This window comes from Tateyamaria pelophila (genome assembly GCF_019966495.1).
Classification (GTDB): Bacteria; Pseudomonadota; Alphaproteobacteria; order Rhodobacterales; family Rhodobacteraceae; genus Tateyamaria; species Tateyamaria pelophila.
In genome coordinates this window covers 1-52,773 of sequence record NZ_JAIMIA010000028.1, presented here as the reverse complement: position 1 = coordinate 52,773, position 52,773 = coordinate 1, and the positions used below count along the sequence as shown (strand labels likewise).

Genomic DNA, 52,773 nt, shown 5'->3' with positions numbered 1-52,773 from the left:
GAGGTAAAAGATACTTGATCCGCAGGCCTGATCAGGCGATCTTCGCGTCAGATGGCAGGCCACTTGGGGAATGTCGGATAGCAGTGGAAATTGCAACTTTGAGGCAGAAGGCCGTGCATTTCCGTGGCCATCAAAATTCTGGACCGGAGAAAAGGCTTTGAAGACCTCAACCGTGACAAGTTGCAAATCCAATTGCGCCGTCATGGTTCTGTTGGCGCCGGATACTCAGGCACGTCATTTGATCCAATCCATGGTGGCGGTGACCTCGGGGAGAAGACACCGCCAGTAGATCTCACGCTCGCCGCAAAACCGCGCGGTGAGCCCTTACAGTTGGCAAGGCTTGCACCGTTCCGCTGGACAAGCGCAGACCTGAGTGAGAATGCACTGCCAACTCCAACATCTCGACGCTCGGCCCATTGGTAAATCAGTTGGCCTTGCCCTTGCTGACCTGCACCGGAGCGTCCCGGCTGATCATCCGTATCACCAAAGGGACGTGATCCGAAACATCCCGGGTGAACCCAGCGACCGATTTGTCCAATCTCACAATCGCGGCATCATCGCCTTGAATTGGGGACATATGCATTCAAACCCTGCATTTCCAAAATTTGCCTCTCACAGGAACGAAATGTATGCGCGCGGCACGCGTTGCCACCGGGCGGCTGCCCCTGTAACCGATCAGAGGACTTCAAAACCCACACACCCGGCTTCGTCACTGCTCCGTGGGACAATTCAAAGGCAGAAAAAGTTGCAAGGGGTCAATTGGTCCAAAGGGAGTGCAGTTAAAACGATTTGGCGGTTGCTGCGATGCAGCGCCCCCGTCATGATGCAGGCAAGGAGAGACCGACATGTCAATCACCGCAAGTATCTACCATCTGACGCATTACAAATACGACAGGCCAGTCACATTGGGTCCGCAGTCGATCCGTCTTCGGCCCGCGCCGCACTCGCGCACGCGTGTGATTTCGCACAGCCTGACGGTGTCGCCCTCGGGCCATTTCGTGAACCATCAGCAAGATCCCTATGGCAACTGGCTCGCCCGTTTCGTGTTCCCCGAACCCGTGCGCGAATTCAAGATCGAAGTCGATCTGGTGGCGGACATGTCCGTCTACAATCCGTTTGATTTCTTTGTCGAAGAGTCCGTCAAGACCTTTCCCTTTGACTATGACGCCGATATCGCGCCGGACCTGAGCATCTATCTGCGCGCTGAACCTGTCGGGCCGTTGCTGCAAAACTTCATGGCCACGATTGCGCGCGATCCGATGGTGACGATTGACTTTCTGGTGATGCTGAACAGCCGTCTGGCCAACGAAATCAATTACGAAATCCGCATGGAGCCCGGTGTGCAAACCGCCGAGCAAACGCTGGGACGAGCGGCAGGATCGTGTCGCGATACCAGTTGGCTTCTGGTGCAGGTGCTGCGCAATCTCGGCCTCGCCGCGCGTTTTGTGTCGGGCTATCTGATCCAGCTGAAGCCTGACCTCATCGCGCTTGATGGGCCTGCCGGCACCGACACCGATTTTACCGATCTGCATGCCTGGGTCGAGGTCTACCTGCCCGGCGCGGGCTGGGTTGGCCTTGATCCGACATCGGGTCTGCTGGCCGGGGAAAGCCATATTCCGCTGGCCGCGACGCCCGATTACCGTCACGCGGCCCCGATCTCCGGTGTGGCAAGTGCGGCCGACGTCGAATTCTCCTTCGATATGCAGGTGACGCGCACCGCGGAACATCCCCGCATCACCAAGCCATTTTCGGACGAGTCATGGGAGGCGTTGAACACGCTCGGCCAAGCGGTCGACAAACGCCTTGAAGCGGGTGACGTGCGCCTGACCATGGGCGGCGAGCCGACTTTCGTGTCGATCGACGATTTCGAGAGCGCGGAGTGGAACTCGGACGCGGTTGGCCCGGCCAAACGCGGGCTGGCCGATCAGTTGATGCGCCGTTTGCAGGACAGATTTTCGACCGGCGGATTGCTCCATTACGGGCAGGGCAAATGGTATCCCGGAGAGACGCTGCCGCGTTGGACCTTCTCTCTCTATTGGCGCAAGGACGGTCAGCCGATCTGGCACGATCCCGATCTGCTGGCCCGCGAAGATACGCAGGAAGATGTCGGCCCCGACGACGCGCAAGCCCTGCTCAGCGCCATTGCAGCCAATCTCGCGGTACCCCCGGAAAACGTGTTGCCCGCCTTTGAGGATCCCGCCGAGTGGATCATCAAGGAAGGCAACCTGCCTGCGAATGTGACGCCCGAGAATTCCAAACTGGCTGACCCCGAAGAGCGCGCGCGTATCGCGCGGGTGTTCGAGCGCGGCCTGACGACGCCCGCAGGCTACGTCTTGCCGGTACAGCGCTGGCAGGCCCGTGCCGCAAGCCGGTGGATGTCCGAAGTGTGGGAACTGCGCCGGGGCAAGGTGTTTCTTGTGGCCGGTGACAGCCCCGTGGGCTATCGCCTGCCGCTTGGAACCCTGCCACATATTCCAGAAAGCAATTATCCCTTTATCGTGCCGCAAGATCCCACGGAACCGCGCGACCCGCTGCCCCCGGCGCCCGCGCCGGACCAACCCGTCGCGCAGCGCACCCAAGCCAGCGCCGGACAAGAGCAAGTCGCCCAAACGCTGGGTGATCTCAACGGGCGCGTCCGCACCGCCATCTCGGTCGAACCGCGCGATGGACGCCTGTGCGTGTTCATGCCCCCGGTCGAGACGCTGGAAGATTATCTGGAGCTGATCGCCGCCGTTGAGGGGGCCGCCAGATCCACCGGGCGAAAGGTACTGATCGAAGGCTATGCTCCGCCCCATGATCCGCGCGTCGAGGTCATGCGCATCGCCCCCGACCCCGGTGTGATCGAGGTGAACATCCACCCCGCCGCCAGTTGGGAGGCGTGCGTGGACACTACGCAAACCGTCTACGAAGAGGCGCGCCAATGCCGCCTTGGCACCGACAAATTCATGACCGACGGACGGCACACCGGCACCGGCGGTGGCAACCATGTGGTTGTGGGCGGTGCGACACCGGGTGACAGCCCATTCCTGCGCCGCCCCGATCTGCTCAAAAGCCTGATCCTGTTCTGGCAGCGCCATCCCAGCCTGTCCTATCTGTTCGCGGGCACCTTTGTCGGCCCCACCAGTCAGGCGCCACGCATCGACGAGGCGCGCCATGACGGGCTTTATGAGCTTGAAATCGCGCTGGACCAGATCTGGCCACCCGCCGAAGGCACTCCGCCGCCACCCTGGCTCACCGACCGTCTGTTGCGCAATGCGCTGATCGATGTCACCGGCAACACCCACCGGACCGAGATTTGCATCGACAAGCTGTTTTCGCCTGACGGGCCAACAGGACGGCTTGGGCTGGTCGAATTCCGCGGCTTCGAGATGCCGCCGAACCCACGGATGAGCCTTGCCCAGCAATTGCTGCTGCGCGCCATCATCGCGCGCTGCTGGGAGGCACCGATCAGTGGCAACCTGACCCGCTGGGGTACAACATTGCACGACCGCTTCATGCTGCCTGCCTTCATCTGGGAAGACTTCCTCGACGTTCTGGCCGACTTGCGCGGTCATGACATGGCCTTTGATCCCGACTGGTTCAAAGCACAGGCGGAATTTCGGTTTCCCTTCTGCGGTGAGGTCACATACGAAGGCATAACGCTCGAACTGCGCCAGGCGCTGGAGCCGTGGCATGTGATGGGCGAAACCGGCGCAATCGGCGGCACGGTCCGCTATACCGACAGCTCGTCCGAACGGCTTCAGGTCACACTGACCGGGGCCAACCCAGATCGCTATATCGTGACGGCCAACCGTCGCCCGGTCCCCTTGACGGCCACGGCGACCAATGGAACGCGGGTCGGCGGGGTGCGCTACAAAGCGTGGAAACCTGCCATGTCGCTTCATCCGGTGCTTGAAGTGGACGCGCCGTTGACGTTTGATATCTTTGATACGTGGACGGGCACGTCGCTGGGGGGGTGCCGCTATCATGTGGCCCACCCGGGCGGGCGCAATTTCGATACCTTCCCCGTCAACGGTAACGAAGCAGAGGCGCGGCGTTTGAGCAGGTTTGAGAAAATGGGCCACAGCGCCGGGACAGCACCACCGCTGCCGGAACGTCCGCATCCCGAATTCCCGATGACGCTGGATCTGCGCCGCAGGGCCGGCCTTTAAGCGATGCAAACACCGCACCCCTCCGCGCGCGCCCAGACCGACCAGAACTTGCTGGGGTCTTACGGCGTGCCGGGTGCGGCCCTCAACGATGAGATGCTGGCACCGGACGGGACGATAAAACCCGTCTGGGCCTCCTTCTTTGCCCATCTCAACAGGCTGTCGGCAGACCAACTGGCGGCGCGCTTTGCGCGCGGGGATCAATATCTGCGCGATGCCGGGGTGCTGTACCGTCAATATGACGAAACTCTGTCAACCGAACGGGAATGGCCACTGAGCCATATCCCGGTGATCATCGGCGAAGACGAATGGCAGGTTATTTCCGACGGCCTGGTCGAGCGCGCCGACTTGCTGGAATACATCTTGCGCGATTTCTACGGCGACAACGCTCTGGTGAGTTCGGGCCAGTTGCCCGCGCAACTGCTCAGCCAGAATCCGGCGTGGCTGCGTCCCATGGTCGGGGTTGGCAAGCAAGACGCGCATCTGATCAACACGTTGTCCTTCGAGATCGGGCGTGGGCCCGATGGCCAGTGGTGGGTGATCAGCGACCTTGTCGAAGCCCCTTCGACCGCCGGATTTGCCGTCGAAAACCGGATCGCGATGGGCCGCGTTTTCCCGAAGTTTTTCGCAAATGCGAATATTCATCGGCTGGCTGGATTCTTTCAGGAATTTCAGCAAAGGCTGATGGAGATCAAGGGGCGTACCTCGGGCGAAGTGGCCTTGCTGTCGCCCGGTCCGATGAACCAGAATTACGCCGAACACTCCTATATGGCCCGCTATTTGGGCCTCTTGTTGGTCGAAGGCGAAGATTTGATCGTTCAGGACGGCAAGGCCATGGTGCGCACGGTTGCAGGCCTGAAACCCGTCAGCCTGCTGTGGAACCGTTTGCCAAGCGCGATGTTCGACCCTCTGGAACTCGATTCCACCTCGATGCTGGGCGCGGCGGGCCTCGTGCAGGCGATCCGCGACGGGACGCTGAAGACGGTGAACATGGTTGGTGCCGGCGTGCTCGAAACACGTGCGCTGATGGCCTTTTTGCCAAGGATCGCACGGGCGCATCTGGGGCGCGGGCTGGCCCTGCCCAACATTGCGACGTGGTGGTGCGGGCAGGCGAGCCAGCGGGACCATGTCATCGCCCACAGCGAACGTATGATGATCGGCGATGCCTTTTCGACCGTGCCGCTCATGGCTGATCCCCGCACCACGGCCTTTGGCAATCTGTCAGACGGGGCGCATGCGCAGCAACTGGCGGATTTGTTGAAAACCGATGGCCATACCCTTGTCGGGCAAGAAGCCGTCACCTTGTCGACCACACCGGTTTGGGAAGATGGTCAATTGGCTGCGCGCCCCATGTGTATCCGTATCTCTCTTGGCCGCACCGAGGACGGCTGGGCGGTGATGCCCGGCGGGTACGCGCGGATCAGCGCGGGCAATGACGCCAAGGCCCTTGCCATGCAGCGCGGCGGAAAAGTGGCGGATGTCTGGGTCACCAGCCCCAAGCGGGTGGAGACACCGTCCCTATTGGCGGTGCAGAAAAACACGGTCACCCGCAGTCTGACCCATTCTCTCTTGCCCAGCCGGGCGGCGGACAACCTGTTCTGGCTGGGGCGCTATGTTGAACGATCCGAACAGAACATGCGGATGTTCCGGGCCTATTTTGCGCGGATTGCGGACGGGGCCGATCACGGCGACATCATGCCCCTGTATCTGCGCGATCAACTTATGAACGGCGTTGCGCCGAACGCCTCTGCCATTGCCGCACGTTTTGGAGAACCGCTCGGACTTGCGCTGCAATCGGCATCGCGCATCAGTGACCGCTTTTCACCGGACGGAATGATGGCGCTGCGCGGGCTGGTGAAGGATGCAAAGTTCCTTGATGGCATGTCTGTCCCACTTGAGGATGTCCCCGTCCAGATCAGCAGGCTGCTGCGCCAGATCACCGGCTTTGCCGGACTTGTCCATGAAAACATGTACCGGTCGGACGGCTGGCGTTTTCTGAGCATCGGCACGTCGCTGGAACGGGCCGCGAATATGTGTGACCTGCTAGCGGCCTGCATGTCAGCGGATGCCCCCAGCGGCGCGCTGGACCTTGCTCTGGAAATCGGAGACAGCGTCGTTTCGCATCGGACCCGGTTTCAGATTGCGGCCAATCGCGCTTCGGTGACTGATCTGCTGGCCCTTGATCCGCAAAATCCCCGGTCGGTCCGCTACCACATCACGCGCAGCAAGGACCACATCGCCAACCTGCCTGCGCAACATACCGGCCACAACATGAGCCACGTCGCGCGTCAGGTTCTGTTGCTGGAAACTCAACTGGCAACAAGTGACCCCGCGATGATTTCTCCTGAGGTTTTGACGCAGGTCAAACAGGACATCTGGGCCATATCCGACACCCTGAACGCCTATCATCTGGCCTGACCCATGATGTACAGTATTCGCCTGACGATCGCCCATTATTACGACCAGCCCGCGGCCAACAGCCGTCATTTGATCCGCGTGCTGCCCCGGGCCGTGGCGGGCCGTCAAAATCTGACAACCCATCTGCTCGAAATCTTTCCGGAACCGGAATCCCGCGCCGAATCCGTCGATTTTTTCGGTAATATGACAACCTCCTGTGCGCATCGCGATCAGCATGCTGAAATGTCGATCCGTCTGTCTTGCCATGTTGAAATGCAACCGCCCCTGCGCTGGCAGGACCTGTCGCCACAGGTTGCGCAAATACGCTCCTTATGTGACACGCTGACCGATCTGGGGCCGTCGTCGCCCTTGCATTTCATGGGGCCCAGCCCGCGCCTGCCGCCAAACCGCGCGATCCGTGATTTCGCGCATGACCTTTATGATGCAAATGCAAGTACGACCGCAAATGTGATCCGCATCGGCAAAGCGTTGCATGATGCAATGATCTTCGATGCGACGGCCACAACCGTCGATACCGATGCAGCAGATGCCTTTCGCCTGCGTCGCGGGGTCTGTCAGGACTTTAGCCACATCATGATCATTGGCCTGCAATCCCTGGGCATTCCGGCGGGATATGTCAGCGGCTATCTGCGCACCTTGCCGCCGCCCGGCGGCGTAAAGCTCGAGGGAGCCGATGCGATGCACGCATGGGTGCGGGCGTGGTGCGGCCCGGATCAAGGCTGGATTGAATACGATCCGACCAATGCCACGCTGGTCGGCACAGACCATATCGTCGCGGGCTATGGGCGCGATTATTCCGATGTCTCGCCGGTGCGCGGACACCTGCGGTCATCCGGCGGGCAAAGAAACACGCAGGCCGTGGATGTGGCAATCGTCGATTAAGGCGCTATCGACGCGGGATCAGCTGCGTTTGTAACTTGGCAGATGCATCAGCGCCGTGCGCAAGGCGTCCCCCCAACCGGCGCTGATCGACTGGAAATAGGGATCCTGCGCTGTCACGCGCGGCTGAGTTTCCAGCGCAAAACTGTCGACTTCATAGAGTTGAATATCCAGCGGCAGGCCGACGGACAGGTTCGCCTTGATCGTGGAATCAAAGGATACCATCATCAGCTTGATCGCATCCTCGAAGCTCATGTCAGGATCATAGGCGCGCACCAGGATCGGTTTGCCGTATTTCGTCTCTCCGATCTGGAAAAACGGAGCATCCTCGGTCACTTCGATAAAGTTCCCTTCCGGATAGACCAGAAACAGCGTCGGCAAGCCGCCTTTGATCTGGCCACCTACAATCACGGACGCCTTGAAGGCAGAGGTCGCGGATTGACCGTCCACGCCGCCGCCCTGAATCACTTCCTTGAGGGTCGCGCCGACAAAGCGCGCGACCTCGAACATGGTGGGCAGCTCCAGAATCGTGGGATTGCGCTCCGACAGAACCTTGGAGCGTTCTTCGAGAATACTGATCAACGCCTGCGTCGTGGCAAGGTTGCCCGCCGTCATGATGGTGATCGCGCGATCCCCGGGGATGTCCCACGAAAACATCTTTTTCGTGGTCGAAAAATTATCGACCCCGGCATTCGTCCGCGTGTCGGACATGAATACAAGACCACGGTTCAGGTAAAGGCCAACACAATAAGTCATTTCGAATCCACGACAGGGAGGGCCACGGGACGTAGCCGAGAAATCTCTAGTGTGGAAAGGTTAACTATACAATATTGCTCCGTCCTGTTTCGCACAGGCACAACGCAATTCGATGCGACCGAGGCAAAGATGCCCATCAAACCGCCAACCGCTCCACCTGCACGCTTTGCTCTTGCAGCGTCAAAAAGCCGTAGGAGGTCAGAAAGGACGCATCCGCCGCGTCGCGCCCCACACAGATTCGCACGATGTCCGCTGGCTGGGCCATGCCTGTCGGATCGACAAGGTGCCAGTCACCTTCAAGAAACACCTCGACCACGGCATGAAAATCCTGAGGTTTCACGTCCGGTGCATAGGCACTGACAAAGCGCGCGGGGATGCCCACGGCGCGCACCAATGCAATCAGGACATGCGCGTAATCCCGACAAACCCCCCGCAGGCTCGAGAAACTTTCCGTCGCGGTCGTGCCTGCGTTGCTTGCAAATATGTCGTAGTTGAAATTGGTCTTGATCCAGTCGCTCATCGCTTGCACCAATGCACCGCCCCGAAGGTCACTGAACTGACTGGCCGTAAAGTCCAGAAACAGGTCGGACTGGCAGTTGCGCGATGGCATGAGGTACGGGATCACAGCCCCCCGAAGCTGGTACCGGGGCGTCTCCTGAAGCTGGCTCAGATCAACATCCGGTCTGGTGATCTCCACCTGCGTTTCATACCGGCAGTCGAGTTGCGTCGTGACGGATACCCACCTGCGGGTGCCGATGGCATCCTCGCCCTCGACCTGCCCCAAATCCGACCCCGACAAAAGCAACAGACGGGAGGCTTCGCAACGCTGCCCAGCGTCGCTGGTTGCCTCGACTTGAAGCAAAGCGTCGCACGACTGCGTCGCCGAATAGATCAAACTGGCCGTCACGTTAAGCAGCACGATAACCTCCAAGCCGGAAAAATGGGAACAGACGCGCGCTATCGCAGTCTATCACCCGACTGTCGACACCATTTGTCCCAATCGGCGGAAGTATTTGAACGGTGAGCCGAAATGATGTGCACATAGCGGGTGCCCGAACACATCACCCTGGGCGAACAGGTTTTGATACATGTCAATGTAAGTTGACACTTTCCGGGTAAAATAATCTGCGAGTCCATGCGGAGGGTCGTCATGAAAATCGTACTTGTTCATCCAAATTATCATTCAGGCGGCGCCGAGATTGCAGGCAGTTGGCCTGCGGCATGGGTCGCCTATATCGGGGGCGCGCTGAAGTCAGCGGGCTTTGACGACATCACCTTCATCGACGCGATGACCCACAATATCGAAGACGACGCCTTGGCCGACAAACTGCGCGATTTGCAGCCCGACGTCGTCGGCGTGACCGCCATCACGCCGTCCATCTACAAGGCAGAGCGCGTGCTGGAGATCGCCAAGCAAGTTTGCCCGGACGCCCTGGGCGTGCTGGGTGGCGTGCATGCCACCTTCATGTATAAACAAGTGCTTTCCGAGGCCCCCTGGATCGACGTCATCGTACGCGGTGAGGGCGAAGAGATCATCGTCGATCTGCTGCGTGCCTATGACGAAGGGCGCTGGCCTGCGGACCGCAAGTCGATCAAGGGCATCGCCTATAAAGACGGCACCGAGATCATCGCCACGCAAGCCGCATCGACCGTCAAAGACCTTGATGCGATCGAAGCCGACTGGTCGCTGCTCGACTGGGGCAGCTACATCTATGTGCCTCTGGGTGTCCGGGTCGCGATCCCAAGCATGGCGCGTGGGTGCCCGTTTACCTGCTCGTTCTGCTCACAGTGGAAGTTCTGGCGGGACTACCGCGTCCGCGACCCCAAAAAGGTCGTGGATGAGATCGAAAAACTGGTCAACGACCATGACGTCGGCTTCTTTATCCTCGCGGACGAGGAACCCAGCATCAACCGCAAGAAATTCATTCAGTTTTGTCAGGAACTGATTGATCGCGGCCTGCCGGACAAGATCAAATGGGGCATCAATACCCGCGTCACAGACATCCTGCGCGACGAGGATCTGCTGCCGTTCTTCCGCAAGGCGGGACTGGTGCATGTGTCGCTCGGCACCGAAGCGGCCGCTCAGCTGAAGCTGGACCTGTTCAACAAGGAAACCAAGGTCGAAGACAACCGCCGCGCCATCCAGTTGCTGCGCGATGCCGATATCTTCACCGAGGCGCAGTTCATCGTCGGTCTCGACAACGAAACACCGGAGACGCTCGAAGAAACGTATCGATACGCTCGCGAATGGAACCCGGATCTGGCGAACTGGTCGATGTATACACCGTGGCCGTTTACCCCGCTCTATCAGGAGCTTGGCGACAAGGTGGAAGTTTTTGATTTCGACAAGTACAACTTTGTCACCCCCATCATGCGCCCCGAGGCCATGGACCGGGCCGAATTGCTGGACCGGGTGATGAACAATTACCGACGCTTTTACATGATCAAGGCACTGTTCCACTATCCGTGGCGGGGCACCGGGTTCCGGCGCCGGTACCTTCTGGGATGTCTCAAGGCCTTTGCCAAGGCCGGGTTTGCGCGCACGTTCTATGATCTGGGCAAGGTTGGTTATACCGGGCCGCAGTCCAAGAAGAAGGTGGATTTCCACTTTGACGACAGCCGCAAGATCGCGCCCGCGCAGATCGCCGATTGGGAGGCAGCCGCAGATCGCGCGGCCCGCGCCAAGGAGCGTCGAGAAGCCGTGCGTGCCCAGGGCAAGGCCCGCGCAGAAGAGCGGAACGCGGCCAAGGTGATGGCCTGCGGCGGCGGGACAGAGCAGATGGAGGACACGGCAGAGTTCCGGCTGCCCGAAGATGCGGGTCAAGCCAGAGAGAATGCGTGATGGCCACGCTCGCGGTTTCCCCCACCGAACAGGCTGCGAACCCGGAGGCAAAGGTTGGCCCCAACGCAGTCACGCAAGTGGCTGCCGCCTTGCGCGCCCTCGGCGGGGACGGCCTGGCCCGGCAGGTGTTCGTGGCAGCCGATCTGGGCCCGGTGCTGGATATGCCGCCCGAACGGATGGTGGATCAGGCCATCGCCGCACGGTTGCATGATACGCTGCGCCTGACGCTTCCGCCCGACGACGCAATCCGCATTGCCATGGATGCAGGGTACAGGACAGCGGATTACCTCTTGGCCAACCGTATTCCGCGACCGGCGCAATGGGTCATGAAACTGCTGCCGCCCCGACTGTCAGCCCGGCTTCTGCTCAAAGCGATGGCGTCCAATGCGTGGACTTTTGCAGGCACCGGGCGGGTGCGCACTCAGCCCGGCAATCCCAGCGTTCTGGAGATCATCGACAACCCGCTTGCCCAGCCATTTTGCCCCTGGCACGTCGCCGTCTTTGACCGTCTGTTCCGAACGCTTGTCGCGAAAGATGCCCAAGTGTCCCACACTGCGTGCTGTGCACATGGAGCTCCGGCTTGCCGTTTTGAAATCACTCTTGCCCGCAAGGCCGATTGATGAGGTTCGGGGCAGCCGCGCCGGACTTTATCGGCGATCGGGATGCCATCGCAAACCACGGACTGCCGCAGCCTGCGCCTTAAAAGGAAGACAGACAGGCGAGTGCGGATATTGTGGCACCCTTCCCTGCGGACAAAGCCGTTTCTTAAAAGTTCTTTGGGCAGCGCACAGCGTTCCATCGCTGCCCTCCCGGCAATTTCACCGCTCAGACCGGCGGGTGAACGTCATCCGGTATCGGACATGTATAAGGCGTTTCGGCCAGATGATCGCGATGCGTCTCTTTTGCCGCCTTGGTCAGAGAGGGATCTTCGATCAGTCGACAGGCTGTCGCGGCCATCGCTTTGGCGGCATAAATCATACCCTTGTGCGCGGCGGGGGCCTTGCCTTGTGCGACGGTTTGCCAAGTGTGAAACGGTGTTCCGATGGCACAGGTCGCGACACGCGCCTGAACCGTCGGGACGGCCCAACTGACATCGCCGACATCCGTGGAGCCTTCGCCGCCTTCGCGTTGCCGGTCCAGAGGTGCGACGAAATCACAGAGCACGAGACCCGCCTGCGGTTTTGTCCCGATCCGCTTGAAGGTCGCGGCGATGTCCGCAGGCGTCAGGCTCTTCTGTATCTCGATTGCAAAATCACGATCCGCCGCATCAAAAGGCACCGGCCCGAGCTTTTCAAGTTCGGACTGCATGGTCTCTTCGAGGGGGCGATTGCCCAACAGGTTCGAGACGCCCGAAAACACCTGGCTGGTGACCCGGGTTTCGGTCATGAGGGCCGCCCCATCCGCGATCTTGCGCACACGGGCGATCAGGTCGTGTAGCTCGGGCAAGGTGCTGGCGCGGACCAATTGCCGTACTGTCGCTTTGGCCTGCACAACGTTTGGCGCCACGCCACCGGCATCAAGGTACGCATAATGCACCCGCGCGCTGTCCGGAATATGCTCGCGCAGATAGTTGACCCCGATATTCATCAACTCGACTGCGTCCAGTGCCGAACGGCCAAGCTCCGGCGCGCCAGCCGCATGCGCGGCCTTGCCGTGAAAGGTAAAATCGATCCGTGTATTGGCCAAGGACGCCGCTTCATTGACGGCTGTAAACGTGGCGGGGTGCCACGAAATTGCAGCATCCACATCGTCGAACAGCCCTTCGCGCACCATATAGGTTTTCGCAGCCCCCCCTTCTTCCGCAGGGCAGCCATAATAGCGCACGCGGGCCTTGATCCCGTTCTCGGACAGCCAGTCCTTGACCGCAGTCGCGGCCAGAAGGGCTGCAGCCCCCAGCAGGTTGTGACCACATCCATGCCCGTTGCCACCTTCTTCCAAAGGCGTGTGATCAGCGACGCCCGGAGCCTGGCTGAGATAGGGCAGCGCGTCGAACTCACCGAGGATCGCGATAACGGGGCCTTCGTCTCCGGCCTCGCCGATCACAGCCGTCGGGATGCCCGCTGCGTGTTCGGTGATCCTGAAGCCTTGCGCCTCCAGCATGCGCTTGTGTTCGGCCACGGATTCATACTCCGCATAGAGCGTCTCGGGAGTGTCAAAGACACGATCGGAGAGGGCGATGAAATCATCGCGGTGGCGGTCGACATGATCCCAGATCGGGTCTGCGTTCTTCATCTTGATCTCCATGACATCTGCTGGGTATTTATACCGCATCTCCGTGTTCCAGAAGACAGGCGGTCTGACGGCCGTCCGGGCCGGCTTTCAACTCTGGCACGATGCGCCGACAGGCCTCCGTGGCGCGTACGCAACGCGGATGGAAGGTACACCCCGGGGGCGGATCGAGCGGTGACGGGATTTCCCCCTTGATCGGCGTAAAGTCCCGGCGGCGTTGGTCCAAACGGGGCGCTTCGGCCAAAAGCGCCTGAGTATAGGGGTGGCGCGGATCGGCGAAAATCTCTTCGGTGGAAGCGCTTTCGACGATCCGGCCCAGATACATGATCGCGACCCGGTCTGCGATATGCTCGACCACGCTGAGGTCATGGCTGATGAAGAGGTAGGTCAGGCCCAATTCTTCGCGCAAGTCCATGAAAAGGTTGATGACCTGCGCTTGAATCGAAACGTCCAGCGCCGCGATTGCCTCGTCGCAGACCAGGAATTTCGGCTTGACCGCAAGTGCGCGCGCAATGCCGATCCGCTGGCGTTGCCCGCCGGAGAACTGGTGAGCGTAGCGGCGCTTGAGCGATGGATCGAGGCCCACTTTCTGCATGACGTCATCGACATAGTCCGACAACTCGGCCGTGCTGACGATCCCGTGCATGCGCGGCGCTTCACCAATGATGTCCTCGACCCGCATGCGCGGGTTGAGACTGGCAAAAGGATCCTGAAAGATCATCTGAATCGCCAGCGTGGCAGCACGCCTGTCCGCGCCGCGCAAGGTGGCCACGTCCCTGCCCTCATAAAACATCTGACCATCGCTGGCAGCGTGGATGCCCGCGACGACCCGGCCCAGCGTGGATTTTCCGCAGCCGGATTCACCGACGAGGCCGACCACTTCGCCCGGTTGGATTGCAAGCAAGACTTTATCGACCGCGTGGACCGTTTCTTCACGGATATTTGCCCCGAGGCGACGGGCAATCTTGCCCGCGACATCCAGCCGTTTGGTAAATCGTTTCGAGACATTGCGGATTTCGACGAGCGGCTCTGTCATGGGCGTGCCTCGGCCAGACCTTGAGGGTTAAAGCACCGCAGGCGTCGCTCTGCCACGTCTTCGACATCCGGCTGCGCGGCACAGGCCGCCGTCCGCATGCCACAGCGCGGGCCAAACGCACAGCCATCAGGAAGGGCCAGCATATTCGGCGTCATCCCCTCGATCTGGTAGAGGCGCGCACCCCGCTTGTTGGCGCTCGGGACCGAGCCCAGAAGGCCCACGGTGTAGGGATGAAGGGGGTGATCAATGACGTCATCGGTGTCGCCTTGTTCGACAATCCGGCCCGCATACATGACCGATATCCTGTCGGCCAAACCGGCAACCACAGCCAGGTCATGCGTGATCCAGACCATCGCCGTGCCGGTGTGCTTGGTCAGTTTCTGTGCCTCGTAAATGATCTGCGCCTGAATCGTGACATCAAGCGCCGTGGTGGGCTCATCCGCGATGACCAGATCGGGTTTGTTCAGGAAGGCCGTCGCAATCGCCACCCGCTGGCGCATGCCCCCGGATAGTTGATGCGGATAGGCACGCAATCGCTCTTCCGGCGAGGGAATCCCAACGAGACCAAGTGCATCGCGGCTGCGCTCCCACGCGGTGCGGCGGTCGACTTTCTCATGGGCAAGGATGGCCTCGATCATCTGGGTGTCGATGCGCAGAACCGGGTTGAGCGTCATCATCGGATCCTGAAAGATCATCGAGATACGATTGCCGCGCAGACCCGCCAGACGCTGTTGCGAAGCCTGAGCGATATCTTCGCCATTGAACCGGATCGCGCCTTCGACGATCCGGCCCGGCGGGTCTATCAGGCCAAGGATCGAGAAGCCGGTGATCGACTTGCCCGATCCGGACTCGCCGACCAGCCCCATGATTTCGCCGCGCGCGACCGAGAAATCGACGCCATCAACGGCCTTCACGACCCCGCCGCGGGTGAAAAAATGGGTCTTCAGACCACTGACTTCGAGAACGGCGGTCATTTCTTCATCCTCGGATTCAGCACGTCGCGCAGCTGATCACCGACGAGATTGATCGACACGACCGTCAGCAAAAGGGCCAGCCCCGGAAAAATCGAAATCCAGTAGCGCCCGGACAACATGTATTCAAACCCGTTGGCGATGAGGACGCCAAGCGAGGGCTCCGTTTGCGGCAGTCCGACACCCAGAAACGAGAGCGTGGCCTCGAGCGAGATCGCACTGGCGGTTTGAACCGTGCCCACCACGATCAAAGGGGCCATGCAATTGGGCAGGATATGGCGGAACACGATGCGCGCGCGCGACAGCCCCAGACATTGCGCAGCTTCGACATATTCCTTGTTGCGTTCAACAAGTGCGGTGGCCCGCACCGTCCGCGCATAATAGGCCCATTGAGCAACGACCAGCGCCAGAATGATCTTGTCGACGCCCTTGCCAAGGGCCGCGACAAGCATCAACGCCACGAGCGAGGCCGGGAAAGACAATTGCAAGTCCACGATCCGCATGATGATCGCTTCGATCCGCCCACCGGCATAGGCGGCCACCAGGCCGATCGTCATGCCGATCAGCAGCGCGATCACCCCCGACGCCACGCCAACCGTCAGCGATATCCGCAACCCATAGAGAATGGCCGAATAAAGATCCCTGCCCGCGCCGTCCGACCCGAGCCACATCGTGTAGCCTGCAAATGCCTCCGATCCGGGAGCGAGCCGCCCATCCATCACGTCGACCTGTCCCAGATCATAGGGGTTCTGCGGTGTGATCCACGGCGCCAGCACTGCCAGAAGGATAATGACCCCGAGCAGGCCAAGCGCTACGGTCGCAATCTTGCTTTCGAAAAACTCGGACCGAAAGCTCTGAAAGGGCGTTTCGACCTTTGCAGTCATATCTGCCGGTGTGCTGGTGGATGTCATATCGGTCATGATCCCTGATCCTGCAGACGGACCCGCGGGTCGAGAATGGAATACAGGATGTCCACGATAAGATTGATGAGGACAAAGAACAGGACCATGATCATCAGGTAGGCAACGACCACGGGTCGGTCGAGTTGCAAGATCGCATCGATCAACAGTTTGCCCATCCCCGGCCACGCAAAAATGGTTTCCGTCACGACCGAGAACCCGATCAGGCTGCCGAATTCCAGCCCCATGACCGTGACGACCGGAATCATGATATTCTTCATCACGTGGACAAAGATGATCCGACGTGTCGACAGCCCCTTGGCGCGGGCATATTTGACATAGTCCTGCCCCATGGCCTCGCGCACGCCTGCACGTGTCAGGCGGATGGCCAGCGAGATTTTCAGCAACGCAAGGTTCAGGGCGGGCAGGAAGATATGGCTCAACCCGTCAAGGGTGAACAGACTGCTCCTGATCCCCAGAAACGAGCCGAGATCACCGCGTCCGGTGGCCGGGACCCATCCCAACTCGACCGCGAACAGCATGATCAGCATCAGGCCGACCCAGAATGTCGGCAACGAAAACCCCAGGATCGAGGTGGCCATGATCCCCTTGGAGATCGGATTGTCGGGATAGAGCCCGGCATAAAGGCCCAGGGGAATGCCGATGGCGATGGACAGAAACAGGGCGGTGAATGCCAGTTCCATCGTCGCCGGCATGTGTTGCAGAATGAGTTGCAGTGCGGGCTCGCCGAAGATGAAACTGTCGCCCAGATCTCCCTGCGCCGCGCCCTTGAGAAACAACAGGTACTGCTCCCAGATCGGGCGGTCGAGACCGAGGCGCTGGATGGCGGCGGCGATATCAGCCTGATCCGCATCGGGGCTGACGAGCATATAGACCGGATCACCGACGACGTTAACGCCAAAGAAGACGATCAGCGACATCAGGAAAACGACAAGCAGCGCCTGAAGCAGCCGACGGATGACAAAAACGGTCATGAGATCAGACCTTCAAAAGGGGAACGGGCCGCCCGTCAAAGACGGCCCGACGATTGTCAGGTCATCAGTCTTTCGTGACACCGATGGCGAGTGTGTACTCATCGGTGCGCGGCGTATAGCGCAGGCCCTTGCGCGCCGCCCAGGTGTTCACCTGGAAATGCGTCGGGATGATCGCGACATTCTCGATCGCACTTTCCGTCGCGGCCGCCAGAAGTTCCTGCCGCTTGGCATCGTCGACCGTGCGCAAGGCCTCTTCGATCAGCGCATCTGTCTCGGCGTTCGAATAACGACCCCGGTTCGCAGACCCGAAACCCTTGTCCGTATCGAAGGTGTGGATCAGCGATTTGAGGGGCGAAGACGCCTCACCGGACCCGGCACCCCATCCCACAAGGATAAAGCTGAACTCCGGCAGATCACCTTCGGCACCGCGCGACGCGCGCCCGAAATAAACCGAACGCGGCATCGTCTCCACGGCAGTCCTGATACCCACCCGCGTCAACATCTGTGCAACGGCTTCCGCAATTTTTGCATCGTTGATATAGCGGTCATTGGGGCCGTGGATCGTCATCTGGAAGCCGTCGGGATAGCCCGCCTCGGCCAGAAGCGCCTTGGCGCCGTCGGGATCATAGGCGACAACCTCAAGGTTGTCGGACACGCCAAAGAATCCCTCTGGCAGCAGCTGACCTGCGGGCAACGCGACACCTTCCATCACCCTGTCGACAATCGCATCGCGGCTGATCGCCATGCTGATGGCCTTGCGCACGCGGACGTCCATCAGCGGGTTCTTGATGTCGCTGCCATCATTTGCCGTTATGAAAGGCGAGTCTTCGCGGAACTGGTCCATGTGGAGGTAGATGACGCGGTTTGAAACACCCTGGCTGAGCTGGATTTCATCATTGGCCGCCAACGTCGTGATATCGGTGGTGGGTACCGAAGCGATCATGTCGATATCGCCCGCCAAAAGTGCTGCAACGCGGCTGGGACCGGACGAGATCGGGCGGAATTCGACCTCCGACCAGATCGGAGCCTCACCCCAATATGCGTCGTTCCGCTCCATCACGATGCTTGCGCCCGGCGTATAGCTGACGAATTTGAACGGACCGGTGCCGACAGCTGCCACACCGCTGTTGAAATCCTCCGTCGCAGCACCGCACCCGACCTCATCGGAGATGATCCGAATGGTCGAAATGTCGTTTGCCATCAGCGGATAAGGTTCCGCGGTCTTGAAATGGACAGTGTAATCGTCGACTTTCTCGACCGACTTGCCTTTCAGATAGGTTCCGAAACTGGACGGCGAGTTTGGTACATTCGGCGCCCGCTCGACGGTACAGACGACATCGTCGGCAGTGAAGTCGCTGCCATCATGGAATTTCACACCTTCGCGCAGTTTGAATTCCCATGTCAGATCGTCGATCGGTTTCCACGACACCGCCAGCCCGGGAACAAGTTGCTGCTTCTCATTCTGATCGACCAGACGGTCAAAGATGTGAAGCGTCATGGCGTTGTTCGGGCCAAGGTTATGAAAATGTGGATCCATGGCCGTGGGTTCCGAGGCGAGGCCGATTGTCAGTTTTTCTGCCGCAACCGCCCCAGCGCCGAGCGCGAGAATGCTCGCGGCGGCGACCGTCGCTTTGGTCATTTTCTTCATGTGAATACTCCGCTGTTCGTTCGGCGCTTTTTTTCTCCAGACCCTTGTCCGGGCTTGCGCCACCCGACCGATGCTATCTACCATGAAAAACATTGCCAATATGCAATGCTATGCTTTTTCGCATAAGGTTCATCGAGTCACGAAACCCGATCAAAAAGCGGGCTCTCACCAAGGAGGAAAATGACCACACATCGCCACAGGCTGCGTGAATTGGAATCTCTGCGCGCCATCGTCACCACAGGCACGACCATCGGTGCCGCACACAGACTTGGGGTGTCGCAGTCCGCCGTCAGCCGCGCTCTCTCGCAGCTTGAAGCCCGGGTTGGTCAATCCTTGTTTGTGCGAACATCGGGTCGGATAGAACCCACGGCGGAGGCGCTGCGCCTCAACGACACACTGGACCCGATTTTCGAGACACTGGCCAAGATCGAAGGCGCAGACTGGGCCGCACCCGAAGAAGCGCCGCTGCGATTGATCATCCCGCCCGCGCTCGCCCAGCATTTCGTGATCTCGCGAGTCGCAGGATTTCTCAAATCCAATCCGGGAACGCGGTTGCAGATGGACATACAAGCGACGGACGCCCTCGTCTCGGGCATCCTCGATCTGCGCTATGATCTCGGGCTGTCGAGTGCGATGATCCGACGCTCCGGGGTCACTCTTGTCCCTTGGCGTCGCAGTCAGGTCGTCTGCGCCATGCCGATCGGCCACCCGCTGACCGCCAGGAAGAGGGTGGAGCCAAAGGATCTGGACGGCGTCGACACCATAGAGTTTCTCAGACGGATCGGGACGCGTGCGATCACCGATCAAGTCTTGATGAAAGCGGGAGCGACCCCGCGGCGGGTCGCCGAAACCGCAACCGCGATGACAGCTCTCGAACTGGTCCGAGAGGGTTTGGGGGTCACTTTGATCAATCCCTTTCCGCTTTTGTCGGCGGGATTTGCGGGCATTGAGATCAGGCCCTTTGACGCGGCCATTCACTACAGCACTAGCTTTGTTCTGCCCGCCGGGCGTCCGCCAACGCAACTGGCGCGGCAATTCATGCAGTTCATCCGCGACACAACACCCAAGGACCCCTATTCGGACCCTGCGGACTGAGGGTCTCAGCCCTCTCGGACCGTGACCGAATTCCTCGGGAAATTCGCGCGGGGCAGATGTCGCAGCAGCCGGAACGCTAGGAACGGGCTGGTCTGAATGGCGATGGCCACATCTTGAACCTGCGACGTGTCAAAGCACCCGACGAAGCCCCTTGGAAATGTCCGCAAACTTGTGAGGACGATGGTTCGCTCTGCGCTCAGACCCAGCCCCACGATTTGGAAGTAGTCGGGATTGATCGCAACGATCACCTTTTTGCGCATCGACCTTTGCATCGGTTCGGCCGGGTGACGGCGACAAGACTACAGGGCGCAAGGCCCCTTTCGGCCATGCGACAGAGTGGAAATCCTCCGCTGACGCTGGCATTGCGCATCGGTTTGTTTCAAGAATGGCGGCAAGCAGGTCGGCCCAAGGCGCGTTCATCTGATCGCCTCTCCCCAGCACAGCACAGCAAGAAGGAACACGAAGCGATGCACAAGATCAGTATCCCGAACGACTACCCGGTCGAGCTTCCAACACCTGATATCGAGCCCTATGCCACCGGCAATACCGGCGTCCCCTTCGTCTGGCAGTTCGACAGTGGAGTTCCGGGACCGAACGTCATGGTCAGCGCGATCGTTCATGGCAACGAGCCCTGCGGGGCCATTGCGCTCGATTGGCTTCTGCGCCAGCAGATCCGACCGGTCGCAGGCTTGTTGACGCTGGCTTTCGTCAATGTCGCCGCCTACCGCGCTTTCGATCCGGCGGATCCGAATGCCACCCGTTGGATGGACGAAGACATGAACCGAGTTTGGGACAAAAGCGTTCTGGACAGCGATCGCAGCAGCAGCGAGCTTGAGCGCGCCCGCGAGTTGCGTCCCATATTGGACGGCATCGACGTCCTGCTCGACATCCACAGCATGCAACATCTCGCGCCGCCTTTGATGATGACAGGCCGCCACGTCCGCGCGAAGGACCTCGCCAGGAAGGTCGGTGTGCCGGAACGTGTCGTCGGCGATGCCGGTCACGCCGCAGGCCGTCGGATGCGCGATTATGGCGACTTCGACGATCCGACCTCGGCCAAGACCGCGCTCCTGATCGAATGTGGGCAGCATTGGGAAGCGGCCGCCGGTGCCTTGGCCCACGAATCGATGCTTCGGTTCCTCGTCGCGACCGGAACCCTCACCATGGACGTCCTTGCAGAATACGCTGACGCGCCGGCGCAAAAATGCTTCACGGTTGTCGAAGCCGTCACCATCGAGAGCGAGGCATTTCGTTTTGCGCAGCCTTTTACAGGCGGTGAGATCATTTCCGAAACGGGCACGCTGATCGGCCATGACGGCGACAGCGCTATCTTTACAACAGCCGATAACACGATGCTTGTCATGCCATCAAAGCGGCTTTGGAAAGGGCAGACTGCGGTCAGGCTGGCAACGCCGGACACCCAATGACCTGCGCCGGATCCGGCCGCATTTATGCAACCCGCGCGGATTTTTCGCGCGGCTGCATCACCAGAACATGCAGAACAGGCCATGATCCGTGCACAGGACGATAGCAGCCATGGCGCATTCCAATAGGCATCTATTTATGCATCTTTGCCTGCGGTTTGCGATGGCCTGCCTCACCGCGCCCTTGTCTCTTTGTACGTCCAGAGTCTACGATCCAGTTCATGTCCGAACCCCGTAAATCCTCCTTCATTTCTCGCATTCGCGGATCCACAGACACATTGCATCCCAGCGAAAAGCGGTTGGCGGATGCGATCCTGAATTTTCCGGGCCAGATTGCAAGCTACAGCGCGACGGAACTTGCACAGCTTGCGCAGGTTTCCAATGCGACAGTCACACGGTTTGTGCGCAAGATCGGGTATGCGTCTTTTGATGAGGCCCGACAAGCGGTCCGGGCCGAGCAAATGGATGGCGCGGCCCTTTTGCGCGTCGCCAATGATGATACGCCACAAGACGGGCTTGCGGCGCGCTATGTCGAACAGTCGCGCCTCAACGTCGAGCGTTCGCTGTTGCAAATCACTGATGCGACACTGGCTGAGCTTGTCTCCAGGATGTTGAGCGCGCGTCGGCTCTGGGTGCTCGGCTTTCGCGCGGGCCAGCCGTTTGCACGCTATTTGGGTTGGCAGGTTCTGCAAGCCCGCTCTGACGTTCTGGTGCTTCCCAGAGATGGAGAAACGATGGCGGAAAGCCTTGCAGCAATCGGGCCGGACGACTGTGTGATTTTGTTTGCACTGCGCCGCCCGCCCAAAATTCTCGGAACGCTTCCTGCGTTGCTGAACAATACGGGTGCGTCTGTTACCATCATCGGGGATGTCGTCGGTCTGGAAGACATGCGCGCGCGCTGGCACCTGCCGTGCGCGACGGCCGCCACCGGCCCGATCTTCAATCATGTCGGGGTGATGGCCTTGTGTGGAATGCTCGCCTCTCAGGTCATCGAAGGTGCAGGCAACTCCGGCAGACAGCGCCTGAGCACGATCGAAGACCTGCACGATTCGCTGGACGAATTGTAGGCACATCGGCCCTGCGCCTCCGCATGACGCTCCCATTTTAGCATGGCAGGCCCATTTTTTGGGCAATTGCCGGCAATGCGACCACCTTATTTAAGAAAAATTGTTTTCCTTGTGGGCTCAAGGGTAAAAAAAATTTCACACTGCTGGCAATGAACCCACGACTGAACCAGAGGAACCCTTCGATGACTGTCTTGAGAAATTCCCTTTTCGCCGTCACGATCACACTGGCTGCACCCACTCTGGGTGCTGCTCAAAGCGTGCTTCAGATCAATTCGTCTTTGCCGGAAGGCTCTTTTGCCCATGTTTTCTTGCTGGAATATGAAAAACAACTGGAGGCTGCCACCGATGGTGGCATCGACGTCCAGATCTTCATGTCCAACACGCTTGGCTCCGAAGAGGACGTCTTGCAGGGCCTTGGCCTTGGCACACACCATGCGTCTCTGTCTGCGTCTGCCATCGCACAGATAAACACCCGCACCGCGATCTTCGATCTCCCCTACCTTTTCGAAGACCGTGCGGCCGTCAAGGCCTTTGCCGCCAGCCCCGCGGGCGACATGCTGCGCGAGGGGTTTGACGGCAGCGGTATGGTGCTTGCCGCCATGTGGGACAACGGCTTTCGCCAGATTACCAACAACGTGCGTCCGATCGTCGTGCCTGCCGATCTGGAAGGTTTGAAGATCCGCACGCCAACCAGCCGTCAACGTGTTGAAATGTTCAATACGCTGGGCGCGAACGCGACGCCGCTGTCTTTTGGTGAAGTGTATTCGGCGCTGGATCAAGGCGTCATCGACGGCCAGGAGAACCCGGCGCAAGTGGTTGACAGCGCAAAGCTGTTTGAAGTTCAGGGATATATGTCGCTGTCGAACCACGTCTATCTGCCGACGTTCCTCGTGTTCGGAGAACCATATCTCGCAACGCTTGATCCGGCCCTGAAAGAGGCCGCCATGACTGTCGCCGCGGGCGTCGCCGACTGGACTTTTGAGTGGGGAGAAACCACCGACGCCGAGGTTATCGCGGCCCTCTCCGACAAGCTGGCGGTAAACGAGATTGACTTTGCGGCCTTTCAGGCAGCCTCCGCACCGCTTTACGAAAGCGCCACGTTCGTGGATGTCATCGGCGCAGAAATGATCGCCGCCACGCGGTCATCCCTTGGCATCAACTAAGGCAAGCGGGTGGTGCGTTTCACCTCCATCGTCACCCGGATTGACATCTGGCTGACACGCGCCCTGGACATGGCGGTCATCGCGCTCGCCGTGCTCTTGTTCGGCTTGTTGAATTACGCGGTTTTTGCACGCTTTGTTTTGAACAATTCGGTGTCTTGGTCCGAAGAACTGCCTGCGCATGTCCTCGCCGTTCTGACCTTTATTGGTGCCGCCTATCTGACCCGCACCAGCGAGCACCTGGGCTTTGATGCGGTCGTGCGCGTCATGCCACACAAAATGAAGCGCGGCGTGATGGCCATGAATTTGATTCTGATGGCCGCCTTTGGCGCTCTTCTGGCCTGGTATGGCGGCATCGCGGCGCTGAGTTTCGGAGCACGCCAATTGATTTCGGTGGACATGCCGATGATGTTGTTCCGAGCCGCGATGCCTTTGGGCGGCGCACTGATTACGGCGTTCAGTCTGGTCCGCCTTGTCGGTCTTTTGACGGGCCAGATCGATCCCGACGACCTGCTTCCAGAAAGCGACGCGTAATGTTCCTTGATCCCGGATGGATAATTCTGATCTTGCTCGTTGTGCTCCTGATCGCGGGATTGCCCATCGCCTTTGTACTTGGTGTGACGGCGGCCACCATGATCCTGCTCGATCCCGCCGTCGTACCGCAGATCATCGGGCTGATCCCCTTCGGCGGCGCCAACAACTATCTGCTGGTTGCGGCCCTTTTGTTCATGATCGCCGGAGAGGTGATGAACCAAGGACGGATCGCAGAGAAGCTTATCGCTTTCGCGTCCAGCCTTGTCGGCCACATTCGCGGTGGGCTGGCCCATGTGAATATCCTGACATCGCTGTTCTTTTCCGAGATTTCCGGCACGGCCACGTCTGATGCCGCCGCCATTGGCTCTGTCATGATCCCACAGATGAAAAAACGCGGGTATCCGGCGGCTTTTGCGGCTGCGGTGACATCGACCTCTGCGACAATGGCGATCATCGTGCCCCCGTCCCTGAACCTGATCCTGTACGCCTACGTCTCGAATACGTCTATTGCCGAACTTTTCGCGGCTGGGATTTTGCCGGGCATCATGGTCTGTGCACTCTTGATGGGGACCGCCTATTTCATTTCGGTGCGCAAGAACTATCCGACCGAAGGCGCATTCAGCTTTGCGCGAGTGCTGTCGACAGGCAAGGATGCCGCGATCCCGCTCACCCTGCCGATCCTCATTCTGGTCGGGATTTTGGGCGGCATCTTTACCGCGACTGAGGCAGGCGCGATTGCTGCTTTCTGGTCCATCGTCCTAGCCGCCTTTTTTTACCGCACCATCGGCTGGACGAAGCTGATCGACACGTTCCGCATTGCAGGCAAACGCAGCGCGATGCTGATGTTCATCGTCGCGACCTCAACCTTGCTGGGCTGGTATCTGACCAATCAGAGGATCCCCCAGGACATCGCCCAGGCGATCCTTGGCTTGTCCGACAATTACTGGGTGGTTTTGCTGGCGATCAACGCATTTTTTCTGCTGGCGGGCACCATCATTCATGGCACGCCCGCCATCCTGATGCTGGTACCCATCTTTATCCCTCTGGCGGATCAACTGGGAATCGACCGGGTGCATTTCGGATTGATACTCACAATCAATCTCGGCATCGGACAGCAAACCCCGCCCGTCGCGTCGGTTGTCCTGATCACCTGCGCGATTGCCAAGATCTCGATCGCCAAGATCATTCCCTCCATGCTGTGGTTCATCGGGGCCATGTTGGTGGCCCTTGTGCTGATCAATGTGTTTCCGGCGATTGTCCTTTGGCTGCCATCGGTGATCCTGTAATGCGGCTGCTTGTCGTCAATCCCAACACGTCCGAAGATGTGACAGCCCGGATCCGCGCGGCCGCTCTCGCCGCAGCAGAGCCTGGAGAGCACGTCACGACCATTACGGCGGCGTCAGGACCGCGCCTGATCGTGACGGAGGCCGACGGCGAACGCGCCGTTCAGGGCGTGATCGAGGCCATTCGCCTCTTTGCCGATCCGTTTGACGGCGTTGTGCTGGCATCATTCGGGGATACCGGAGCGGCGGCCGTGCGCGACCTCTATCCCGATATACCCGTGCGCGGCATTGCCGAGGCTGTCTTTGGCGACATCAAAGCCTTTGGCAAACCCTTCTCGATTGTCACTTTCGCACCCGAACTCGTCCCCTCTCTGCGACACATGGCTGAACGGCATGGCGTATCGGATTTGTTAATGGAGGTTGCCGCCGTTCCAGGCCCTTTGACTCATGCGGCTGGCGAAGTTGCGGACGCGTTGGCCGAGCATATGTCAGTGCTCTGCCGGGCCTGCGCCGCCAATGGGGCGCAAAGCATCGTTCTGGGTGGAGGGCCCCTCGCGGGACTGGCGCATCGGATTCAGCCGGGTTGCCCTGTGCCGGTCATCGACAGCACGCAATCGGCGATCAAGCAATTACGCCATATCCATCGCGCGACAAGCGTCTAGTTTAATCACAGGGTCAATCGCGGCCAATCCATAGTGCGCGCCGAATACCGAGCCATAGTGCGATGTCACTCCGCACGCGCATGACACACAATCCCCGGCAACCCTCGCAACAAGTTGAAACCATCCTAGATGCGGCCACCGGTCTCGCAGTGTTTGCCGAAGGCCGGGTCCGCCACCGGCCCAGATCCCTAATCGATGAAATACGAGGTGATCGGGCCAATGCCCTTCACGCTGTGCTGATGCGCCTGACAGGCGGCAACGTGTCTGCCGATGGACCGCCTTGTCGCATCCGAAATGTGTATTTTTCCCGCCTGACCGCTGGATTCCAACCGGCTGGCAAGGTTCACGGTCTCCCCCCAGACGTCATAGACGGATCGTGTCCGTCCGATCAGTCCGGCGATGACCGGGCCGCTGTGAACCCCGACGCGGATTTGCAAGCCCGCCTGGCTGACCGAACTGTCCCCCATGCGCCGGATCATGCTGCGTGCGAAGTCGACGGCAATTTCCGCATGATCGGGGCGCTTTGCGGGGATCCCGGAGGCCGCCATATAGGCGTCGCCAATTGTTTTGATCTTTTCGATGTCATGGTGCAGGGCAAGTTCGTCAAATGCGGTAAACACGCTGGACAATTCCCGCACCAATGCACTCGCGTCAATCCGTGCCACCAGAGGTGTAAAATCGACAATGTCGGCGAAGACGATCGTGGCGCCTTCGAAGCGGTCGGCGATGTGGGTTTCTCCGTTGTTCAACCGGAGAATGACAGGCGCTGGCAGCATCGATAGCAGCAGTGTATCAGCGCGGTCTTTCTCGTATTTTATCTCTTCGTTGAAGGCGATTTCGCGGGCGCGCCAGCGCTTGCGCTCAAGGCAGGCGTCGACACGGGCGTGCAGCAACACAGGATCGATAGGTTTGGGCAGATAGTCCTCCGCGCCAATGCTGATACAGCGCGCAATCGCACCGGTTTCCTTGAGGCCAGAGACCATGACGACAGGTGTTTCGCGCAGGGCGCCGTCGGATTTGATATGTTCCAACACCTGGATTCCGTTAACCTGAGGCATCAGGATATCAAGAAGCACAAGATCGAACTGTTCTTCCTGCATGGCGCTAAAGGTCTCGGCCGCGGATCCGACGGCTTTGACGGTGTGGCCTCTGCGCTCCAACTGGCGTTTCAGGATTTCACGGTTGGGGGCTTCATCGTCGATGACGAGGATATGTCCCGTCAGGGCGTTTTTGTCAGGATTTGCCGCGTTGATGCTCCGCTCAAGGCTCTCTGCAATCAGACCGTCATTGACGACGTCTTCTTCGCTATCGTCCGACAGCGCGCCATCCACCACCTCATCGATGCGCAGCGTCAGACGCCGGGCTTCTTGCAAGATGACATTCAGGTCTTGGAGCGTAGATGGCGCAAGATCATCTGCGAAGTCTTCCGCAATCATTTCGGAGTAACCGATGATCGCATTGATGGGCGAGCGCAGGTCGTGGCGCAACCGGACTTGCAGGTCGGCGTCGCTGGCAATGTCACGCGGATCATTGGTCAGATTGGAAATCATCCGGGCCAGCCGCGCTGCGGCTGTGCGCACTTTCTCCAAATCCTCCAGCGCGTCGGTGGGACCAGAGTTCTGAACCTCAACAAATATCAGATCCAGAAAGCCGGTAATCGCCTCTGACGGACCGCTGAGCCTTTGCGAAATCCGTGCGGCATAAGCCAGCTTGTGATGTCGGTCCGGCGGTTCCATGATATTCTATTTTTCCAGCAGCCGGGAGATGATGTCCAACAGGCCCGGCAGTTCAATCGGTTTGGTATAAAAATCGTCGCATCCCGCCTCCAGCGCCTTTTCACGGTCGCTGGCCATGGCATGCGCCGTCAGGGCAACAACAGGGATATGGGCAATCACAGGGTTTGCCTTGACCGCGCGCGTCGCGGCCCAGCCATCCATGACCGGAAGGCTCATGTCCATGAGTATCAGATCCGGCTTGGTACTGATAGCCTGATCCAATCCGGCCTGACCATCGCGGGCGGACACAATCTCATAGCCCTTCCGCTCCAGGCGACGCGACAGCATATCAAGGTTCATATCGTTGTCTTCAACGATCAGGATCAAGGGCATGGCACAATCCTTTCCTGCTCAGTGCAACTGGTTCAATTGACGTTTCAATGCAGCCAAAAGATCGCTGCGACCCGTATCGCCTTTGCGAATGACTTCCCCCGCATGTGTCTTGAGCCATGACAACTCATCGCGGCTCAGGTCTTTGGACGTCACCACGATCACGGGCAGATCGGCCAGGCGCTCGTTTGACCTGATGGATTTCAACACATCGAAACCGTCCACGTTTGGCATCATGATGTCCAGCACCATGAGCGTCGGCTTGCTGTGCTCAAGCAAACTGAGTGCGCGCTTGCCATCGGAGGCTTCGCGCACGGTCCATCCTTCGCGGGTCAGGCTCCGGCGAAAGAGATTGCGCGTGGCAGCGTCATCATCGACAATCAGAACATCTTTTTCCTGCCCACTTGCAATCGCATCCAGCGTCGCAATCAGCTTTGCCGGATCAATCGGCTTCGTGAGATGTTCGACCGCGCCAAATGCCAACCCCATGTCACGATCTGCGACAATCGTCGCAAGAATGACGGGCGTTTCACACAGCAGTGGATCTGCTTTCAGTTCCTTGAGCATCGACCAGCCATCCCTTTCGGGCATGATGACGTCCAGTACGATGGCATCCGGCTGATGCGTTCGCGCCATGTGCAAACCGCTTTCGGCGTTTGCGGCCATAAGGACCTCGTAGCCTTCGGACCGCACGATTGCAGACGCCGCAGAACGCGCATTCTCCTCGTCATCGACAATCAGAATACGGCCCATCGCATGCCCATCCCCGGAGTGTAAACCGCCGGGCGATGGTGCTGTCACGGGATGGAACCGGGCCGGGATTTCAAACCAAAACGTTGACCCCTTGCCGTCCGCGCTCTCAACCGAGATTTCCCCACCCATCATCCGGGTGAATTGTTGCGCGATGGCCAAGCCAAGCCCGGTTCCGCCAAAGTTGCGTGTGGTCGATTGATCGGCCTGTACAAACGCCTGAAACAGTTTCTGACTCTGATCCGCCGTCATGCCGATGCCATCGTCCACCACCGCAAATTTAAAGAACGTCTCCTGGTGCCTGACGGTTTCGGTGACATTCAAGGCAATGCGCCCGTTCTTGGTAAACTTGGCCGCGTTGGACAGCAGGTTGAACAGGTTCTGACGCAACTTGGTCTTGTCCGTCTCGATCGTGCCGGTCGGCATATCCACGTTTAGAACAAGTTCGTTCCCGTTTTTCGTGATCAAGGGGGCGACCGTCGCGGCCACTTCGTCCAGCAACGGGTGCAGATCAAAGGTCTCGGTATAAATCTCCATCTTGCCCGCTTCGATCTTTGACAGATCAAGAACGTCATTGATCAAGGACAACAGGTGGCGACCGGAGGCCATGATTTTTTCGAGGTCTTCGATGGCCGTGTCAAAGCCCAGCTCCGCCGCGTCTTCGGACAGCATTTCGCTATATCCGATGATGGCGTTCAACGGCGTGCGCAGTTCATGGCTCATCGATGCGAGGAACTGGCTTTTGGCGGAGCTTGCCGCGATGGCCTGGCTGTTGGCCTCTTCAAGCTGCGTCTGCTTTTGCTTGAGGTCGGTGATATCGCTGTACACGCTCACCGTGCCTCCGTCCGGTGTCTTGCGTTTTGACACCTGTATCCAGGCACCGCCCATGAAGACTTCCTGGCCCTTGCCGCTTGGGTTCTGGTGCTGGTGGACCCGGTCGGCGATCCATTCGTCCGGTGGGTTACCCGCAAGATCGACGGACCCGCGTTCGATCTGTAACCGCAGAATATCCACCAAGGGCGTGCCGGGTTCCAAAATCTCTTGGACATGGGCGAATATGCTGCGGAACCGGGTGTTGACCAGCACCAGCCTGTCGCTGTCGTCAAACAGGGCAAAACCGTCCGGGATGGTCTCTATGGCGGTCAGAATGGTGCTGCGTTGCGCGCGTGCTTCTTCTTCAAGGATGCGCCGCCTGTCCTGGCTGTCGCGCAGGGCGCGCAAGGCCTGAGACATCTGACCCAACTCGTCCTCCCCTTCAGGAGGCAGTTCGACGTCCCGGTTGCCGCTGATCAAACCGGTGATCGCGCTGCTGATGCTGTGCATCGGAACCAGAATGGACCGCAGCGCACGCCATGTCAGAAAAACGCCCGCAATGACAATCACCAGACAGGCAATGATCGCCCGGTAGAGGGCCGACCGGGCGGCCTTTGTGGCCTCCTGACTGGTCTGATCCGCTTTTGCTGACAGATCATCGACAAGTTCGGTAAATGTGGCGTCAACCGCATCGCTGGCCAACCGGGCCTGCGCAAGCAGCGTGTTTCCCAGAACCCTGTTGCCATCGGTATAGGCATCTACAGCCCTAAGCGATGTCTCATAATATTCATCTGTCTGCGCACGCACCATCGAGGCCGCGTCCGGGCCGAAAACACTCAAAGCTTCAAGGCTTTCTTCCAGCCTTGCGCGGGCCTCGTTCGCACGGCGCTCGGAGAGTGTCAGTTGGCTGACCGCCAGATCGGTCATCCAATAGCGCATTTCTCCGAAATGCCGATCAGCCGCACCCGCGACTTCCAGCCGGTGAAACCCCTCGTTCGCGTCGTATATCCGATCCTGATTGCGCAGCAGATCATAGGCCATAATGCCGGTGCTCAGGATCAAAGCCGCCAGCAAAACAGCGGACAGCGACCCGATGCGAACGGGAATCGTATTCTGCGAAAACCATCTCTTGAAAGGTTTTTGCACCGGCGTATCAACCATCAGAACAGCGAAATGCTGATCGCACCGGCCAGATCACCAAGCTGCCCGCCTTCCTTGGGAAATCCGGTCACATCCGTTTCGCCTGCAGGCGCGCCATGACAGGCGAGGCAGGATTCCGAATAGTACTCCGGTATCAGCATCCTGAACGCAGGTTTTCCGTTGATCGTCGTGGCCTCGTAGAACGCCTCGCCTGTGGGCCATGCGCTGTCCTGAAACTTTTCCGCGATGACCTGACGCTCCCATTCATCCGGGCGCGCCTTGCGGTTTCTCACCAGGTTCATGGGCGCCGTGACTTTCACAACCGCCTGCGACGCCATGTCTTCAACGAATTTCTCGTTCACAAGTCTTGCAAAGACAGCAGGTATAAAGCCTTTGAACGCTAGGCCTTCTGCATTGATCAGGCCCTGACTTTCGTCGATTACACTGATCATTGCGTCCAGCTGCGTCAGGGTCAGTGCGCGCTCCCTGTCCGACAAATCGTCTGCAAGCGGATGCTGACCGTTCGTTTCCAGATAGGCTTCGATCACTTGTTCATAAAACACATCGCCCGTCAGACCCTTGTCCGCAATGTCCGGATCATTGATCAAGGACTGACTGTTGGACACGACACTGCGCCCTGCCCGCAAGACAGCCGCAAGACGGTTGCCCATTTCCACTTCATCCGCAGTCTGGGCCATCGCCCGGTGCAAAGGGGCCGACAGCCAAAGAGCGCTGGCAATCACCAGAAGACAAATGAACGCTTTCAAATCACATACTCCAAAAACCGCCAGTCTACGCCGTTCTGAAACCTTGGCAAGGAAAGTTCGGAACGTCGGAAACCCTGAGGTTTACGTTTTATGTTCTTTAGGAAAATCGTTGAACACGCGCTGCCCTGCAGGTCGCGCGTCGCGCAATTTCGCGTCCGTTTGTTTGCCTGCGCGCTACACGTTCACCCAAGTGTGCCCGGCCTCAAGGCTGTGCTTTGACGGCCTGCGCCGCCTCAAATTGCGACAGGAAAACGCGCCCAGTCATGTCCGACAGAAAATGCTGTTCTCTGAGCCTGTCCATGACCGGCCCCTTGACCTCGGACAGGTGCAGCTTCACATCCATTTCGCGCAACCGCTCGTTGATTGCCTCCAATGACTCCAGCGCACTGAGATCAATCTCGTTGATCGCGGAACATTGCAGGATGACATGGCGAATGCTCGTATCACCCGCAACGCGGTTCTGGATTTTCTCCTCCAGATAGCGGGCATTCGCGAAATAGAGGCTTTCGTCAACGCGCAGCGTGACGACGCTGGGGTCGGTAATGACGTCATGGCGCAGGATGTTTCGGTAATGCTCTGTTCCGGGCACTTGACCCACCTCGGCGATATGCGGTTTTGACGACGCATAAAGGTGTAGCAAAATGGACAAGACGACGCCTGCCGAAACCCCGATCTCGACCCCGAGGAGCAATGTGGCCAGAATGGTGGTCAGAACGGCCGCGAAATCCGCCTTTGAATACGCCCAACTGCGTTTCAGGATGGAAAAATCCACAAGGCTGAGCACAGCGACGATGATCGTCGCCGACAGTGTTGCCTTGGGCAGAAAATAGACAAGCGGCGTCAGCGCGATCGCGGCAATGGCCAAACCGAAGGCGGTAAAGGCCCCTGCCGCTGGCGTTTCGGCGCCCGCGTCGAAATTCACCACGGACCGGGAAAAACCACCGGTGACAGGAAAGCCGCCAGTGAGGGATGCGCCGATATTGGCTGCACCCAGCCCGATCAGTTCCTGATCCGGATCAATGCGCTGACGTTTCTTGGCCGCCAGAGTTTGGGCCACCGAAATCGATTCAACGAACCCGATGATCGAGATCAGAAACGCCGGCAAGAGCAATTGGCTAAGCAGTGACGGCGAAAATGAAGGCAGCGTGAAGGGTGGCAGGCTTTGCGGCACGACCCCCACGATCCTGACGCCCTGATCTGCGAGGCCCAGCGCCCAAACGGCGAACGTGGTCAGCACGACGACCGCAACCGGGCCGGTTTTCACCAAAGTGCCCGTCAGGCCCGCCCCCAAGCCGAGACGGACAAGCAAAGGTTTCAACCCTTTGCGCACCCAGAACAAAAATCCGGTTGCAGCTATCCCGATCACTGCCGTGATCCAGTTGGTCTGTGGCGCGTTCTCCACCAGAGACAAGACCAGTTCCAAAAGGTTGTGACCCTGCGCGTCGATGCCCAGAATGTGCTTGAGCTGGCTGGCAGCAATGATGAGACCCGAGGCCGTGATGAACCCTGCGATAACGGGGTGTGACAGGAAATTTGCGATGAACCCGAGGCGGAACAGCCCCATCGCCAACAGCATCACCCCCGAAAGCCCTGCCAGAGACAGCGCGGCCACAGCATAGCCCATCGTGCCTTGCTCAACGATGTTGCTGAGCGCTGCCGCCGTCATCAGAGACACCACAGCAACGGGCCCAACGGCCAGGGCGCGGCTGGTCCCGAACACGGTATAGAGCAGGATCGGCACGATCGAGGCGTAGAGCCCCGCCTCTGCGGGCAGGCCCGCAAGCAGCGCATAGGCCAGCGATTGCGGGATCAGCATGATCGTCACGATCAAGGCCGCCATCAAATCACTGGAAAGGGCAGATCGGTTGTAGTCCCGACCCCATGTCAGAATGGGCAAGAAGCGCATTATTGCAGTACTCGATCGTAAAATGTGGAGGAGGGAGAAAACGCCCGCAATTCTATGCGGGCGTGCTTATGGCTTTATTTGACGCCGATTTTTTCCGGCTTGGCCATCCATTCGCGCCCTTTCAGCATGCCTTTCCAATACACCGGCGGCAGCATTTTCTCTTTCAGGAACCAGGCAGCGCGGGTCGGTTTGGTGCCATCGATGAGAAATTTGGGAAAGCTGGGCAACATCGTTCCGCCATAGCCAAACTCGGCCAGTACGATCTTGCCACGCTCCACCGTCAGCGGACATGAGCCATAGCCATTGTACTGCGCGACCGGCGCACCGCCCCGCATATCAGCGACGAGGTTTTCAGCAACGATGGGCGCCTGGATCCGCGCCGCCGCCGCCGTCTTCGCATTTGGCGCGTTCATGACATCACCGAGCGACCAGACGTTATCGTATGTCTTGTGGCGCAACGTTGCCTGATCCACATCAATCCATCCTGCCGCGTCAGCCAACGGCGACACCCGAATGAAATCAGGCGCTGTCTGTGGCGGGCACACATGCATCATGTCAAAGTCCATCTCGACCCGTTCAACGGGCGTGTCCGGTTTGGCGACATCGAACCATGCCTTTTTCGCCGGACCATCCACGGCTACGAGGTTGTGAAAGAAATTCAGCGATGCGTCATATTTCTTGACGTATTCCATCAGGGCCGGAACGTAGTCCTTGACGCCGAACAATACGCCACCGGCGTTGTTGAACTGAATGTCGATGTTCTTCAACACCCCCCTGCGGAACCAGGCATCGCCGGACAGGTACATCGCCTTTTGCGGCGCACCGGCACATTTGATCGGCATGGGCGGCTGGGTAAAGATCGCCCGCCCCTGCGTCATGCCCTGAACCAATTCCCAGGTGTAGGGTGCAAGGTCGTATCGGTAATTTGACGTCACTCCGTTCTGGCCGAGCGTTTCGACCAGACCGTCAACCTTGTTCCAGTCAAGTTTCAGGCCAGGGCACACGATGAGCCGTTTGTATTTCACGACCCGACAGCCATCGAGGATCACGGCGTTGTTGCCCGGCTCGAATGCCGCGACAGCCGCCTGTATCCAATGCACACCCGGCGGGATCAGCGACCCCATCGTGCGCGACGTCTGCTGAGGTTCGAAAATTCCGGCACCGACCATCGTCCATCCGGGTTGATAGTAATGGACATCCGCAGGATCAATGATGACGATCTCGAGGCCGGGTTTGCGGGCCTTCAGGCTTGCCGCAGCGGCAATACCACCGGCGCCAGCCCCGACAATCACGACCTCATAGCTCGCGTCGCCTTCATCGGTCGGGGTTTTCCCGCCGTTGACGATCCGGCGCACGACACCGCCCATATCGTATCCCGCCGCCTTCGTGGCCGCCAGGATATCAGCGACACTGCGCTGCCCCGCCTGCCCGAGCGACCACAGCGTCGCAGATCGTGTCCCACTCCGGCAAAAGGCGAGGACAGGGCCCGGCAATTCGGTCAGTGCCTTGTCAAAGGCTGCGGCGTCTTCGTCGGTCACCTTGCCCGAAACGATTGGCAGGTAAAGCGCCGTCAGTCCGGCGTTCTGGGCTGCATTTGCGATTTCTTCAAAGGTTGGCTGGTCTGGCCCCTCCCCGTCCGGCCGGTTGCAAATCACCGCCCGAAATCCCGCATCCTTGATCGCCTGCATATCCGCAGGCGTGATCTGTTCACTGACCGATAATCCGGCCGTCAGTGTCTTGATATCCATGTGTGTCACTCCCTTCGGTCAGATGGCGTTGACCGGAACTTTGAGCATCGGGTTGCCATCGTGATCCTTGGGCACTGCGCCTGCGCGCATGTTCACTTGCAAGGACGGAATGATCAGCTTGGGCATATCGAGTTGCGCGTCCCGTTCAGTGCGGAACTTGATGAACTCTTCGCGAGTTTTGCCGCCACCCACGTGGATATTGTCTGCCTTTTCTTCGGCCACCGTTGTTTCCCACTGAATCGCGCGCCCGTTCGGGCCGTAATCGTGACACATGAACAACCGCGTCTCGTCCGGCAGGCTGAGAACCTTCTGGATGCTGTCATAAAGTTCGCCCGCATCACCGCCGGGAAAGTCACAACGCGCCGACCCGCCGTCCGGCATGAACAGCGTGTCACCGGCAAAGGCCGCGTCGCCCAGGACGTGCACCATGCAGGCAGGTGTGTGGCCGGGCGTATACATGGCAAAGCCCTGCATATTGCCCATCATGTAGGTGTCCCCGTCCTTGAACAGCGCATCGAATTGCGAACCGTCGCGCTGGAACTCGGTGCCTTCGTTGAAAATTTTGCCGAAGGTTTCCTGCACGACCAGAATTTTGTCCCCGACGCCGATTTTTCCGCCCAGCTTTTGCTGGATATAAGGGGCAGCACTCAGGTGATCGGCGTGCACATGTGTTTCGATGATCCAGTCGAGCGTCAGGCCGCGCTTTTTAATCTCGGAGATCAGCGCATCCGCATGATCATAGGTGATACGCCCGGCGGCATAGTCGATGTCCATGACGCTATCGATGATGGCGCAATGCATGCTGGACGGATCTTTTACGATATAGCTGATCGTGTTTGTCGCCTCGTCAAAATGGGCCGAAACCTCTGGCTTGACGGACATGTTTACCGGATAAGTCATTCTTTTTTCCTCCATTACTCAGACCGGGGCTTCCCCCGGCTCTTGCGTTAAACTGCACAGGACTGGCACAGCGATTGTTTTAGGAAACGGAGTGCATCCCAGCCCTCCGCGGCACAGCAGTTGGCCGCACCTGGCGGCATCTTGCGATACCCGGAAACGCGGATGATGCATGTGATCGCAGCATAGCGTCACAGCAAATCCACTGGTTCCGGTGCCAGAAATGCAGTCAATTCGTTGCCTCCTCTAAAAGCTATATTTACAATAGCCCTTTGGTGCGAGAAACTCGGTGACATTGTCACCAACGTTCAAATTTCTTTAAGTATTGTGATTGGCCAGTTGCACAAGCTGGTCACGCCCGATCAGACTGATGCTGCCGCGGGCCTGTTCGATCCATCCACGGCGCTGAAACTCTTGTAACTGGCGCGAAATGACTTCGCGGGCCGTTCCAAGCTCAATAGACAGTTTCTGGTGGGTGGTTGCGACACGGTCCGTATCGTGGGAGAGCGTGATCAGCTTGTCGGCGAGTCGGACATCAAGGCGTTGAAACGCGACCTCGTCGATCATGAGAAACAGGTCGGTGATCCGCTTGGAGAACGCTGCAAAAACGAAATCCCGAAATGGTTTCGACTGCGCTACCAGATCGTCAAACACATCCCGTGGCACCGCTGCCGCCTCGACCGCGGTTTCCGCAATTCCTGTTGCCGCATAGTCATCATAGGCCAGCAAACAAGCCGTCGTCAGAACACAGCTTTGGCCGGCCTCGATCCGATAGAGAACGATTTCATGCCCGGTTTCAGACACCTGTTGAACACGAACCGTGCCGTCCAATAGAAACAACATGTTTTCTGGCGAGTTTCCGGGGCCAAAGATTGTTGTGCCCGCCGGGACTGCGACAATGGCGCTGCGGGTCAGAAGCAATTGCTTCGTAGGCAGATCCAGACGCGACAGGCCCGGAAACCGTTCCACCCATTCAGATGTATCTGTCATCGTGCTGCCTTTTCCAGTCTTGGCGTCTCCAACGGCGCAATGCGCTCCATCAATTGTCCACGGTTTGCAGCAATATCCGCAATGGTCAAATCGTCAAGAACGGCCATAAAGGCCGCCGTGGCCTCTTGCATCTTGCGAGACAGGATGCAGATGCCGATCAAGGGGCACGTGTTCGTTTTCGGATTGAAACACTCGACAACATCCAGCGGACCTTCGGTCATCCGAACGACGTCACCCACCACGATCTCCTGAGGCAGGCGGGCGAGCCGAAAGCCGCCATTTCGGCCACGAACCGTTTCGATATAACCTGCTTTACCCAGTTCATGCACGATTTTCATGATATGCGGACGTGACAGGTTGTGGATTTTCGCCACATCGTCGATCCGCACAAGCTCTGGCGCTTTCAAGGCAGCAAGCTGCAGTGAACGCATCGCGTAATTGGTGTAACTTGTCAGTTTCATGGCTGCATCCAGTTGTCGCACCTAAACATACATTCAAAATATTGCTTTTGTAAAGCCCTCCGACTAGATGTGGTCTGCAACCTTTAGAAACACAGGAATTCAGGCATGCGCACGACATTTGCCCATCCGCATTGAGGGCCGCCGTGATACGGTGCTGCATGTGAGCACGGGACAGGTCGATCGTCGTTTCATCTGCCGACCAAGCCAAATTCAATACGCCGCATATATGGGCTGACTCAAGCGGCCCCGATCTGCGCCCCTTCAAACACTGATCCGGCCGGAGGCCCCAATGTTCGACAGTTTCACCGCAGAAATCCTGGCACGGGTACAATTTGCGTTCACCGTATCGTTTCATATCATCTTCCCGGCCTTTTCCATCGGGCTGGCCAGCTATCTCGCGGTGTTGAACGCGTTGTGGTTGCGCACGAAGGACGAAACTTATCTGACCCTGTTCAACTACTGGAAAAAGATCTTTGCCGTGGCCTTCGGCATGGGCGTCGTGTCCGGGATTGTAATGTCCTACCAATTCGGGACCAACTGGTCCGTCTTTTCGGACAGAACCGGCCCCGTGCTTGGACCTTTGATGGCCTATGAGGTCTTGTCAGCCTTTTTCCTCGAGGCCGGTTTCCTCGGCATCATGCTGTTCGGGCGCGCGCGGGTGGGCGACAGGCTGCACATGCTGGCAACCGCCATGGTCGCCTTCGGCACCTTGATGTCCGCCACCTGGATCTTGTCGGTCAACAGCTGGATGCAAACGCCCGCGGGTTATGGCATCAACGAGGCGGGACAATTCGTGCCGGAAGACTGGTGGCAGATCGTCTTCAATCCCTCCTTCCCTTACCGGCTGACGCATATGGTGCTGGCGGCCTATCTGACGACGGCCCTTGTGGTGGGTGGCGTCGGCGGCCTGCATTTGCTGCGCAACCGTCAGGACCGACCCGCCCGACGTATGTTCTCGATGGCGATGTGGATGCTGATCTGCGTGGCTCCGCTTCAGATTTTCGCGGGCGACGCGCACGGCCTCAACACGCTGGAGCATCAACCGGTCAAGGTCATGGCCATGGAGGGCCATTACCACAGTTACCCGGACGGGGCACCGTTGATCCTGTTTGGCATTCCAAACGCAAAGGAAAAACGGGTCGATTACGCCATCGAGGTGCCTTACCTGTCGAGCCTGATCCTCAAGCACAAATGGGATGCGCCATTGGACGGGCTGGACACCGTACCTGACGCGGACGAGCCCCCTGTCGCCATCGTGTTCTGGAGTTTTCGCATCATGGTCGGCATTGGCTTTGCCATTCTTGGCCTTGGGGCGTGGGGTCTCTGGCGACGCTTTCGCGGTCGGCTCTTTGACGACCGTCTGTTGCACCGCGCGGCAATTGTCATGGGACCCATGGGATTTGTGGCGGTATTGGCGGGTTGGATCACGACAGAGGTCGGTCGTCAGCCCTATACGGTCTATGGCCTCTTGCGCACCAGCGACAGCCTCGCACCCGTTGCCGCACCTGCGGTTGCCGCGTCGCTCTTAGCCTTTATCGTGGTCTACTTCTTCGTGTTCGGCGCGGGTACGTTTTACCTTTTGCGCATGATGAACGCGCCGCCCAAGGCCCCCATTCCCGGCATCAAGGAAGGCCCCCTGCGCACCGTCAGCATGTCGCCGGTCGCTCAGACAAATGCGGACGAAACGCCTGTAAACCGGGAGACAAGAGATGTTTGAGCTTTCCTTTATCTGGGCCGGCATTATCGCCTTTGCCGTCCTGACCTATGTGATCCTCGACGGGTTTGACCTTGGCGTCGGCATTCTTTTTCCGCTCGCCGAAACAGAGCGGGAAAAGGCCACGATGATGAACTCCATCGCGCCCATCTGGGATGGCAACGAGACATGGCTGGTGCTGGGCGGTGGCGGGTTGTTTGCCGTCTTTCCTCTGGCCTACGCGGTGATCATGCCGGCACTTTACATGCCGATCATCCTGATGCTGCTGGCCTTGATCTTTCGCGGTGTGGCCTTTGAATACCGCTGGCGCACCGAGCGGTGGAAGCCGGTCTGGGACAGGGCGTTTTTTGGAGGATCGATTGTGGCCGCTTTCATGCAGGGTATCGCGCTCGGCGCACTGGTGCAGGGGATCGACGTCGCCGATCGTGCCTATGCGGGTGGCTGGTGGGACTGGCTAAGCCTGTTTTCCATCCTGACCGGCTGTGCGGTGGTGGTTGGGTATGCGTTGCTCGGTGCGGCCTGGCTGGTCATGAAGACGGAAGGCCCGCTGCAACGCCAGATGGAGGGATATGCGCGCTGGCTTGCGATGGGGACACTTGGCTTTATCGGCATTGTGAGCCTGCTCACCCCGTTTCAGGACCCCGTTTATTTCGAGCGCTGGTTCAACATGCCCGGCCTCGCGCTCAGTGTCGCAATGCCCGGAGCCGTTCTGGCAGCAGCCTGGGCTCTGTTCTCGGGGTTGAAAGCCCACAAGGACGCACAGCCCTTTCTCGCCGCGCTGACCCTCTTCGGCCTCTGTTTCATTGGGATCGGAATCAGCTTTTACCCCCATATCGTCCCACCCGGCCTGACGATCGCCGATGCCGCAGCCCCCGATGAGAGCCTGCGCTTCGCCCTCGTTGGCACTGTCGTGCTGGTGCCGATGATCCTTGCCTACACCGCCTATGCCTATTGGGTGTTTCGCGGCAAGGTGGACCCGGACGAAGGTTACCACTGATGCGCCTGGACACCTTGCGAAAAATTGGCTGGTTCGTCGGACTTTGGATTGCGAGCGTCGCAGCGCTCGGGGTCATCGCCTTCGTCATCAGGCTGGCGATAAACGGCTAAGTCGAAGCAGCGACGTATTTGTAAAACCAGGTCACCGCGTTGCTGTATCCGGCCGCGGTCAGCAACTCGATCTTCGATGTCCAGGCCGCGGGACAAACGACCAGAAGCGCGGCGTTGTCTCGTTGTGCGCGTGCCGTTTCGGCCGCTTCGAACAGGGCCACGGCTTGCCCCGCGGTGGCACCGAGTTGATCCACGGCCTCAAGCGCGTCGTGGTAAAAGTCATCAATGACGCCCACTGCGGAAATGTCATGCGGCGTTGGAAAATGCAGCGGCGTCGCCGGTTGCGAGATGGCGTAGCCTTGCACCTCACCATCCATGCCTGACACGAACATGTCGCGATCCGTCAACGTCAGGCTGCGCTGCATCCATGATGCGAACCGTTTGTCAGCCTCGTGATGGGGTTCCCAGAAAACCCTGTGCAGATCCCAAAGGATCTGCCTGTTCACGGCGCTGGAAGCGACGATCCCGGCCACGTCTTCCGGCTCGGCATTACGAACACTGTCGGGCATAACTGTTTGGGCCAGACCGGACTTGGCGAAATAGCAGGTCAGCGGCTCATAACCATGCCCGAGATAATGCGCGGCCCATGCGCCACCCTCCACGCTGGACCCCAGCAAAATCCGCGCACCTGCGGCGATCAGATCTGCTTCGGCCGCGTTCAGCAGCAGCACATACGTGTCCGGCGGTGCCCCCGGCGCGACATAACAGTCTTCCATGATCAGACCGGGCGGGCCGAACACACCGGCATAAATGGGCGGAACGGGCAAAAGGATCGAATGAGCGACACCGACAACGACACCATCCGCTTCCGCAATCAGCCAAATTTGGCGCATGACCGGCGCGTCGGCCTCCATCGCAGCCTTGAGGGTCGAGACTATTTTCTTGCGCGGGCCTCTCTCCAAAGCCCACAAGACAGGGTCTTGGGCGTGCCGGACCTTGGCATCCTCCAAAAAAAGCTCGGCAAGGTGTTCAAGATCGCATGGATTGGCCGGTCGAATGCTTACGGTCATCTGCGTCCCCGTTTCTGTCATGAACTGAAATCGTTGGTGTTAGCTGCCTGCGCCGCATTATCTCGATCCTGCCATAGTTTGACGAAACAACACATCTGAACGACGCAATTGGAAACTGAAAGCGGCCCGGAGAAGCGGATAACGCAGCGCGCAGGCAAAAAATAGTTGCACAAAAGCAACACTATCCAGCGAGCATATTGCAAGCTCAAACTGCCAACGTGCGGATATCAAAAGATGTTTTGACAAAGGCAAACGTTCGGCTCTTACCTGTCCGACTGATTCCACCTTGAGGATACAAAATTGCTCAGGTCCGAAAAGGCAAGGGGCAGAAAAACCCTTTAAGAAAAGGATCTTTATCGCCTGATTATCCTTACGGAACGAGCCACCGAAAAGCGGGATTGGTGCGGGTGAAGGGACTCGAACCCCCACGCCATAGGCGCCAGAACCTAAATCTGGTGCGTCTACCAATTCCGCCACACCCGCAACACCGCATGCTTTAACAAAGCGCGTCAGCGGATGCGAGTGCATTTTGATCAGACGGTTGGAGAAAATGTGCGACTTTAACGGGTTGTTGAGATATTATCTCATTAACCTAGAGGCAGGTTGAAAAAGAGAGACGCCATGAAACCGAAAACGGTCGGGCGCAAACAAAGCGGGCTCATCCCGCAGATGCGCACTGAGTTTACGCATGTTGGCCTGATGGCCGGCACGATCCTATTGACAGCCGATGATGACACCCCGATTGACCTTCTTGTGCCCGGCGACCGGATTGTCACGCGCAATGCCGGGTTGGTCCCGTTGGAAGCCATCACATCCGAACGCATCACGGTCGAGGCCGTTGCGATCGCGGCGGATGCCTTTGGTGCGTCGCACCCAAGACAAGATGTGGTGATGCCTGCCGCGCAAATGGTTCTGGTGCGTGACTGGCGCGCCAAGGCGCTGCACGGTGCGACCCAGGCGGTGATGCCCGCGGGCTGTTTGATCGATGACCATCTGATCACGTCGCTGGGCCCCCGGGAAATGACGCTCTTTCGGCTGGGTTTTCATGCGCCTTATGTGATCTACGCAGAAGGTCTGGAGATTTCCATACCTGCGCTGCGTGCGGCGGATGCGGTCGCGGCCTAACATTCCAGCCCGCGCAAAACCTGCGGCAAGGTCTCGGGCAAATCCTCGGCGATCAGGCCCGGACCGAACGCGCGGGCACATTCCACGTGCAGCCAGGCGGCGACGGATGCAGCCGTCATCGGATCAAAGCCGCGCGCCAGAAGTCCGGTGATGAACCCCGCTAGCACATCACCGGCGCCCGCCGTGGCAAGCCACGGCGCTTGGCGATCGTAGACTGCAGCATGCACGTTCGCGCGTCCGTCCGGATGCGCGATGACTGTGTCCGGACCTTTGAACAGCACCACCGCGCCGCAGTGGCGCGCGGCGTCGCGGGTCGCGTCGACTTTGCTGTAGGCAGGGCCGTGTGTTGGTGCCGCCGCATAACGATCCGCGATGTCCGGAAACAGGCGCGCAAACTCGCCGCCATGCGGGGTCAGGACGCAGGCCTCATTCAACGCCGCCATCCGCGACGGATCCGAGGCAATCAAGGTGAGCGCGTCGGCATCGAATACCGCAGACCAGGACACGTGAAGTTGTCCGAAGTCGAGCGCCGCATCCACCAACCCTGCCGCTCGCTCGCCCAAACCAAGACCCGGCCCAAGGCAAAGCGCATTGACCCGATCGTCATCCAATTTGGCCGCAAGCGCATCGGCATCGGTGATTCTCTCGAGCATGATTGCGGTAATCTGCGCTGCCACCTCCAGTTGCGCCGCAGGCGGCACGCCCAGTGTCACCAATCCGGCCCCGACCCGGAGCGCGCCGCGGGCCGCCAAGCGCGCAGCCCCAGTGTGTCCCGCACCTCCACTGAGCACCAATGCGTGCCCATGATCGAATTTATGACCCGCAGGCTTTCGCAGATCCGGAACCGTTTCACGATCAATGAGATGTGTTACCAAGTTTTTTGCCTCCGGCGGGAGTTTGTTTTGCAAGATGAAGCTGGATCACAACCCGATATCCGCAATGACGCAAGCTCCGCTGACCTCGGGCCCCCGAGCGATCATATGCCCGACCTTCGCGCGATGGAAAGACACTGTAAGGTCGGCCTGCAGAACGTGTTCGGCGGACCCTATGATGCGGCCACTGTCGCTGCATAGTCCGGACGGGATATCGATGGCCACCGTCCGGTAAGGCTTCGGATTGCGACCAGGCTTTTGCAAGGGCAGCGAGATCGCCCGTCCAAGCCCCGTGCCAAACAGTGCATCGAACAGCACATCGCAGTCACCTGGAAAGGATTGCTCTTGCATCACGTCGGCCGTCAGCGCCGTGACAGACCCCATCGTGGCCCATCGTTCAAAATTCGTGCTTGCGTCCGGTGGCAGCCGGTCCGGATCGCCGTAGAGAAACAGCCGCACCGTCCAACCCGCCTCGGTCAGCAAACGGGCCACCACAAAACCATCGCCCCCATTGTTGCCCGGTCCGCACAGCACCACAGCGGACTGTGCGCCACGGGACAATTCCGGCCATTGTGACAGCACTGCGGCGACGACCCCTGCGCCTGCGCGCTCCATCAACTCCAGCCCGGAGACCGCACCTGAGTCGATTGCGGCCCCTTCAACGGCCCGCATTTCCGCAGCGGTCAGCAGTTCTGTCATCTCCAAAACCTCTCAGGATTCAGTTCTGAACATAAATTGTGCAACATGCGCAAATAGCGTGCGACGTGCAGTAAAACGCATTAAGTTCCTGTCAATCTCTACCACATCCCATAGACGCTCCAAACCTCAAATGATCCACCGGGATGGCAATATGCCAAGGGAGGCCAAGACGTGAAAAAGATCGAAGCGATCATCAAGCCGTTCAAGCTTGATGAGGTCAAAGAGGCCCTGCAAGACGTTGGTGTTCAAGGCTTGAGCGTTATCGAAGTCAAGGGCTTTGGGCGCCAAAAGGGCCATACGGAACTTTATCGCGGCGCAGAATACGTTGTGGACTTCCTGCCCAAAGTCAAAATCGAGGTGGTCTTGGACGATGACCAGGCTGACGCCGCCATTGAAGCGATCGTTGCTGCCGCAAAAACCGAGAAGATCGGCGATGGCAAGATTTTTGTCTCCACCGTCGAACAAACAATTCGCATCCGCACCGGCGAGACCGGCTCGGACGCTCTATAATCAAACCTATAAGACTGGAAGGATATACCGAACATGGCTCACCCTGTTCTTGACCTCATCAAGGAAGAAGACGCAGAATACGTCGACATTCGTTTCACAGATCCACGCGGCAAGCTGCAACACGTGACCGTCATGGCCGATCAGGTCGACGAAGACTTCCTTGAAGAAGGGTTCATGTTTGACGGATCGTCCATCGCGGGGTGGAAATCCATCGAAGCCTCTGACATGAAATTGATGCCCGACGAAGCAAGCGCCTATGTCGATCCGTTCTATGCTGAAAAAACGATCTGCATCCACTGCTCCATCGTGGAGCCTGACACGGGCGAGCCCTATGAGCGCGACCCACGCGGCACTGCCGAAAAAGCCGAAGCCTACCTGATCTCGACAGGTATCGGCGATGTGGCCTACATGGGGCCAGAGGCCGAGTTCTTCCTGTTCGACGACGTGCGCTATTCCAATACAATCAACAAGGTGTCCTACGAAGTTGATGCAACGGACGCGTCGTGGAACACCGACACCGAGTACGAAATGGGCAACATGGGCCACCGTCCCGGCGTCAAGGGCGGCTATTTCCCCGTGAACCCCACGGATGAATCGCAGGATCTGCGTTCGGAAATGCTCTCGACGATGAAGCGCCTCGGCATGAAAGTCGACAAGCATCACCACGAGGTGGCGTCGTGCCAGCACGAGCTTGGCCTGATCTTTGGATCGCTGACCAAGCAAGCGGACGAACTTCAGAAGTACAAATATGTGATTCACAACGTTGCCGCCGCCTATGGCAAGTCGGCCACGTTCATGCCCAAGCCCATCGCAGGTGACAACGGCACCGGCATGCACGTCAACATGTCGATCTTCAAAGACGGCAAGCCCGTTTTTGCAGGCGACAAATATGCTGACCTGTCCAACGAAGCGTTGTATTTCATCGGCGGCATCCTCAAGCACGCCAAGGCATTGAACGCGTTCACAAACCCGGCGACCAACAGCTACAAGCGTTTGATCCCAGGGTTCGAGGCGCCCGTTCTGCGCGCCTATTCCGCCCGCAACCGCTCGGGCTGTATCCGGATCCCATGGGCCGAAAACCCCAAAGCCAAGCGCGTTGAGGCCCGTTTCCCCGATCCGGCCGCCAACCCCTACCTGTGCTTTGCAGCATTGCTGATGGCCGGCCTTGACGGCATCAACAACAAGATCGATCCCGGCGAAGCCATGGACAAGAACCTCTATGATCTGCCCGCCGAAGAGCTGGCCGGTATCCCGACTGTCTGTGGCTCGCTGCGCGAAGCCATGGAAGAGTTGAAGGCCGACATGGACTTCCTGCTGGCCGGTGACGTCTTCACCAAGGACCAGATCGAAGGCTACATCGAGCTGAAGATGGAAGAGATCGAAACCTACGAACACACGCCGCACCCGGTTGAGTTCGGAATGTACTACAGCTGCTGATCCTTTCCGACGTTGATATTTGGGCGTCCCTAACGGGGCGCCCTTTTTTTGTGCGGGGACGGATCAGAAAATCTCTACAGCGACCCGGCACCTCCGCCTTCCTGGGACCGGTCCATAAAAAAGAGCAACCGTAAACTTCCGAGATCATTGCAACGAAGATGAACGATCATCACGACATGACTGGCCGACGCCCAATCCGGGAAGCAAATGACCGTCAGAAACAGAATGACAGGACTTATGTTCCTGCTCCAAACACTCCGGGACTTGGCGGTTTCCGGTAAAAAGGTCATAGTCAGGCAAACCGTGTTGAAGTTGCGAAGGTATCCCTGATGAAAAGTCTTATGATCGCCGCCGCCCTCTTGTCTCTTGGCACCGCATCTGGCGCAGCGACCTGTGGCAACACAGGCGCCGGGTTCGACAGGTGGAAGGCGGCCTTTGCCGCCGAAGCCAAGAGAGAAGGCATCAAAAGCCCCGGCCTCACCGCCCTTGCGCAGTCCCAGTACGCAACGCGAACCATTTCCGCCGATCGAAACCAAAAATCATTTCGCTATTCCCTGCCCAAATTCATGCAGATCCGCGGCGCAGACACGATCGTGGCACAGGGGCGCAAACGCAAGGCGCGCAGCCCCGACTTCTATGCCGCGCTCGAACGGCAATACGGTGTGCCCGCTGGGGTCCTGATCGCGATCCACGGGATGGAAACGGCCTTTGGCGGCTTCATGGGAGACAGCCCGGTCGTGTCGGCCATTGTCACACTGACTTATGATTGCCGACGCTCCGATTTTTTCAAACCGCATGCCATAGGCGCGCTCAAGCTGGTCGACCAGGGAACGATCACCAGTGCCACCAAGGGCGCAAAACATGGCGAGCTTGGCCATACACAGTTCTTGCCCGGCAACGCGCTGAAATATGGCGTGGATGCCAATGGCGATGGCAAGGTTGATTTTTACAACCAGACCGACGCCCTGGCCTCCACGGCAAACTACCTGCGCAAGAAGGGCTGGAAACCGGGACAGGGATATCAGGAAGGTCAGCCAAATTTTGCCGTGATCAAGCAATGGAACGCCGCTACCGTCTATCAGCAAGCCATTGCGATCATGGGCGCAAGGATTGACGGCTAACTGCTCTCGAATATGTCGCGCATGCGTGGACGCAACCTCTGCAACACCTCCTTGCACACAATCTTCCATCATGATCTGAACGTCAGGCTCACAAAAACAGAGCCCCTGCCTGCTCAGACTGCCAGATCGGCTATCCGCTCCGCGCGAACATACATGGCAATAACCGCCTGAAAGCCCTTCTTTCTCTGTTCCAGAAAATCCCGGGGGGAGGCCAAAGGCCGAGGGGGGGGCAGCGCCCCCCTTTGTACCTCTCCAGCACAAGACAACGCTACTGGCACACAAAACCGCCTATGCAGTTCTGCAACACCTCGGAACAGGCGCAGCGATGGCTCCCTTGCAAATGTCCGCTAGCCGACCTATTTGCGCCTCCTAGGGTTCAGGCCCCTGCCCTCCGCATTTGGTGAAGCCCTGACAGACCGCCCTGATCTCGACAGGTCGCAGCCCGGCAACGCGGAGACCCAAGGCCCATGCGCGACCTCTCAAGGAGACGGATATGGATACCCAACTTCCCACACGCACTGTCCTCAAGGCGCAAGCCAAACGGCTGCGGGCAACTCTTGATGCGGCTGGAAAACCGTGCAGTCACGCACAGGCGCTCGAAGCAATTGCCCACCAATGGGGCGCGCGCGACTGGAACACACTCAGCGCCAAGGCACCTCAGGCACAAGACCGCAGCTTTTACACCGGGCAGCGGCTCTCCGGCCAATATCTCGGGCACGCCTTTGTCGGAACGGTCAAGGCGGTACGCGCACTGGCTCTGGGGCAACACGGCCTGACTTTGCGTTTTGACGCGCCCATTGATGTGGTTGCCTCGCCGCAATTCTCGGCCTTTCGGCGTCAGATCAGCTGCGTGGTGAACGCCAAGGGCCACTCTGCGCAAAAGACATCCGATGGGCAGCCTCATGTGGTTCTGGACGCCGTCGGAGCGTCTCTCTGAAACCAATGCGTCAGGCGGGTGCTTTTCCCGCCTGACGCGACACAGGGTTCAAAACATCTTCGCGGCGCAGGACATAGGTGTGGACCGCAAAGACGACAGCCTTTGAGACCGGCAAGCGCAACAGGGTCTGCCGCTCCGTCCGGTAATAGGGTCCATCGACATGTGCTGCACCTACCCGTCTGGGTGCATGCGCAGAGCGGGGCTGAAAAAGCTCCGGATCTTCATACCAAAGCTGATTGAACCGCCACAGCGGACGCCCCACCTGTATCCCGTCAAACAGGCGCTGCACCCGCCGGGCCACCTCATCCGTATAATCCTGCACCGGAACGTGGATGTCCGTGAGCGGGCGACCGGCCTTTTCATCAAGCCGCCAGGATGCCGGAAAACACAGGACCGCGCCCGTCAACACATGCTCAGCCCCGCGTTTTTCCATCAGCACGAAATCGTTTTGCAGTAACTGGCCCAACAGCATCAGCGGACAGGTGGTGGACGATGCGTCCACCTTACGGCCATCCGGGCAAACCACTTGAGAACTGGACACGTCAAAGCCCAGATCGGGCAAGACCTTCAGCACCTCGCTCAGCAATTCCTGCGCTGCGGGGCGGGCAGCGGGATCGAGATACAAAACCTGCGCGGGCACATCGCGCAACAAGGCCAAACGGCGCGCCATCTGCGCGGGATAGGCCTCGTCTACCCGCAACCACCGCCCGTTCTCGGGTTGGATACCGGGCAAAGCGCGGCTGACTTGCATATCTGGCGGCAGATGTCGTTGTAAAATCGGGTCCATGATTGCGTTCTGGCACGACATTGTCGGCATTTCCAGACGCTTCAATGGCCCTGCGCAAAGGCCATCGCAGTCGGCAATTGCGAAGCCTCCGGCACAGACACAATATCCAGTGCTTCGATACCGACCAGATCGCGGGCGATGATCTGTGGCGTCGTGGCATCAGCCTGGCCACTTTGCCAATCGTGCCAGCCTGATGCATAGCGCAACAGGCCGCCGCTCTGGTGCAAGGGCGCGGTGTCGCCTTCCGCATAAAAAGCCAAAGTGTCGCCAACGTCGCTTCCAAACAACTGCACCCGCGCACCCAACCTGTGCACGAGCAAGACAGCCACGACGATGGCGGCCGAAAACGTATAGCCGTTCACGAGGATCGCGCAGTGCATACCGCGCCAGTCTTTCGCCAGCCAGTCGATGAGCGGCCGGGCTTTGGTATAGTCACCGCCGGTATTGCCACGCAGATCAACAACCAGACCGGCATCCCGGCGCGTCTGGATTCGCTGGGCGAGTTCCAAAAATTCGGCCGAATTGACGTCCTTCAAACCCGCAATGCGGATGCGCCATATGCCATCCTGCCACTGGACCATGGACCCGGATGCCAAGGCGTAATCGTCATGGTTCGGATCAAGAAACCCGTTATCGGATACAGGATAAAGCGATGCAGCCTCCACCCGGTCATCGCTGGCGCAGGTAATATTGCGCCCATCTGCCAGCGCGTAATGGAGCGTCACTCCCTCAACGCCCGCAACGCGCAAAGCAGCAGGCCACGCCATCATTATTCCGGATAACATCCGCTGTCGTGTGTCGCTACCGGCCAGCAGATGCCTCCAAGCCTCGAACAATGGCCCGGGGACGCTGCCGTTTACGGAAATGATCGGAACCGCAGCGCCATCCACCACCATCACAGGATCCGCGTCCCGCATGACGATACGATGCGGCACCACATCTATCGCCAGATTGGGAATGACGCGGCTGTGCCCGTTGCCCGCCATTGCCACGACACCCATGGCCGCCAGCAAGAACGCATCCTTGTCCGCGTCCCGGGCGGATGCACTCAAACCCCTCAAGGCCTCCTTTTGCTGCCCGGCATGCACAGACACAAATGCCGGGTCACGCCGCTGAACGATCTCTTCGATGATCTTAGCGTCTTGATGAAATCCCATTTTGGAACTGTGCCTCACGGTTGTGACGATGTCTATTGGCAGAAGAAAACGACCTGCCGACAGGTCGCAATTCGGCAACCAAGGGCCGAGAATCCAAGCCACGATGACGTCAGACAACGAGGTCCGCCAATGAACCAGCATTACCGTGATACCCGCAAGATCGATCCCGCACGCGGCGCTACCTTGGGCGACGGATCGCCCAACTATGCGGACCGGGTCGAGATCGGGCCGACCCAACTGGCCTTTGCGGAATGGGAAGCCGCGGGGCTCATCCTGCCCAATCTTGCGAACATGCGGGAGTATCGCTGGAGGCGCTTGACGCAGCATGTGGTTGATCGCGACTATGGCGGGGTGCTGATGTTCGACCCGCTCAACATCCGCTATGCCACCGACAGCACCAACATGCAGCTTTGGAACACACATAATCCATTCCGTGCCGTATTGGTCTGTGCGGATGGGCATATGGTGATCTGGGATTACAAGAACGCGCCGTTCCTGTCGTCCTTCAACCCGCTCGTGCGCGAGGTGCGTTCGGGCGCATCGATGTTCTATTTCTCCTCTGGCGACAAGACCGAGGCCGTGGCCGACCCGTTTGCAGCCGAAGTGCGCGACCTGATCCTGGAACATGGGGGCGGCAACATGCGCCTCGCCGTGGACAAGATCATGCTGCACGGCGCGCGCGCCTTGGAAGCCGTCGGGTTTGATCTCAAGGATGGCGAAGAGGTCACCGAAAAATCCCGCAGTATCAAGGGTTCGGACGAAATCCTCGCCATGCGCTGCGCAAACCATGCCTGCGAGACGACCGTGCGCAAGATGGAAGAGTTTGCCCGCGCCAATGTCGGTGACGGAAAAACCTGCGAAGACGATGTCTGGGCGGTGCTACACGCCGAGAACATCAAACGGGGGGGGGAATGGATCGAAACCCGCCTTCTGGCATCCGGGCCGCGCACCAATCCATGGTTTCAGGAATGTGGCGCCCGTGTCTGCCAGCAAAACGAAATCATCTCCTTCGATACGGACCTCATCGGATCTTATGGTATCTGCATCGACATTTCGCGCAGTTGGTGGATCGGCAATCTGAAACCGCGCCCCGACATGGTCTATGCCATGCGCCATGCGGTCGAGCATATCCAGACCAATATGCAGATGATCAAACCCGGCGTGACGATCCCGGAACTGACCGCTAACTGCCACAAGCTGGATGATAAATTTCAGGCGCTCAAGTATGGCTGCCTGATGCATGGCGTCGGCCTGTGCGATGAATGGCCCCTCGTTGCCTATCCGGACAAGGCGGTCGCGGGCGCGTTCGACTATGCGCTTGAGCCAGGCATGACCTTATGCGTCGAAGCCTCCGTCGGCGAGGTGGGCGGAGACTTCTCGATCAAGCTCGAAGATCAGGTTCTGGTCACGGAAGACGGGTTCGAGAATCTGACGACCTATCCCTTTGACGCCGCCCTCATGGGTGGCTGATCGCCGCGGAAGGTCATTGCAGCCCGCTGTTCGCGTCCGCGCACCCGCAACCGGGCGCGGCCGAACGGCGCAGGGGCGTCGGGGTCGCGCAATTCGGGGTGCAGCGCAACAAGTGTGGCCCGCGCGATCGGGTCAAGGCTGCGCCGGGCGACCTTGCCGGGGTAAAAGCTTTCGCAGGGCATACCGTTGGCCCAGATGATCTCGTGGTCAGCACACATGAAATGATGGTATTCCACAGCACCTGACCGGGTTGCACGGCTGATCGAAACGCCATCAATGCAATCACGCGCCGCCATCAAGACGTCAGGCGTGTCAAAGAGCAATTCATAGGACGGATCCTGCCGCAGCAGGCAGTGGCGCGGCGACACTCTGGTGTCGGCATAGGGTTGACCGGGAGCGAGTGCGTCAGCGTGCACGTTGATCGGCATGTCGTCCAGGCTGGGAAACAGAACCGCACGGCTGGCCATCCAGACAATCGGCTGCGCGCCATGATCCATCGTGATCACCCTGTCCCCCACCCGCAACGTCTCGATGGGTACATCGCCCTGTGGCGTTCGGATCAGCGTGCCCCGTGCAAAGCAAACCAGCTCTCCATAGGGCGTACCCCCGCCGTCGGCTTTGAAGGCAATATCGTAGGTTGTCCCGGGAACCAGCGGAGCTGTCGAAACGACCAGCGTGATATCACCCTGGTTCTCGCCCGGTCCTGCCGCAACAAAGAGCAAATCGATAGGTGCGCCGCCACCGACAGGCGTCGCCGTCAAAGTGAACTCAACCTCAAGCACGGCGCCCGCACCGACCAATACCGGATCACCTGATACCGATGTCGTATTGATATCATCGCGTAAAATCTGGTTGAGCGCAGCGCCGCCCGGATCGTCCTGAAAGCCGTCGTCGAATTCTTCATCATCGTCCAGCACGTTGATGTCGAGTGTCGTAGCTCCAGCCTCAAGGGTTGCCTGTGCGTCGGATGGCAGCGTGAATGGGCCATTCTGACCCGGAGTCAGTTCACCGCCGTCATTTACAAACGTGAAATCTTCAAAAAGATAGCCCGTGATCGAGCCGCCATTAGGCATGACAAATGCCTCCTGAAATTCGTGTCCACTTCTGCATACCTAACTGGCGAAATCAGTGAAGGACCACCGGCTGACGCCGGAGGCATCATTTGTCGGAATGTAATTCCAGGTACTGCTTGATGACATCGTCT

At 59.0% G+C, this 52,773-nt stretch carries 45 protein-coding genes, 1 tRNA gene and 1 pseudogene; 21 read left to right on the top strand and 26 right to left on the bottom strand.

Annotated elements, in window-relative coordinates; translation table 11 throughout:
- Together LC354_RS11255 and LC354_RS11250 are read right to left on the bottom strand one after the other, a co-directional pair.
- The coding region (locus LC354_RS11255) for a hypothetical protein (protein ID WP_223423846.1) at positions 1–204 on the bottom strand (204 nt) is incomplete at its 3' end.
- A 220-nt stretch (positions 205–424) separates the two neighbouring features.
- Complete coding sequence (locus LC354_RS11250) at positions 425–577, bottom strand: hypothetical protein (RefSeq protein ID WP_223423844.1); 153 nt, start codon at positions 575–577, stop codon at positions 425–427.
- Positions 578–845: 268 nt separating this feature from the next.
- Between LC354_RS11250 and LC354_RS11245 the strand changes: the two genes are divergently transcribed.
- The 3 genes from LC354_RS11245 to LC354_RS11235 are packed head-to-tail and all read left to right on the top strand — an operon-like array spanning position 846 to position 7,448.
- Entirely contained in the window at positions 846–4,151 is a 3,306-nt protein-coding gene (locus tag LC354_RS11245) for a transglutaminase family protein (RefSeq protein ID WP_223423843.1), read from the top strand.
- 3 nt (positions 4,152–4,154) lie between these two features.
- Positions 4,155–6,566 carry a circularly permuted type 2 ATP-grasp protein gene (locus tag LC354_RS11240; RefSeq protein WP_223423841.1) on the top strand — a complete coding sequence of 804 codons (2,412 nt, stop codon included), beginning with the start codon at positions 4,155–4,157 and terminating at the stop codon, positions 6,564–6,566.
- Positions 6,567–6,569: 3 nt separating this feature from the next.
- Positions 6,570–7,448 (top strand): transglutaminase family protein, encoded by an 879-nt coding sequence (locus LC354_RS11235; protein ID WP_223423839.1) that lies wholly within the window; start codon positions 6,570–6,572, stop codon positions 7,446–7,448.
- 18 nt (positions 7,449–7,466) lie between these two features.
- Here LC354_RS11235 and LC354_RS11230 read toward each other — a convergent pair whose 3' ends face one another.
- On the bottom strand, positions 7,467–8,201 hold the full coding sequence (locus LC354_RS11230; protein WP_223423838.1) for a peptidase: 735 nt from the start codon (positions 8,199–8,201) through the stop codon (positions 7,467–7,469).
- Positions 8,202–8,337: 136 nt separating this feature from the next.
- A complete protein-coding gene (locus LC354_RS11225) occupies positions 8,338–9,120 on the bottom strand; it encodes a transglutaminase-like domain-containing protein (RefSeq protein ID WP_223423836.1) in 783 nt (260 codons plus the stop codon).
- A gap of 231 nt (positions 9,121–9,351) precedes the next feature.
- Here LC354_RS11225 and bchE point away from each other — a divergent pair, with 231 nt between their 5' ends.
- Together bchE and bchJ are read left to right on the top strand one after the other, a co-directional pair.
- Entirely contained in the window at positions 9,352–11,043 is a 1,692-nt protein-coding gene (gene bchE, locus LC354_RS11220) for a magnesium-protoporphyrin IX monomethyl ester anaerobic oxidative cyclase (RefSeq protein ID WP_223423834.1), read from the top strand.
- The gene (bchJ, locus tag LC354_RS11215) at positions 11,043–11,663 is read left to right on the top strand and encodes a bacteriochlorophyll 4-vinyl reductase (protein WP_223423832.1); all 621 of its coding nucleotides are present in this window, start codon (positions 11,043–11,045) and stop codon (positions 11,661–11,663) included. The genes bchE and bchJ overlap by 1 nt, the downstream gene beginning before the upstream one ends.
- 205 nt (positions 11,664–11,868) lie before the next feature.
- Here bchJ and LC354_RS11210 read toward each other — a convergent pair whose 3' ends face one another.
- From LC354_RS11210 to LC354_RS11185, 6 genes are all read right to left on the bottom strand, one after another.
- Positions 11,869–13,275, bottom strand: a complete 1,407-nt coding sequence (locus LC354_RS11210) for an amidohydrolase (protein WP_223423830.1) — start codon at positions 13,273–13,275, stop codon at positions 11,869–11,871.
- A gap of 28 nt (positions 13,276–13,303) precedes the next feature.
- Positions 13,304–14,308, bottom strand: coding sequence for an ABC transporter ATP-binding protein (locus LC354_RS11205; protein ID WP_223423828.1), 1,005 nt, complete (start codon positions 14,306–14,308; stop codon positions 13,304–13,306).
- Positions 14,305–15,282 (bottom strand): ABC transporter ATP-binding protein, encoded by a 978-nt coding sequence (locus LC354_RS11200; protein ID WP_223423826.1) that lies wholly within the window; start codon positions 15,280–15,282, stop codon positions 14,305–14,307. Before LC354_RS11200 ends, LC354_RS11205 begins: the two co-directional genes overlap by 4 nt.
- Entirely contained in the window at positions 15,279–16,199 is a 921-nt protein-coding gene (locus LC354_RS11195; protein ID WP_317849308.1) for an ABC transporter permease, read from the bottom strand. Before LC354_RS11195 ends, LC354_RS11200 begins: the two co-directional genes overlap by 4 nt.
- On the bottom strand, positions 16,196–17,173 hold the full coding sequence (locus LC354_RS11190; RefSeq protein WP_223423824.1) for an ABC transporter permease: 978 nt from the start codon (positions 17,171–17,173) through the stop codon (positions 16,196–16,198). The genes LC354_RS11195 and LC354_RS11190 overlap by 4 nt, the downstream gene beginning before the upstream one ends.
- A 64-nt stretch (positions 17,174–17,237) precedes the next feature.
- Positions 17,238–18,821 (bottom strand): ABC transporter substrate-binding protein, encoded by a 1,584-nt coding sequence (locus LC354_RS11185; protein WP_223423823.1) that lies wholly within the window; start codon positions 18,819–18,821, stop codon positions 17,238–17,240.
- A 180-nt stretch (positions 18,822–19,001) separates the two neighbouring features.
- Between LC354_RS11185 and LC354_RS11180 the strand changes: the two genes are divergently transcribed.
- Entirely contained in the window at positions 19,002–19,916 is a 915-nt protein-coding gene (locus LC354_RS11180) for a LysR family transcriptional regulator (RefSeq protein ID WP_223423821.1), read from the top strand.
- 5 nt (positions 19,917–19,921) lie between these two features.
- Here the strand turns inward: LC354_RS11180 and LC354_RS11175 are convergent, their stop codons facing one another.
- Complete coding sequence (locus LC354_RS11175) at positions 19,922–20,176, bottom strand: hypothetical protein (RefSeq protein WP_223423819.1); 255 nt, start codon at positions 20,174–20,176, stop codon at positions 19,922–19,924.
- A gap of 207 nt (positions 20,177–20,383) precedes the next feature.
- Between LC354_RS11175 and LC354_RS11170 the strand changes: the two genes are divergently transcribed.
- The 6 genes from LC354_RS11170 to LC354_RS11145 all read left to right on the top strand — a co-directional run bounded on the left by LC354_RS11170 (position 20,384) and on the right by LC354_RS11145 (position 26,046).
- Positions 20,384–21,343, top strand: a complete 960-nt coding sequence (locus tag LC354_RS11170; protein ID WP_223423817.1) for a M14 family metallopeptidase — start codon at positions 20,384–20,386, stop codon at positions 21,341–21,343.
- A gap of 218 nt (positions 21,344–21,561) precedes the next feature.
- A complete protein-coding gene (locus tag LC354_RS11165; protein WP_223423815.1) occupies positions 21,562–22,407 on the top strand; it encodes a MurR/RpiR family transcriptional regulator in 846 nt (281 codons plus the stop codon).
- Positions 22,408–22,589: 182 nt separating this feature from the next.
- Positions 22,590–23,570 (top strand): TRAP transporter substrate-binding protein, encoded by a 981-nt coding sequence (locus tag LC354_RS11160; RefSeq protein ID WP_223423813.1) that lies wholly within the window; start codon positions 22,590–22,592, stop codon positions 23,568–23,570.
- 12 nt (positions 23,571–23,582) lie between these two features.
- The gene (locus LC354_RS11155) at positions 23,583–24,101 is read left to right on the top strand and encodes a TRAP transporter small permease (protein WP_223423811.1); all 519 of its coding nucleotides are present in this window, start codon (positions 23,583–23,585) and stop codon (positions 24,099–24,101) included.
- A complete protein-coding gene (locus tag LC354_RS11150; RefSeq protein ID WP_223423809.1) occupies positions 24,101–25,387 on the top strand; it encodes a TRAP transporter large permease in 1,287 nt (428 codons plus the stop codon). Before LC354_RS11155 ends, LC354_RS11150 begins: the two co-directional genes overlap by 1 nt.
- Complete coding sequence (locus tag LC354_RS11145; protein WP_223423806.1) at positions 25,387–26,046, top strand: aspartate/glutamate racemase family protein; 660 nt, start codon at positions 25,387–25,389, stop codon at positions 26,044–26,046. Before LC354_RS11150 ends, LC354_RS11145 begins: the two co-directional genes overlap by 1 nt.
- 188 nt (positions 26,047–26,234) lie before the next feature.
- On the opposite strand, the gene LC354_RS11140 is transcribed toward LC354_RS11145, so the two are convergent.
- The 9 genes from LC354_RS11140 to LC354_RS11100 all read right to left on the bottom strand — a co-directional run bounded on the left by LC354_RS11140 (position 26,235) and on the right by LC354_RS11100 (position 37,623).
- Positions 26,235–27,782: an adenylate/guanylate cyclase domain-containing protein gene (locus tag LC354_RS11140; protein ID WP_223423804.1), complete on the bottom strand. Its 1,548-nt coding sequence runs from the start codon at positions 27,780–27,782 to the stop codon at positions 26,235–26,237.
- Positions 27,783–27,788: 6 nt separating this feature from the next.
- On the bottom strand, positions 27,789–28,154 hold the full coding sequence (locus LC354_RS11135) for a response regulator (protein ID WP_223423802.1): 366 nt from the start codon (positions 28,152–28,154) through the stop codon (positions 27,789–27,791).
- 18 nt (positions 28,155–28,172) lie between these two features.
- Positions 28,173–30,860, bottom strand: a complete 2,688-nt coding sequence (locus tag LC354_RS11130; RefSeq protein WP_223423800.1) for an ATP-binding response regulator — start codon at positions 30,858–30,860, stop codon at positions 28,173–28,175.
- 14 nt (positions 30,861–30,874) lie between these two features.
- A complete protein-coding gene (locus LC354_RS11125) occupies positions 30,875–31,621 on the bottom strand; it encodes a Tll0287-like domain-containing protein (protein ID WP_223423798.1) in 747 nt (248 codons plus the stop codon).
- 202 nt (positions 31,622–31,823) lie between these two features.
- Complete coding sequence (locus LC354_RS11120) at positions 31,824–33,527, bottom strand: SulP family inorganic anion transporter (RefSeq protein WP_223423796.1); 1,704 nt, start codon at positions 33,525–33,527, stop codon at positions 31,824–31,826.
- Positions 33,528–33,601: 74 nt separating this feature from the next.
- Complete coding sequence (locus LC354_RS11115; protein ID WP_223423794.1) at positions 33,602–35,275, bottom strand: bifunctional protein tyrosine phosphatase family protein/NAD(P)/FAD-dependent oxidoreductase; 1,674 nt, start codon at positions 35,273–35,275, stop codon at positions 33,602–33,604.
- 18 nt (positions 35,276–35,293) lie between these two features.
- Positions 35,294–36,175: an MBL fold metallo-hydrolase gene (locus tag LC354_RS11110; RefSeq protein ID WP_223423792.1), complete on the bottom strand. Its 882-nt coding sequence runs from the start codon at positions 36,173–36,175 to the stop codon at positions 35,294–35,296.
- Between the two features lie 315 nt (positions 36,176–36,490).
- Positions 36,491–37,162 carry a Crp/Fnr family transcriptional regulator gene (locus LC354_RS11105; protein ID WP_223423791.1) on the bottom strand — a complete coding sequence of 224 codons (672 nt, stop codon included), beginning with the start codon at positions 37,160–37,162 and terminating at the stop codon, positions 36,491–36,493.
- Positions 37,159–37,623 carry an RrF2 family transcriptional regulator gene (locus LC354_RS11100; RefSeq protein WP_223423789.1) on the bottom strand — a complete coding sequence of 155 codons (465 nt, stop codon included), beginning with the start codon at positions 37,621–37,623 and terminating at the stop codon, positions 37,159–37,161. The genes LC354_RS11105 and LC354_RS11100 overlap by 4 nt, the downstream gene beginning before the upstream one ends.
- A gap of 289 nt (positions 37,624–37,912) precedes the next feature.
- Between LC354_RS11100 and LC354_RS11095 the strand changes: the two genes are divergently transcribed.
- From LC354_RS11095 to LC354_RS11085, 3 genes are read left to right on the top strand one after another with little or no spacing between them, the layout of a single operon-like run.
- Positions 37,913–39,340, top strand: coding sequence for a cytochrome ubiquinol oxidase subunit I (locus LC354_RS11095; RefSeq protein WP_223423788.1), 1,428 nt, complete (start codon positions 37,913–37,915; stop codon positions 39,338–39,340).
- Positions 39,333–40,334 (top strand): cytochrome d ubiquinol oxidase subunit II, encoded by a 1,002-nt coding sequence (gene cydB / locus LC354_RS11090; protein ID WP_223423786.1) that lies wholly within the window; start codon positions 39,333–39,335, stop codon positions 40,332–40,334. Before LC354_RS11095 ends, cydB begins: the two co-directional genes overlap by 8 nt.
- Positions 40,334–40,444 carry a DUF2474 family protein gene (locus LC354_RS11085; protein ID WP_223423784.1) on the top strand — a complete coding sequence of 37 codons (111 nt, stop codon included), beginning with the start codon at positions 40,334–40,336 and terminating at the stop codon, positions 40,442–40,444. The genes cydB and LC354_RS11085 overlap by 1 nt, the downstream gene beginning before the upstream one ends.
- Here LC354_RS11085 and LC354_RS11080 read toward each other — a convergent pair.
- Positions 40,441–41,454 carry a GNAT family N-acetyltransferase gene (locus tag LC354_RS11080; protein ID WP_223423782.1) on the bottom strand — a complete coding sequence of 338 codons (1,014 nt, stop codon included), beginning with the start codon at positions 41,452–41,454 and terminating at the stop codon, positions 40,441–40,443. The two genes, LC354_RS11085 and LC354_RS11080, sit on opposite strands and share 4 nt — an antisense overlap.
- A 399-nt stretch (positions 41,455–41,853) precedes the next feature.
- Positions 41,854–41,937 (bottom strand) — tRNA-Leu (locus LC354_RS11075).
- 138 nt (positions 41,938–42,075) lie between these two features.
- On the opposite strand from LC354_RS11075, the gene LC354_RS11070 reads away from it, so the two are divergent.
- On the top strand, positions 42,076–42,579 hold the full coding sequence (locus LC354_RS11070) for a Hint domain-containing protein (RefSeq protein ID WP_223423780.1): 504 nt from the start codon (positions 42,076–42,078) through the stop codon (positions 42,577–42,579).
- On the opposite strand, the pseudogene LC354_RS11065 reads toward LC354_RS11070, so the two are convergent.
- Positions 42,576–44,150, bottom strand: a pseudogene (locus LC354_RS11065) (NAD(P)H-hydrate dehydratase). The gene LC354_RS11070 and the pseudogene LC354_RS11065 sit on opposite strands and share 4 nt — an antisense overlap.
- 171 nt (positions 44,151–44,321) lie before the next feature.
- Here LC354_RS11065 and LC354_RS11060 point away from each other — a divergent pair.
- From LC354_RS11060 to LC354_RS11045, 4 genes are all read left to right on the top strand, one after another.
- Complete coding sequence (locus LC354_RS11060) at positions 44,322–44,660, top strand: P-II family nitrogen regulator (protein ID WP_223423778.1); 339 nt, start codon at positions 44,322–44,324, stop codon at positions 44,658–44,660.
- Between the two features lie 33 nt (positions 44,661–44,693).
- Complete coding sequence (gene glnA / locus LC354_RS11055) at positions 44,694–46,097, top strand: type I glutamate--ammonia ligase (RefSeq protein ID WP_223423776.1); 1,404 nt, start codon at positions 44,694–44,696, stop codon at positions 46,095–46,097.
- Between the two features lie 329 nt (positions 46,098–46,426).
- Positions 46,427–47,218 (top strand): lytic murein transglycosylase, encoded by a 792-nt coding sequence (locus LC354_RS11050; RefSeq protein WP_223423774.1) that lies wholly within the window; start codon positions 46,427–46,429, stop codon positions 47,216–47,218.
- Between the two features lie 493 nt (positions 47,219–47,711).
- Positions 47,712–48,155, top strand: coding sequence for a glyoxalase superfamily protein (locus tag LC354_RS11045; RefSeq protein WP_223423772.1), 444 nt, complete (start codon positions 47,712–47,714; stop codon positions 48,153–48,155).
- A gap of 10 nt (positions 48,156–48,165) precedes the next feature.
- Here LC354_RS11045 and LC354_RS11040 read toward each other — a convergent pair whose 3' ends face one another.
- Both LC354_RS11040 and LC354_RS11035 read right to left on the bottom strand, forming a co-directional pair.
- Positions 48,166–48,942, bottom strand: coding sequence for a heme-dependent oxidative N-demethylase family protein (locus LC354_RS11040; RefSeq protein ID WP_223423771.1), 777 nt, complete (start codon positions 48,940–48,942; stop codon positions 48,166–48,168).
- Between the two features lie 41 nt (positions 48,943–48,983).
- Positions 48,984–50,099 carry a S41 family peptidase gene (locus LC354_RS11035; protein WP_223423769.1) on the bottom strand — a complete coding sequence of 372 codons (1,116 nt, stop codon included), beginning with the start codon at positions 50,097–50,099 and terminating at the stop codon, positions 48,984–48,986.
- 129 nt (positions 50,100–50,228) lie between these two features.
- Between LC354_RS11035 and dddP the strand changes: the two genes are divergently transcribed.
- Positions 50,229–51,569: a dimethylsulfonioproprionate lyase DddP gene (gene dddP, locus LC354_RS11030; RefSeq protein ID WP_223423767.1), complete on the top strand. Its 1,341-nt coding sequence runs from the start codon at positions 50,229–50,231 to the stop codon at positions 51,567–51,569.
- Here dddP and LC354_RS11025 read toward each other — a convergent pair.
- A complete protein-coding gene (locus LC354_RS11025) occupies positions 51,536–52,642 on the bottom strand; it encodes a Hint domain-containing protein (protein ID WP_223423765.1) in 1,107 nt (368 codons plus the stop codon). The genes dddP and LC354_RS11025 overlap by 34 nt on opposite strands.
- Between the last annotated feature and the right edge of the window lie 131 nt (positions 52,643–52,773).

Coding starts and splice junctions, on each gene's coding strand:
- LC354_RS11095 (WP_223423788.1), top strand. CDS start 37,913: ATGTTCGACAGTTTCACCGCAGAAATCCTGGCACGGGTACAATTTGCG.
- LC354_RS11105 (WP_223423791.1), bottom strand. CDS start 37,162: ATGACAGATACATCTGAATGGGTGGAACGGTTTCCGGGCCTGTCGCGT.
- LC354_RS11040 (WP_223423771.1), bottom strand. CDS start 48,942: ATGGACCCGATTTTACAACGACATCTGCCGCCAGATATGCAAGTCAGC.
- LC354_RS11190 (WP_223423824.1), bottom strand. CDS start 17,173: ATGACCGTTTTTGTCATCCGTCGGCTGCTTCAGGCGCTGCTTGTCGTT.
- LC354_RS11235 (WP_223423839.1), top strand. CDS start 6,570: ATGATGTACAGTATTCGCCTGACGATCGCCCATTATTACGACCAGCCC.
- LC354_RS11210 (WP_223423830.1), bottom strand. CDS start 13,275: ATGAAGAACGCAGACCCGATCTGGGATCATGTCGACCGCCACCGCGAT.
- LC354_RS11180 (WP_223423821.1), top strand. CDS start 19,002: ATGACCACACATCGCCACAGGCTGCGTGAATTGGAATCTCTGCGCGCC.
- LC354_RS11120 (WP_223423796.1), bottom strand. CDS start 33,527: ATGCGCTTCTTGCCCATTCTGACATGGGGTCGGGACTACAACCGATCT.
- LC354_RS11115 (WP_223423794.1), bottom strand. CDS start 35,275: ATGGATATCAAGACACTGACGGCCGGATTATCGGTCAGTGAACAGATC.
- LC354_RS11165 (WP_223423815.1), top strand. CDS start 21,562: ATGTCCGAACCCCGTAAATCCTCCTTCATTTCTCGCATTCGCGGATCC.
- LC354_RS11050 (WP_223423774.1), top strand. CDS start 46,427: ATGAAAAGTCTTATGATCGCCGCCGCCCTCTTGTCTCTTGGCACCGCA.
- LC354_RS11245 (WP_223423843.1), top strand. CDS start 846: ATGTCAATCACCGCAAGTATCTACCATCTGACGCATTACAAATACGAC.
- LC354_RS11230 (WP_223423838.1), bottom strand. CDS start 8,201: ATGACTTATTGTGTTGGCCTTTACCTGAACCGTGGTCTTGTATTCATG.
- LC354_RS11195 (WP_317849308.1), bottom strand. CDS start 16,199: ATGACCGATATGACATCCACCAGCACACCGGCAGATATGACTGCAAAG.
- LC354_RS11100 (WP_223423789.1), bottom strand. CDS start 37,623: ATGAAACTGACAAGTTACACCAATTACGCGATGCGTTCACTGCAGCTT.
- LC354_RS11085 (WP_223423784.1), top strand. CDS start 40,334: ATGCGCCTGGACACCTTGCGAAAAATTGGCTGGTTCGTCGGACTTTGG.
- LC354_RS11240 (WP_223423841.1), top strand. CDS start 4,155: ATGCAAACACCGCACCCCTCCGCGCGCGCCCAGACCGACCAGAACTTG.
- LC354_RS11160 (WP_223423813.1), top strand. CDS start 22,590: ATGACTGTCTTGAGAAATTCCCTTTTCGCCGTCACGATCACACTGGCT.
- LC354_RS11080 (WP_223423782.1), bottom strand. CDS start 41,454: ATGACCGTAAGCATTCGACCGGCCAATCCATGCGATCTTGAACACCTT.
- LC354_RS11185 (WP_223423823.1), bottom strand. CDS start 18,821: ATGAAGAAAATGACCAAAGCGACGGTCGCCGCCGCGAGCATTCTCGCG.
- LC354_RS11250 (WP_223423844.1), bottom strand. CDS start 577: ATGTCCCCAATTCAAGGCGATGATGCCGCGATTGTGAGATTGGACAAA.
- glnA (WP_223423776.1), top strand. CDS start 44,694: ATGGCTCACCCTGTTCTTGACCTCATCAAGGAAGAAGACGCAGAATAC.
- LC354_RS11145 (WP_223423806.1), top strand. CDS start 25,387: ATGCGGCTGCTTGTCGTCAATCCCAACACGTCCGAAGATGTGACAGCC.
- LC354_RS11205 (WP_223423828.1), bottom strand. CDS start 14,308: ATGACAGAGCCGCTCGTCGAAATCCGCAATGTCTCGAAACGATTTACC.
- LC354_RS11150 (WP_223423809.1), top strand. CDS start 24,101: ATGTTCCTTGATCCCGGATGGATAATTCTGATCTTGCTCGTTGTGCTC.
- bchJ (WP_223423832.1), top strand. CDS start 11,043: ATGGCCACGCTCGCGGTTTCCCCCACCGAACAGGCTGCGAACCCGGAG.
- LC354_RS11200 (WP_223423826.1), bottom strand. CDS start 15,282: ATGACCGCCGTTCTCGAAGTCAGTGGTCTGAAGACCCATTTTTTCACC.
- bchE (WP_223423834.1), top strand. CDS start 9,352: ATGAAAATCGTACTTGTTCATCCAAATTATCATTCAGGCGGCGCCGAG.
- LC354_RS11140 (WP_223423804.1), bottom strand. CDS start 27,782: ATGGAACCGCCGGACCGACATCACAAGCTGGCTTATGCCGCACGGATT.
- LC354_RS11175 (WP_223423819.1), bottom strand. CDS start 20,176: ATGCGCAAAAAGGTGATCGTTGCGATCAATCCCGACTACTTCCAAATC.
- LC354_RS11025 (WP_223423765.1), bottom strand. CDS start 52,642: ATGCCTAATGGCGGCTCGATCACGGGCTATCTTTTTGAAGATTTCACG.
- LC354_RS11035 (WP_223423769.1), bottom strand. CDS start 50,099: ATGGGATTTCATCAAGACGCTAAGATCATCGAAGAGATCGTTCAGCGG.
- LC354_RS11045 (WP_223423772.1), top strand. CDS start 47,712: ATGGATACCCAACTTCCCACACGCACTGTCCTCAAGGCGCAAGCCAAA.
- cydB (WP_223423786.1), top strand. CDS start 39,333: ATGTTTGAGCTTTCCTTTATCTGGGCCGGCATTATCGCCTTTGCCGTC.
- LC354_RS11135 (WP_223423802.1), bottom strand. CDS start 28,154: ATGCCCTTGATCCTGATCGTTGAAGACAACGATATGAACCTTGATATG.
- LC354_RS11170 (WP_223423817.1), top strand. CDS start 20,384: ATGCACAAGATCAGTATCCCGAACGACTACCCGGTCGAGCTTCCAACA.
- dddP (WP_223423767.1), top strand. CDS start 50,229: ATGAACCAGCATTACCGTGATACCCGCAAGATCGATCCCGCACGCGGC.
- LC354_RS11070 (WP_223423780.1), top strand. CDS start 42,076: ATGAAACCGAAAACGGTCGGGCGCAAACAAAGCGGGCTCATCCCGCAG.
- LC354_RS11110 (WP_223423792.1), bottom strand. CDS start 36,175: ATGACTTATCCGGTAAACATGTCCGTCAAGCCAGAGGTTTCGGCCCAT.